General features: G+C 42.4%; 50 protein-coding genes (2 of these 50 cut by a window edge). 36 read left to right on the top strand and 14 right to left on the bottom strand.

The genetic code is table 11. The annotated features are described in order from the left end of the window. Nucleotides 1-607 carry the 5' portion of a YeiH family protein gene (locus PR699_RS03895; protein WP_014656190.1) on the bottom strand. Its footprint begins 473 nt before the window's first position, so 607 of the gene's 1,080 nt are visible here — the first part of the coding sequence; its start codon is at nt 605-607; its stop codon lies beyond the left edge, outside the window. Nucleotides 608-832: 225 nt separating this feature from the next. On the opposite strand from PR699_RS03895, the gene yieE reads away from it, so the two are divergent. The 9 genes from yieE (at nt 833) to dld (ending at nt 12,944) form a co-directional block, all read left to right on the top strand. After that, nucleotides 833-1,696 (top strand): DNA-binding transcriptional regulator YeiE, encoded by an 864-nt coding sequence (gene yieE, locus PR699_RS03900; protein ID WP_004920871.1) that lies wholly within the window; start codon nt 833-835, stop codon nt 1,694-1,696. A 215-nt stretch (nt 1,697-1,911) separates the two neighbouring features. After that, nucleotides 1,912-3,402 carry an amino acid permease gene (locus tag PR699_RS03905; protein WP_004920869.1) on the top strand — a complete coding sequence of 497 codons (1,491 nt, stop codon included), beginning with the start codon at nt 1,912-1,914 and terminating at the stop codon, nt 3,400-3,402. Between the two features lie 347 nt (nt 3,403-3,749). Next, on the top strand, nt 3,750-4,874 hold the full coding sequence (locus tag PR699_RS03910) for an ABC transporter substrate-binding protein (protein ID WP_014656189.1): 1,125 nt from the start codon (nt 3,750-3,752) through the stop codon (nt 4,872-4,874). A gap of 18 nt (nt 4,875-4,892) precedes the next feature. Continuing rightward, nucleotides 4,893-5,987, top strand: coding sequence for an iron ABC transporter permease (locus PR699_RS03915; protein WP_014656188.1), 1,095 nt, complete (start codon nt 4,893-4,895; stop codon nt 5,985-5,987). Further along, the gene (locus PR699_RS03920) at nt 5,984-6,772 is read left to right on the top strand and encodes an ABC transporter ATP-binding protein (protein ID WP_014656187.1); all 789 of its coding nucleotides are present in this window, start codon (nt 5,984-5,986) and stop codon (nt 6,770-6,772) included. Before PR699_RS03915 ends, PR699_RS03920 begins: the two co-directional genes overlap by 4 nt. Before the next feature lie 264 nt (nt 6,773-7,036). Further along, on the top strand, nt 7,037-9,010 hold the full coding sequence (locus PR699_RS03925) for a ligand-gated channel protein (protein ID WP_004920862.1): 1,974 nt from the start codon (nt 7,037-7,039) through the stop codon (nt 9,008-9,010). A 388-nt stretch (nt 9,011-9,398) separates the two neighbouring features. Next, nucleotides 9,399-9,614, top strand: coding sequence for a hypothetical protein (locus PR699_RS03930; protein WP_004920859.1), 216 nt, complete (start codon nt 9,399-9,401; stop codon nt 9,612-9,614). Next, nucleotides 9,604-10,986 (top strand): APC family permease, encoded by a 1,383-nt coding sequence (locus tag PR699_RS03935; protein WP_004920857.1) that lies wholly within the window; start codon nt 9,604-9,606, stop codon nt 10,984-10,986. Before PR699_RS03930 ends, PR699_RS03935 begins: the two co-directional genes overlap by 11 nt. A gap of 224 nt (nt 10,987-11,210) precedes the next feature. Beyond that, entirely contained in the window at nt 11,211-12,944 is a 1,734-nt protein-coding gene (dld, locus tag PR699_RS03940; RefSeq protein WP_004920852.1) for a D-lactate dehydrogenase, read from the top strand. A gap of 46 nt (nt 12,945-12,990) precedes the next feature. Here dld and sbcB read toward each other — a convergent pair whose 3' ends face one another. Beyond that, on the bottom strand, nt 12,991-14,418 hold the full coding sequence (gene sbcB / locus PR699_RS03945) for an exodeoxyribonuclease I (protein WP_014656186.1): 1,428 nt from the start codon (nt 14,416-14,418) through the stop codon (nt 12,991-12,993). A gap of 374 nt (nt 14,419-14,792) precedes the next feature. On the opposite strand from sbcB, the gene PR699_RS03950 reads away from it, so the two are divergent. The 3 genes from PR699_RS03950 (at nt 14,793) to tmaR (ending at nt 17,026) form a co-directional block, all read left to right on the top strand. Then, complete coding sequence (locus tag PR699_RS03950; protein ID WP_014656185.1) at nt 14,793-14,987, top strand: hypothetical protein; 195 nt, start codon at nt 14,793-14,795, stop codon at nt 14,985-14,987. Between the two features lie 272 nt (nt 14,988-15,259). Next, nucleotides 15,260-16,531, top strand: coding sequence for an MFS transporter (locus tag PR699_RS03955; RefSeq protein WP_004920844.1), 1,272 nt, complete (start codon nt 15,260-15,262; stop codon nt 16,529-16,531). Nucleotides 16,532-16,693: 162 nt separating this feature from the next. Next, complete coding sequence (tmaR, locus tag PR699_RS03960) at nt 16,694-17,026, top strand: PTS system regulator TmaR (protein WP_004920843.1); 333 nt, start codon at nt 16,694-16,696, stop codon at nt 17,024-17,026. A gap of 43 nt (nt 17,027-17,069) precedes the next feature. Here the strand turns inward: tmaR and PR699_RS03965 are convergent, their stop codons facing one another. Together PR699_RS03965 and rne are read right to left on the bottom strand one after the other, a co-directional pair. Beyond that, on the bottom strand, nt 17,070-17,696 hold the full coding sequence (locus PR699_RS03965; protein WP_014656183.1) for an SDR family oxidoreductase: 627 nt from the start codon (nt 17,694-17,696) through the stop codon (nt 17,070-17,072). Between the two features lie 179 nt (nt 17,697-17,875). Beyond that, complete coding sequence (rne, locus tag PR699_RS03970) at nt 17,876-21,127, bottom strand: ribonuclease E (RefSeq protein ID WP_272572839.1); 3,252 nt, start codon at nt 21,125-21,127, stop codon at nt 17,876-17,878. A gap of 544 nt (nt 21,128-21,671) precedes the next feature. On the opposite strand from rne, the gene rluC reads away from it, so the two are divergent. After that, nucleotides 21,672-22,625 carry a 23S rRNA pseudouridine(955/2504/2580) synthase RluC gene (rluC, locus tag PR699_RS03975; protein WP_004920838.1) on the top strand — a complete coding sequence of 318 codons (954 nt, stop codon included), beginning with the start codon at nt 21,672-21,674 and terminating at the stop codon, nt 22,623-22,625. Between the two features lie 48 nt (nt 22,626-22,673). Here the strand turns inward: rluC and PR699_RS03980 are convergent, their stop codons facing one another. Then, nucleotides 22,674-23,258: a nucleoside triphosphate pyrophosphatase gene (locus PR699_RS03980; protein ID WP_004920837.1), complete on the bottom strand. Its 585-nt coding sequence runs from the start codon at nt 23,256-23,258 to the stop codon at nt 22,674-22,676. A 143-nt stretch (nt 23,259-23,401) separates the two neighbouring features. Here PR699_RS03980 and yceD point away from each other — a divergent pair, with 143 nt between their 5' ends. The 18 genes from yceD to nagZ all read left to right on the top strand — a co-directional run bounded on the left by yceD (nt 23,402) and on the right by nagZ (nt 37,345). Continuing rightward, nucleotides 23,402-23,926, top strand: coding sequence for a 23S rRNA accumulation protein YceD (yceD, locus tag PR699_RS03985; RefSeq protein WP_004920836.1), 525 nt, complete (start codon nt 23,402-23,404; stop codon nt 23,924-23,926). Between the two features lie 12 nt (nt 23,927-23,938). Continuing rightward, a complete protein-coding gene (gene rpmF, locus PR699_RS03990) occupies nt 23,939-24,109 on the top strand; it encodes a 50S ribosomal protein L32 (protein WP_004920835.1) in 171 nt (56 codons plus the stop codon). 23 nt (nt 24,110-24,132) lie between these two features. Beyond that, complete coding sequence (gene plsX, locus PR699_RS03995; RefSeq protein ID WP_014656180.1) at nt 24,133-25,179, top strand: phosphate acyltransferase PlsX; 1,047 nt, start codon at nt 24,133-24,135, stop codon at nt 25,177-25,179. A gap of 3 nt (nt 25,180-25,182) precedes the next feature. Beyond that, on the top strand, nt 25,183-26,133 hold the full coding sequence (locus PR699_RS04000; protein WP_004920833.1) for a beta-ketoacyl-ACP synthase III: 951 nt from the start codon (nt 25,183-25,185) through the stop codon (nt 26,131-26,133). Between the two features lie 18 nt (nt 26,134-26,151). After that, nucleotides 26,152-27,084, top strand: coding sequence for an ACP S-malonyltransferase (fabD, locus tag PR699_RS04005; RefSeq protein ID WP_004920832.1), 933 nt, complete (start codon nt 26,152-26,154; stop codon nt 27,082-27,084). 7 nt (nt 27,085-27,091) lie between these two features. Beyond that, complete coding sequence (gene fabG / locus PR699_RS04010; protein ID WP_004920831.1) at nt 27,092-27,826, top strand: 3-oxoacyl-ACP reductase FabG; 735 nt, start codon at nt 27,092-27,094, stop codon at nt 27,824-27,826. Nucleotides 27,827-27,981: 155 nt separating this feature from the next. Then, a complete protein-coding gene (gene acpP / locus PR699_RS04015) occupies nt 27,982-28,218 on the top strand; it encodes an acyl carrier protein (protein WP_004920830.1) in 237 nt (78 codons plus the stop codon). A gap of 80 nt (nt 28,219-28,298) precedes the next feature. Continuing rightward, on the top strand, nt 28,299-29,549 hold the full coding sequence (gene fabF / locus PR699_RS04020) for a beta-ketoacyl-ACP synthase II (RefSeq protein ID WP_014656177.1): 1,251 nt from the start codon (nt 28,299-28,301) through the stop codon (nt 29,547-29,549). A gap of 161 nt (nt 29,550-29,710) precedes the next feature. Next, a complete protein-coding gene (pabC, locus tag PR699_RS04025) occupies nt 29,711-30,541 on the top strand; it encodes an aminodeoxychorismate lyase (RefSeq protein ID WP_014656176.1) in 831 nt (276 codons plus the stop codon). A gap of 18 nt (nt 30,542-30,559) precedes the next feature. Beyond that, entirely contained in the window at nt 30,560-31,588 is a 1,029-nt protein-coding gene (mltG, locus tag PR699_RS04030) for an endolytic transglycosylase MltG (RefSeq protein ID WP_014656175.1), read from the top strand. A gap of 1 nt (nt 31,589) precedes the next feature. Beyond that, the gene (tmk, locus tag PR699_RS04035) at nt 31,590-32,216 is read left to right on the top strand and encodes a dTMP kinase (RefSeq protein WP_014656174.1); all 627 of its coding nucleotides are present in this window, start codon (nt 31,590-31,592) and stop codon (nt 32,214-32,216) included. A gap of 9 nt (nt 32,217-32,225) precedes the next feature. After that, complete coding sequence (holB, locus tag PR699_RS04040; protein ID WP_014656173.1) at nt 32,226-33,218, top strand: DNA polymerase III subunit delta'; 993 nt, start codon at nt 32,226-32,228, stop codon at nt 33,216-33,218. A 13-nt stretch (nt 33,219-33,231) separates the two neighbouring features. After that, nucleotides 33,232-34,023 carry a metal-dependent hydrolase gene (locus PR699_RS04045; protein WP_014656172.1) on the top strand — a complete coding sequence of 264 codons (792 nt, stop codon included), beginning with the start codon at nt 33,232-33,234 and terminating at the stop codon, nt 34,021-34,023. Nucleotides 34,024-34,051: 28 nt separating this feature from the next. Then, on the top strand, nt 34,052-34,402 hold the full coding sequence (gene hinT, locus PR699_RS04050; RefSeq protein ID WP_004920823.1) for a purine nucleoside phosphoramidase: 351 nt from the start codon (nt 34,052-34,054) through the stop codon (nt 34,400-34,402). Between the two features lie 9 nt (nt 34,403-34,411). Further along, complete coding sequence (locus PR699_RS04055) at nt 34,412-34,828, top strand: YcfL family protein (RefSeq protein WP_014656171.1); 417 nt, start codon at nt 34,412-34,414, stop codon at nt 34,826-34,828. Next, the gene (lpoB, locus tag PR699_RS04060) at nt 34,828-35,412 is read left to right on the top strand and encodes a penicillin-binding protein activator LpoB (RefSeq protein WP_014656170.1); all 585 of its coding nucleotides are present in this window, start codon (nt 34,828-34,830) and stop codon (nt 35,410-35,412) included. Before PR699_RS04055 ends, lpoB begins: the two co-directional genes overlap by 1 nt. Next, nucleotides 35,402-36,262, top strand: coding sequence for a phosphotransferase (locus tag PR699_RS04065; protein ID WP_014656169.1), 861 nt, complete (start codon nt 35,402-35,404; stop codon nt 36,260-36,262). The genes lpoB and PR699_RS04065 overlap by 11 nt, the downstream gene beginning before the upstream one ends. A 63-nt stretch (nt 36,263-36,325) precedes the next feature. Beyond that, nucleotides 36,326-37,345, top strand: coding sequence for a beta-N-acetylhexosaminidase (gene nagZ / locus PR699_RS04070; RefSeq protein WP_004920819.1), 1,020 nt, complete (start codon nt 36,326-36,328; stop codon nt 37,343-37,345). Nucleotides 37,346-37,684: 339 nt separating this feature from the next. Here nagZ and PR699_RS04075 read toward each other — a convergent pair whose 3' ends face one another. Genes PR699_RS04075 through PR699_RS04100 form a run of 6 tightly spaced genes read right to left on the bottom strand, consistent with a single transcriptional unit; the run spans nt 37,685 to nt 45,742 of the window. Beyond that, complete coding sequence (locus PR699_RS04075; protein ID WP_004920818.1) at nt 37,685-38,935, bottom strand: hypothetical protein; 1,251 nt, start codon at nt 38,933-38,935, stop codon at nt 37,685-37,687. Nucleotide 38,936: 1 nt separating this feature from the next. Then, nucleotides 38,937-40,355, bottom strand: a complete 1,419-nt coding sequence (gene amrS / locus PR699_RS04080) for an AmmeMemoRadiSam system radical SAM enzyme (protein WP_014656168.1) — start codon at nt 40,353-40,355, stop codon at nt 38,937-38,939. Between the two features lie 12 nt (nt 40,356-40,367). After that, nucleotides 40,368-42,599 carry a penicillin acylase family protein gene (locus PR699_RS04085; RefSeq protein WP_014656167.1) on the bottom strand — a complete coding sequence of 744 codons (2,232 nt, stop codon included), beginning with the start codon at nt 42,597-42,599 and terminating at the stop codon, nt 40,368-40,370. After that, entirely contained in the window at nt 42,596-43,627 is a 1,032-nt protein-coding gene (locus PR699_RS04090) for an NAD-dependent epimerase/dehydratase family protein (RefSeq protein WP_014656166.1), read from the bottom strand. The genes PR699_RS04085 and PR699_RS04090 overlap by 4 nt, the downstream gene beginning before the upstream one ends. Continuing rightward, entirely contained in the window at nt 43,614-44,705 is a 1,092-nt protein-coding gene (locus tag PR699_RS04095; protein ID WP_014656165.1) for an acyl-CoA reductase, read from the bottom strand. Before PR699_RS04095 ends, PR699_RS04090 begins: the two co-directional genes overlap by 14 nt. Continuing rightward, on the bottom strand, nt 44,702-45,742 hold the full coding sequence (locus PR699_RS04100; RefSeq protein WP_004920813.1) for a hypothetical protein: 1,041 nt from the start codon (nt 45,740-45,742) through the stop codon (nt 44,702-44,704). Before PR699_RS04100 ends, PR699_RS04095 begins: the two co-directional genes overlap by 4 nt. A gap of 1,300 nt (nt 45,743-47,042) precedes the next feature. On the opposite strand from PR699_RS04100, the gene PR699_RS04105 reads away from it, so the two are divergent. Both PR699_RS04105 and umoD read left to right on the top strand, forming a co-directional pair. Next, entirely contained in the window at nt 47,043-48,347 is a 1,305-nt protein-coding gene (locus PR699_RS04105) for an NAD(P)/FAD-dependent oxidoreductase (protein WP_004920811.1), read from the top strand. 812 nt (nt 48,348-49,159) lie between these two features. Further along, on the top strand, nt 49,160-49,768 hold the full coding sequence (gene umoD / locus PR699_RS04110) for a UmoD family flagellar biogenesis regulator (RefSeq protein ID WP_272577825.1): 609 nt from the start codon (nt 49,160-49,162) through the stop codon (nt 49,766-49,768). 71 nt (nt 49,769-49,839) lie between these two features. Here the strand turns inward: umoD and mfd are convergent, their stop codons facing one another. Beyond that, nucleotides 49,840-53,286 carry a transcription-repair coupling factor gene (gene mfd / locus PR699_RS04115; protein ID WP_014656161.1) on the bottom strand — a complete coding sequence of 1,149 codons (3,447 nt, stop codon included), beginning with the start codon at nt 53,284-53,286 and terminating at the stop codon, nt 49,840-49,842. Nucleotides 53,287-53,481: 195 nt separating this feature from the next. On the opposite strand from mfd, the gene lolC reads away from it, so the two are divergent. Genes lolC through lolE form a run of 3 tightly spaced genes read left to right on the top strand, consistent with a single transcriptional unit; the run spans nt 53,482 to nt 56,625 of the window. Next, nucleotides 53,482-54,684 carry a lipoprotein-releasing ABC transporter permease subunit LolC gene (gene lolC / locus PR699_RS04120; RefSeq protein ID WP_014656160.1) on the top strand — a complete coding sequence of 401 codons (1,203 nt, stop codon included), beginning with the start codon at nt 53,482-53,484 and terminating at the stop codon, nt 54,682-54,684. Then, complete coding sequence (lolD, locus tag PR699_RS04125) at nt 54,677-55,378, top strand: lipoprotein-releasing ABC transporter ATP-binding protein LolD (RefSeq protein ID WP_014656159.1); 702 nt, start codon at nt 54,677-54,679, stop codon at nt 55,376-55,378. Before lolC ends, lolD begins: the two co-directional genes overlap by 8 nt. Continuing rightward, a complete protein-coding gene (lolE, locus tag PR699_RS04130) occupies nt 55,378-56,625 on the top strand; it encodes a lipoprotein-releasing ABC transporter permease subunit LolE (protein ID WP_014656158.1) in 1,248 nt (415 codons plus the stop codon). The genes lolD and lolE overlap by 1 nt, the downstream gene beginning before the upstream one ends. A 36-nt stretch (nt 56,626-56,661) precedes the next feature. Here the strand turns inward: lolE and PR699_RS04135 are convergent, their stop codons facing one another. Both PR699_RS04135 and PR699_RS04140 read right to left on the bottom strand, forming a co-directional pair. Then, nucleotides 56,662-57,219, bottom strand: a complete 558-nt coding sequence (locus tag PR699_RS04135; protein WP_014656157.1) for a class IV adenylate cyclase — start codon at nt 57,217-57,219, stop codon at nt 56,662-56,664. A gap of 131 nt (nt 57,220-57,350) precedes the next feature. After that, a protein-coding gene (locus PR699_RS04140; RefSeq protein ID WP_004920804.1) for a TIGR00645 family protein crosses the window boundary here: on the bottom strand, nt 57,351-57,671 show its 3' portion. The gene runs 177 nt beyond the window's last position; 321 of the gene's 498 nt are visible here — the last part of the coding sequence; its start codon lies off the right edge, out of view; the stop codon is at nt 57,351-57,353.

Here is a 57,671-nt window from a genome sequence, read left to right on the forward strand (position 1 = left end):
CTTGGGTCTGTGTGAACCAACCAAAATGTGCATTAAGTTGATAAAGCCATGGATACACAAAAATGGCGATAGTACCAAAAATCACCACCGTTGAAACGGCGACGGCAACTTTACTGGCAGAGGCTTTGACAACAGGCTCTGTCGCCATAACCGCTGCGGCTCCGCAAATACTGCTACCTGCACCGATTAAAAAAGTGGTTTCATCATCGAGTCCAAACACCTTTTTACCTAACCAAAAGGCCAACAAGAAAGTGGATGCGAGGGTAAGTGCATCAATGAGCAACCCTGTGGCACCAACATCAGTAATTTGTTGGAATGTTAGGCGAAAGCCATAAAGTATGATCCCCGCACGTAAAAAATAGTGTTTGGCAAATTTGATCCCTTCATCACAACGATGACTAATAGCAGGGTAGATTGTATTCCCGACGATGATGCCTAATAAAATTGCCAATGTCAGGGCGCCTAAACCGACATCAATAAACCATTGCTGCTCTCCAAGATATATCGAAATTGCGGTTAAAACTCCCGCTAAAATAATACCTGAAATTAGTTTTAGAGCTGGGGGCTGTGCGCTCTGTACTAACGTTTTTGTATTGCTTTTATCCATAACCTTACCTTTAGTTACGACTAATACCCTTCATAAAGCGGTTTATTCAGGGTATAGATAATTTTGGAATAAGCATATAACAAAAACTATAATAATTTAAATTGATTGTTTATATATAATCTATCTGAATTTCTGGTTATAAGTTTCTTCTGGTAAGTTGGTAATAAATCGTTAATATTAACAATATTATTACAAACTCTAGTGAACAATGTTGGGGCTACCTGTATGCGAATAACACTTAGGCAACTCGAGGTATTTACGGAAGTACTAAAAAGTGGCTCCACGACGCAAGCATCCCAATTACTCGCTTTATCGCAATCTGCTGTAAGTGCGTCGTTGACCGACCTTGAAGGGCAACTTGGAGTACAACTGTTTGACCGAGTAGGCAAACGGCTTGTGACTAATGAGCATGGTCGGCTGCTCTATCCCAAGGCATTGGCGTTGCTTGAACAAGCGTTGGAAGTAGAACAATTATTCAAAAAAGAGATGGGGGCGGTGCGTCTCGCTGCCAGTACCACAATTGGTAATTACATGCTGCCATCACTGCTGGCGGAGTATCGTCGTGACCACCCGACGATCCCATTAGAGTTAAATATCAGTAATACAGAGGAAGTTATTAAAGCGGTGATGGAATTTCGCGCTGATGTGGGTCTTATTGAAGGCGTGTGCCATAGCCCCGAGTTAATTACCGAACCATGGCTAAAAGATGAATTGGTGATATTTGCGGCTCCTAGTAATCCATTGGCGGGAAGAGCACTCACCTTAAAAGAGTTACGTGATGCGCCTTGGGTGCTGCGTGAAAGAGGCTCAGGTACACGAGATGTGCTCGATCAGCTGTTATTTGCTCATTTACCGGGTTTTCATATTTTTATGGAGCTTGGTAATTCGGAGGCTATTAAGCATGCAGTTCGCTTTGGTATGGGGATCAGTTGCTTATCAAGACGCGTTATTGAGGAGCAATTGACGAACGGGTCGTTAGTAGAGCTAGAGGTTGAAGGGCTACAGTTACAGCGAACACTGTATTTGATTTATCACCGCCAAAAACATTTATCTAATGCAATTAAAAACTTATTAGATTATTGCAAGTAATGTGTTGCTGATTTAACAAAGTTTATGGATCGTATAAACCCAAATGGTCAACAAGGTTGTTATTTGAACTATGATGCATAGGATATAAGTGTTTTACTAATAATTCCGTTGGGATTATGAAGGTATCTTATAACTGCCAAGAGTTACTTAGTTCTGACAGGATGTTTTGCTAGAATTCCTTCAATATTGATTAAATAAAGAAAAACAGGGAACAGATGTCAGAACAACAAACCACTACGGTACAAGGTAGCGGACAAAGCAAATTACGTCGTGAGTTGAAAGCTCGCCATCTTGCAATGATTGCCATTGGCGGCTCCATTGGCACCGGCCTCTTTGTTGCATCCGGTGCAACCGTTGCACAAGCAGGTCCCGGCGGGGCGCTTCTTTCTTATGCAATTATCGGCTTAATGGTCTATTTTTTGATGACCAGCTTAGGTGAACTTGCGGCTTATATGCCAGTGTCAGGTTCTTTCGCGACCTATGGCGCTAAATATGTTGATGAAGGTTTTGGTTTCGCATTAGGCTGGAACTATTGGTATAACTGGGCTGTAACTATTGCTGTCGACTTGGTTGCCGCGCAACTGGTCATGACTTACTGGTTCCCTGATACGCCGGGTTGGATTTGGAGCGCAATATTTTTAGCCGTCATTTTCTTACTGAACTATATTTCTGTTAAAGGGTTTGGTGAGGCAGAATATTGGTTCTCACTCATTAAAGTGACAACCGTTGTTATTTTCATCGTTGTCGGCGTATTGATGATTTTTGGTATCATGAGTGGTGCTGAAAATGCGGGATGGCATAACTGGACCATCGGGGATGCACCATTTGCTGGTGGTTTCTCTGCCATGATTGGTGTGGCGATGATTGTCGGCTTCTCTTTCCAAGGAACCGAACTGATTGGTATCGCCGCGGGTGAATCTCAAGACCCTGCGAAGAATATCCCTAAAGCAGTACGTAAAGTATTTTGGCGTATCCTTTTGTTCTATATCTTTGCAATCTTGATCATTAGTTTGATTATTCCATATACAGATCCTAATCTACTGCGCAATGATGTTAAAGATATTAGTGTTAGCCCATTTACCTTAGTATTTGAAAATGCTGGGTTGCTATCGGCAGCAGCAGTAATGAATGCGGTTATTTTAACGGCGGTACTATCGGCAGGTAACTCAGGGATGTACGCCTCAACACGTATGCTGTATACCTTAGCCCGTGAAGGTAAAGCACCACGCATTTTTGCTCGCCTCTCAAAAGGTGGGGTACCGCGTTATGCGCTATTTGCCACTACGGTAATTGCTGCTCTGTGCTTCCTAAGTTCAATGTTTGGTAACCAAACTGTCTACTTATGGCTACTGAATACTTCAGGTATGACAGGGTTTATTGCTTGGTTGGGGATTGCAATTAGCCATTATCGTTTCCGTAAAGGTTATATTGCGCAAGGTAAGGATATTAATGACTTACCTTATCGTTCGGGCTTCTTCCCAATTGGTCCTATCTTTGCTTTTGTTCTCTGTTTAGTGATTACATTAGGGCAAAACTATCAAGCGTTTTTAGAAGATAAAATTGATTGGGTAGGGGTTACAGCCACTTATATTGGTATTCCATTATTTTTAGCAATTTGGTTTGGCTATAAAATAGCCAAAAAAACGTCAATTATTCGTTATAAAGACATGGAATTCCCAAGCTACCGTGAAAATCTGAATAAATAATTGCTTAAATTATTTACACATATTCAATAACAGTAAGTTATAAATAAAAATGCCAATCAACAATGAACTGGGGTCAGTTCGAACGTTGATTGGCATTTTTTATAATGGGAAAAACCGAATAATCGGGTCGTTTCCTCATGATGTGCTTTGCATGCTGAGTCTGGCGTTATCTTCTTTTTTAAAGACGAAATAGCCAATTTATCAATTGATTAACAAAAATTTTCGTCCACGATCACAATTCAATACATAGATGGAATTAAATCAGCAATCGTATTGATAAGTATTCTTATTTGCTTTATTGTTATGGGCACCAAAATAAAGGGGATAAGAGGTTTGATGTGAAGTTGATGGCAAAGTCGTTAGCAAAAGGGATAGGTTTAGCATTATTTGCAGGCTCTGTGATGAGTATCAGTATTAGCTCATTGGCTGCAACAGTTACTGATGTTGCTGGTAGAACGGTTGAAGTACCTGATAATGTTAATCGTATCTTACTTGGTGAAGGCCGTTTGTTGAGTGCAATTGCTTTACTTGAAGGCGATAAACCGCTTGATAGAATTGTTGGCTGGCAAGGCGACTTACGTAAACTTGATCCACAAACTTACGCGGCTTATAAAGCTAAGTTCCCTCAAATTGATAATATTCCATTAATTGGTAATACCAGCGCTGATAGTGTCAGTGCCGAAAAAGTATTAACACTGAATCCAGACATTGCGATTTTTGGCCTCTCTGGTCATGGCCCCGGTAAAAATAGTGAGTTAGTAGGGCAGTTAGAAAAGGCGGGAGTGCCTGTTGTGTTTGTTGATTTTAGAGACAATCCACTGCAAAACACGCTACCGAGTATCCGTATGCTTGGTAAAGCATTAAATCGCGAACAGACTGCAGAAAAATATGCTGATTTTTACGAAAAAAATCAAAAATTAGTGACTGATATCACCAGTAAAATCCCTGAAGATAAAAAGCCTACCGTGTTTATTGATTTACGTGCTGGTGCATTTGAAGATTGTTGTGGAACCGCAGGCAACGGGAACATGGGGAATTTTATCGACCTAGCGGGTGGGAAAAATATCGCCAAAGATGTGCTACCCGGTGCCTTGGGTAATATGAACCTAGAAAAGGTTATCGCTGTTGACCCACAAATTTATATCGCAACAGGTGCTAAAGCTCCCGGCAGTAAAGATGTCGGAGTGCAATTAGGGGCACAAGGCACTGTTGAAGATGCAAAAAGTAGCTTGAAAAAAATGACTGAACGCAAAGGAATTAGCTCTTTGTCAGCGGTGAAAGATGGCAAAGACTATGCAATTTGGCATAACTATTACAATTCTCCCTACAACGTATTAGCGACTCAAGTATTTGCTAAATGGTTCTATCCGGAGCAGTTTGCTGATCTGGACCCGCAAAAAACCTTGAATGAATTACATAGCCAATTTCTTGCAGTTGAGCCAACCGGCATCTATTGGGTAAGTGAGAAGTAAATTTTGTAGGTAATAATAATGAGTCTTACTACCGAGTCTATATCAACTGTTAAGCCGTCAGTGAGAGAAAATGATAATGGTGTGAAGCAGCATTATCAAAAAATGTTACGTCGTAGGGTAGCATGGATTGCCGTGATCATCGCTGCAATCTTATTATCATTGGTTATTGATTTCACATTAGGCCCATCCGGCTTATCGCTGGAAAAATTATGGCAAACCATCGTATCCCCTGAATCTGTAGAAGCGGGAACTCGTGTGATTGTTTGGGATATCCGTTTGCCTTATGCCCTTATGGCCGTTGTGATTGGCATGTCACTTGGCCTTGCTGGGGCCGAGATGCAAACTATCTTGAATAACCCGTTGGCAAGTCCATTTACCCTCGGTGTTTCCAATGCCGCTGCTTTCGGTGCGGCATTAGCGATTGTTTCCGGTATTGCTATTCCTGGTGTGCCTGATCAGTGGGTAATTTCAGCGAATGCCTTTATTTTTGCACTATTGGCTGCACTGATGTTAGATGCGGTGACCCGTTGGACGCGCGTTGCAACATCGGGTGTCGTATTGTTTGGGATCGCATTGGTATTTACCTTTAATGCTTTAGTTTCAATGATGCAATTTATTGCCACAGAGGACACTCTGCAAGGTCTAGTATTCTGGACAATGGGGAGCCTTTCAAAAGCAACATGGGTAAAACTCGGGGTGATGACACTCGTCTTTGCTCTAATTTTCCCATTGGCGATGATGAGTTCATGGAAACTGACTGCACTGAGGTTGGGCGAAGACCGAGCGATCAGTTTTGGTATTGATGTCCGTCGGTTACGTTTAACCACATTGTTGCGTATCAGTATCTTATCAGCGTTGGCAGTCGCATTTGTGGGGCCTATCGCCTTTATCGGTCTGGTTGCTCCTCATATCGCGCGCTTGATGTTTGGTGAAGATCACCGCTTTTATTTGCCAGCAAGCGCATTAATTGGTGCCTTAGTCTTATCCATGGCATCTATTGCATCTAAAAATATTATACCGGGTGTCATTATTCCTGTTGGTATTGTGACCTCACTCGTTGGTGTACCGTTCTTCTTAAGTATTATTTTACGTCATAGAGGTAGTGTGTCATGACAGATGGCCTGATTATTAATCGCTTTAATGCAGGTTATCCTAAAAACCCTGTGATTGAAGGGCTGACAACAGAAGCTTTACCAAGAGGTCAGATCACTGTGTTATTAGGGCCAAATGGAAGCGGCAAATCGACTCTGCTGCGCTCTTTGGCTGGTTTAAATAAAGCTACAGGGCAATTGCTGTTAGATGGAATGGATTTAACACAGCAAAACTTTGCTCAGCGTGCGCAAAATGTTGTCTATTTACCTCAAAGCTTACCAGCAGGTGTTCATCTTTATGTCTTGGAATCAGTGATCGTTGCTCAAAGAGCATCGGGTGGTCTGAGTCATGAAAATAGTAAAGATGAAGTGATGCATTTATTGCGTCAATTAGGTATTGAACATTTAGCATTAAGTTATTTAGACCAATTATCAGGTGGTCAAAAGCAATTGGTTGGTTTGGCACAATCATTAATTCGTCAACCAAACTTATTGTTATTAGATGAGCCATTAAGTGCATTAGATTTAAATTACCAATATCACGTTATGGATTTAGTGGCGAAAGAAACAAAGCGTCGCAATATTATTACGGTGGTTGTGGTTCATGATATCAATATTGCGTTAAGACATGCTGAACATGTTTTAATGCTAAAAAAAGGCAAACTGATTGCTCAAGGTGAACCAGAGGCCGTGATTACGCCAGATAGCTTGGCTGATGTGTACGGTGTTAGGGGGCGAATAGAGCGCTGTTCTCAAGGGGTACCACAAGTTTTAATTGATGGCTTAGTGGATAAGTTAGCGAGCTAGTTTTGATATAAATTAATAGTGTCAATGAAATTTAGATTGGCACTATTAATTGAATAAGAGAATAAAGGTTATATTTTTCTAGCGATAATTAGTTATAGAAAATTTCAATATATACAAATAGTATTTACCATAAATTTTCTATGGGTAATTTTTATTATCTAATAACCAAAAAAATAATAATAGTAATGATAGGGTTATAGACCCGAATATTGAGCTTATGTCATATCAAAATTCAAATCAAAATTATCTCTTGGAGAGTTGGGAATGGTAGTTTTCAATAAAAGAAAAATTGCAATAAGCGTTATTGCGGCAATCACAGCAGCCCCTGTATTTGCGGATGATAGTAAAGACACGATTATGGTTACCACCGCATCTGGCTTCCAACAAAAAATTGAAGATGCGCCGGCGTCTATTTCTGTGGTAACGCGTGAGCAACTAGAAAATAAAGCTTACCGTGATGTCACCGATGCATTGAAAGACGTTCCGGGCGTTCTAGTCACCGGCGGCGGTAGTAGTTCAGATATCAGTATTCGTGGTATGGATGCAAAATACACGATGATCTTGATTGATGGTAAGCGTGTTGATACGCGCAGTACGCGCCCAAATAGTGACGGTTCAGGTATCGAACAGGGATGGCTGCCACCACTACCTGCAATAGAACGTATTGAAGTTGTTCGTGGGCCTATGTCTTCCCTCTATGGTTCTGATGCTATGGGTGGGGTAATTAACATTATTACTCGCCGTGTGCAGCAAGAGTGGACGACAAGTTTACGTGCTGATACGACAATTACTGAGCGTAGAAATTCAGGAAACACTGGACAAGGCAGTTTCTATACTTCTGGTCCACTGATTGATGGCTTGTTAGGCGTGAAGCTTAGCGGTCAATATTCACACCGTGGTGAAGATAAAATCGTTGATGGTTTCGGTCGTCAAATCGTTGCAAGTGGTGGTGGAACACTGTCATTAACACCAGATGAAAAGAACACCTTTGATTTGGATTTCAAAAAAGATAGCCAGCATAGGGACTATCGTGAAGGCTATACGTATAAAGAAGGTGATAGTAGCAGCTTTAGTAAATATGAGATGACGCATACTGCATTAACTCATACAGGGGTTTATGACCTAGCTAACACTGATACTTATATTCAATACGATGAAACTAAGAACCCAACTCGTAAGATGAAATTTGATGATCTCATCATACGTAATCAAAGTGTCTTCTTAATTGGTGACCACAGTTTAAGTTTAGGTGGCCAATATCGTAAGGAAAAATTAGAAGCAGGTGATAATAAATTTGCACTAAACAAACTTGACCGTTATAGCTGGGCGCTGTTTGCGGAAGATGAATGGTTAATGACCAATGATTTCGCTTTAACCGGCGGTATCCGTATGGATAAAGACGAAAACTATGGTACTCACTGGACACCTCGTCTTTATGGTGTTTGGCATGCTGACGACCAATGGACCATCAAAGGTGGTGTGTCTACAGGTTATAAAGCACCTGACTTACGTCAATCTTCAGCAGACTGGGGGCAATCAACGGGTGGGCGCGCAGGTAACGCAGTGATTTACGGTAACCCGAATTTGAAACCGGAGAAAAGTGTTACAGAAGAAATTGGTGTAATTTGGAATAACCAAGACAATATTACCGCAGGGATCACGATCTATAATACCGATTTCAAAGATAAAATTACAGAAGTTAGACGCTGTGATAATAGCAATGCAAATATCAGAGACTGTACATTAGATGATGGTATTGGTGATAATGGTAAGCCATACCGTTTTGTTAGTGACCGTGAAAACGTTGATAAAGCAAGAATGCGTGGTGTTGAGTTAACGTTTAACTGGGGCATTCTGGATAATTTAGCGTTTTCGGCGAACTATACTTACACCGACACTGAACAAAGAAGTGGTGTCAATAAAGGTAAGCCGCTAAACAAGCAGCCAAAACATATGGGTAATACGACATTGACATGGGATACAACTGAAGAGTTGCAAACATGGGCACGCATGAATTTCCGCGGTAAAACGTCTGATTACCAAGGCCGTGGTGAGACAATGAATAATGGTACGGCGTCATATGCATTGTTTGATTTAGGGGCAAGCTACCAGTTGAACAAGAATGCAAATATTGTCGGTGGTGTCTATAACGTGCTAGATCGCCGCATTGACTCAACAAACTATGGTGCTGAATTAGAAGGTCGTCGATACAATATAGGTATTAACTATAACTTCTAATGAGTTTGATAACTGACTGAATTAAGGCCCTCTTATTGAGTTAAGAGGGCCTTGTTTTTTGGCGTGCGAAAAAGAGTAAAAAATGTCTTTTAATAGCAAAAATTTATAGAAGAAAACAAGTTATTAGCTACCAGCGCAAAATCGGCAAATTTATCAAAAATTCTCATCAAATATTGTCTGTTTTTTTAACAATACCTATTGCTATTTGATAACTTGAAGTGCAAAATGCGCGAACTAAAAAAATGACTGATACCTCAATTTCCGGTATCGGTTTTTTTTTGCTTTTTAAGTTCGTTTAATTTTATGGGGCCGGATAATAGGCCGGATAGATAAATTATATTTTTACGTGTAGCAAACATTTTATGCTACCGATTTGAGGAATGCTTGCATGGCTTACTTTTTCGCATTCGCAGCAGGGCCTGGTGGCCGTGGCTGCCGCATCGATGATTACGGAGCAATCGGCTGCTTCGCAACTTCACCATTTAACCTTTCATCTTTCTTCTCTGCCTATAGGCAGATGCAAAGTCTTCCCAGTAACTGTCGATTAAGTAGGTCAAATAGTACTCAATCGAAAGTTATGGGAGGGCTTTATCATGCCAAATAATTCAGTACCATTATCCATCGGTAGCAACCAAACTGGTGCAAACAACCGCGTAGAGCTGGCAAAAACGCTCACCCTGTTACAAGTGGTGATGATTGGTCTTGCTTATATTCAGCCAATGACGATTTTCGATACTTTTGGTATGGTATCGGATAAAACCGGTGGTCACGTCCCGACTTCTTATATTATTGCACTTGCTGCGATACTATTTACTGCTCTGAGCTACGGCAAATTGGTAAAACGTTTTCCATCTGCTGGCTCGGCGTATACCTACGCTCAAAAATCAATGAGCCCACATATTGGCTTCCTTGTAGGATGGACCTCGCTGCTGTCTTACATCTTTATGCCAATGATCAACATATTATTAGCGAAGATTTATTTACAAGATATCTTCCCAACGGTTGAGCCTGCTATTTTTGTTGTGGGGCTAGTTATTCTGATGACTGCCGCTAACTTACGCGGTATCAACGTCATCGCTAATCTAAGTACCGTGATTGCCATTATTCAAATAGGGGTCATGGTTGTATTTACCTTGATTGTGATTCATGGTGTATCGAACGGCGAAGGAACGGGTGAAGTTTGGACCTTCCGACCATTTGCTGATGAGCACACGGAATTGATCCCTCTGATAGCCGGAGCGACAATACTCTGCTTTTCATTCTTAGGTTTTGATGGGTTAAGCTCTCTGTCAGAAGAGACACCAAATGCAGGTAAAGTGATCCCGCGTGCTATTTTCCTGACAGCACTTATCGGTGGGATTATTTTCATTACCGTGTCATTCTTCTTACAACAATTTTTCCCAGATGTTTCGCGCTTTAAAAACATCAATGAAACACAACCTGACATTATGAGATTTGTTGCTGGGGCATTCTTCCAGTCCATTATTTTGGTTTTCTCATGTGTTACCGTATTAGCTTCAGGTATGGCTGCACATGCAGGTAGTGCTCGCTTGATGTATGTGATGGGGCGTGATGGGGTGTTCCCAGAAAAAATCTTTGGCCACGTAAGTCCAAGATGGCGTACTCCGTCTTATAACGTATTAATGGTCGGTGTGTTAGCACTTGGCGCTATTTGGTTTGAGATGGACTTTGCAACAGCATTAATTAACTTTGGTGCACTGATTGCGTTTACGTTCGTTAACATTTCAGTTATCAGCCAGTTCTTCATTCGTGAACGCCGTATACATGGGATTAAGAATATCCTTAACTATTTGATTTTGCCTGTCATTGGTACGCTGACCGTTTGTGTACTATGGTTAAATATCGAAGAGGATTCAATGGTATATGGCTTAATTTGGACGGCTGTCGGTCTGGTCTATATGGCGATATTGACTCGTATGTTCCGTCGTCCAATGCCTCAAATGAGCGATTATTAATTTAGTCGATTGAATAAAAACAGCACCTCAGAGTGCTGTTTTTTTTGCCTATTATTCAGGCTGTTAGTCTATTATTTGTTTTAACCTTCCAATCAGCTAATTGTGACACTGCACCGATATCTCAATCTAAAACGCTTTATAATGTGATATGGTTGTTAAATGATTATGACATTACAATTAATTGAACAGTTTATTGATAATTACCCTGACAGGAAGGCGCAGAAATGAATGCAGTAAACAGCCCTGAAAATCAACGATTATTACTGACACTCACCAATATTGTTGGTAAAAAAAATATCCTGACTAAACCCCATAAAACAGAACGTTACCGCAAAGGGTTTCGCTCAGGTATCGGTAATGCTATTGCGGTCGTCTTCCCCACCACGTTATTAGAACAATGGTATGTTTTTAAAGCCTGTGTCGAGGCGGATAAAATAGTGATTATGCAAGCCGCGAACACAGGGCTGACAGAAGGTTCGACGCCAAGCGGTTATGATTATGATCGTGATATCGTTATTATTAGCACATTAAAATTAAATCAAATTCAAGTATTACCTGAATTTAATCAAGTTGTTGCTATGCCAGGCAGTACGCTGTATGACCTCGAGAAATTACTAAAACCATTAGGTCGTGAACCGCATTCCCTCATTGGCTCCTCTTGCATCGGGGCGTCAGTGGTTGGCGGGATCTGTAATAGTTCAGGTGGCTCCCTAGTGCGCCGAGGCCCGGCTTATACGGAGCTAGCCTTATATGGGCGAGTAAATGAAGATGGAAAAGTGGAGTTAGTAAACCACCTAGGGATTAACTTAGGGGATACACCTGAAGAAATTTTAACGAACTTGCAAAATCGACGTTATCGAACAGAAGATGTTGAACACAGTGAAAAGCTGGCGTCAGACCATGAATATGCTCAGCGAGTTCGTGATGTGAATGCGGATACACCATCACGCTTTAACGCAGATGAGCGCCGCTTGTTTGAAGCATCTGGTTGTGCGGGTAAATTAGCCGTATTTGCTGTCCGCCTTGATACTTTCCCTGCCGATACCTCAACACAAGTGTTTTATATTGGCACAAACAATCCGGATGTTCTGGAAGACATTCGCCGTCATATTCTTAGTGAATTTAAAAACTTACCAGTAGCAGGTGAGTATATGCACCGCGGTTGTTTTGATATCGCTGAAGTATACGGAAAAGATACCTTTTTAATGATAGATAAATTTGGCACTGACAAAATGCCACTATTTTTTACTATCAAAGGCCGTATTGATGCCGTATTAAATAAAGTACCGTTGTTACCGTCAAACCTTGTTGACCGCACTATGCAGCTACTCAGTAAATTATGGCCTGCACATTTACCTCCACGCATGAAGCAATTTCGTGATAAGTATGAGCATCATCTGATGTTAAAAATGGCGGGTGAAGGTATTGATGAGGCGAAAGTTTGGCTGAAATCCTTCTTTGCAACGGCGGATGGGGGGTATTTTGAGTGTACACCAGAGGAAGGGGCAAAAGCATTTTTACACCGCTTTGCCGCAGCGGGATCGGCGGTTCGTTACCATGCGGTACACAATAAAGATGTTGAGGATGTATTGCCGCTGGATATCGCTTTGCGTCGAAATGATCGTGATTGGTTTGAAAAATTGCCGCCAGAAATTGAAAAATTGTTAGTTCATAAACTGTATTGTGGGCATTTTATGTGTCATGTGATGCACCAAGATTATGTATTGAAAAAAGGCGTCGATCCAAAAGAATTGAAAGAGAAAATGTTAGCGCTGTTAGATGAACGAGGTGCACAATACCCCGCAGAGCATAACGTAGGCCACTTATATAAAGCTCAGCCACAGCTAAAATCTTTCTATAAAAAAGCCGATCCGACTAACACCATGAACCCCGGTTTAGGCAAAACAACGAAACGTAAAAATTGGGAGGGGGATTGTGGTTGCCACCACGATCACTAATCAGTGCAAGCGTTGTTTTTGGGCAGGAAACCCTGCCCAACCCATATTAGCTGGCTAATTCAGCCGCGTAATTGACCAGTGCTTTGAGCTGCTTACAGCGTTCAACATCGTTTTGATGTTCAATCATTAACGACTCAATAGATTGCATATATTCCATTAAACGGCTTTCAGTAAAGTAGTCACGGCGGTGCTGCAACCAGCGTTGCTGCTCATCATAGGATAAGGTTGAGGGGTAATTACGTGCTTTATAACGGAAAAATAGCTCTTTCATACGTGGGTCTTCAAAAGTGAGGTCTAACGCAGGCAGGTTTTTTTCCGGTGTTTCTCTAATAATATCCATCGTCGAGCGGTCAGAGCTACTGAAAAAGCCACTGTAAATTTGAGCATCAACATCATCCGGCTCTTCAAATGGTTGCGCTTGGGCAAAAATTTCAATCACTTTATGACGAATATCGGGGTGCTTACGTAAGATTTCCAAATTGCGTAGGCAGAGATCGCGGTCAACCCCCGTGCGTTCAGCATCTTCTGTACGCAATGTTTTCTCAGGCGCAAGAATAGGGCATTTATTAATGTGTACTAATTTAATCGGAACCGGTAATTCGCCATCTAATTCCGTTTTAGGGGTATATAAGCGCTCACGCAAAGTCTCAACGGGCAAATCAACCAGGGGTGAAATATCCGCCGCTAAATCACACATAATAACCGCATTACGGTTGTCTGGGTGCCATGCTAATGGTGCAACAAGGCTAATATAGGAGCGTAGAGCGCCAAACATGCCAGAAACATGCACCAACGGTGTCATATCGACAATGTCGATTAATTGGCTAACTTTATTTTTATTTCTTAGCTGGTAGAAGTAGTTGAACATTCTAGGTTGAGCGGCTTTGAGCAGCTTCGCCATATTTATGGTGGCGAGTACATCGGACATCGCATCATGAGCATTTTCATGGGCGATACCATTCGCTTTTGTTAGATGTTCAAGGCGCATACTAGGTAAGCCTTCATCATTTTCAGGCCAAATAATCCCTTCAGGGCGTAGCGCAAAACACGCTCTCACAGTATCTAATAAATCCCAACGCGAATTACCTTGCTGCCAGCTATAAGCGTAGGGGTCATAAAAATTACGATAAAAAATATTTCGAGTCACTTCATCATCAAAACGAATATTGTTGTAACCCATAATACAGGTATTCGGTTGGCTAAATTGCTGGTGGATCCGTTTAGCGAATTCAGCCTCATTGACGCCTTGGGCTAAGGCGAGCTGTGGTGTAATACCGGTGATCATCACCGCTTCTGGTTGGGGCAAATAGTCGTCTGTTGGTGCGCAATAAAAGACTTCTGGCTCATCAATAATATTAAAATCGAGATCGGTTCTAACACCTGCAAATTGTGCGGGGCGATCAAGTGCGGGGTGTTTACCAAAAGTTTCATAGTCATGAACAAAAAAGGTAGGCTGCTTTTTAGTCTCTTGCAACGTTATTCTCCGTAAGCCTTTGCTGCTATTTTTGTGATGATGAGGTTTTGTGATGGTTACTGATAAGGGGCAAATAATCTAGGCTAATAAACACAAAAATTGCTCCAGAGAATAGGCGGTAACTTCTCACAAATAGTAGCGACTATCATACCTGATAGATGTGAAAACCTGAACAGAGGCCCTTAAATGGTTGGTGTTGCAATTTAAATATGTAATAGGCACAAACTGCTATCTAATTGATATTTATATCAATCATTTGATATAAGATGCCCTTTTTTCTTGAAAAAACAGGTAAATCAGCGTAAAAATTTGCCTGATAAAGGATATTTTGATCTACTCTTTTAAATGCGACTAACAAAAAAGAGGATGTGAATATGAATACATATGATGAAAGAACACGTTTAATTTTATCTGAAATAGGTCATGTGACACTAGAGCTATTGGGTAATAGAGACGTGACTAAACAAAGTATTATTGATAAGTTGAAAAAGGATGCAAAAGAAGAAAACAACCCAGCGCGAAAAAGCATTCTTGATGATGCAGTGACCTTTCTAAATAGCCAAGTTTAGATAATACGAGCCCTCGTTTGAGGGCTAGTGACAGCAACATTTATCATTTCATTACGTGACCTTTCTTTCGTTGATCAGAAGATCAACCCGCAAGTTGATATTGCTAAAACAACGGCTCCATACCGACACTGAAGAGTGATTTGCTTCATAAATCAGTGATGTTAACGTTAACAAATGTGCTTAACATCACAATTTGAGTGCGATTTACTGGTTTAGAAAAAATGTTAACCTTAACATTTTTGGCATTTAGGGGAATTTGCAGGCGAATAACAATGAATAATGAATCGAGAAAGTACTACGTGTCATTGAGTGCGTTGCTGTTTTTTTTCTTTTTTACTTGGTCGTCAACATTTTCAATTGTTGCTATTTGGCTTAGAAAATATGTTGGTTTAGAAGGCACTGAAACGGGGATCATTTTTTCATGTATTTCCATAGTGGCGCTTTGCGCGCAACCTCTTTATGGCTTTTTACAAGATAAGCTAGGTCTACGAAAGAACTTATTACTGTTTATTGCGATACTTTTGATATCATCTGGCCCATTTTTTATGGTGTTTGGCTATTTATTGCAATGGAATGTGGTGGTAGGAAGCTTAATCGGTGGTCTTTTTATCGGTATGACTTTCCATGCCGGAATTGGGGTACTTGAGTCGTATACGGAACGTGTCAGTCGCTTGCGTGATTTCGAATATGGCAAAGCAAGGATGTGGGGCTCATTAGGTTGGGCGATTGCGACATTTTTTGCTGGTCGCAATATTAACGTTGACCCTAATTACAATTTTATCATGGCGACCCTCTCCGGTGCGATTTTTCTCGTTATTTTATTAAAACTAAAAACGGCAAAACCAAACGCATTTAATAGCCTAGAGCATGGAAAACCTTCTGGCATAACCCTTGATGACGCCTTGCAATTGTTCACACTTCCTCGTTTTTGGGCGCTGATTTTATTCGTGTTGGGCACATGCATATACAGTGTTTATGATCAGCAATTTATGGTCTATTTCGCACACCAATTCCAAGATGAGAAAACAGGTAATGAAATGTATGGTTATCTGAATTCATTGCAGGTTTTCTTAGAAGCAGGAGGTATGTTTTTAGCTCCATATATTGTTAACCGCATAGGAGCCAAAAAAGGGTTATTGTTTGCGAGTAGTGTGATGGCATTGCGGATTATTGGCTCAGGTTTAGTCGAAGGACCTGTCATGATCTCTATTATGAAATTACTTCATGCTGTAGAGCTGCCAATATTGCTGATTGCAATTTTTAAATATAACAGTCGCCATTTTGATAAGCGTTTATCATCGACACTGTACTTAGTGGGTTTTAGCTGTATTACCTCGATTGTGGGGAGTATTTTATCGCCGTTGGCGGGTTGGGGTTACGATAAAATCGGTTTTGCTGATACCTATCTGGTAATGGGGGGCTTTGTCGTGATCACCACAATTTTATCTGCTTTCTGTTTACGCAGCGATAAAATAGCGCTTGCCAAACAAACCTCCAGAGTTGCTCAGGAAATAGGCGTTAAGGACGAGGTACAAAAGGTGTAACTGAAACAATTCAGCTCGTGAGTGAAGTCGATTGAGCAAAAATGCCTTTTTATTTGTTTTTATATCAATGAATAGATGAAATAGGGTTGTAACACGGTGCTGTTAGAAGGTATTGTGTAACGAGTGAATGCGTTTTGTTTTTCTAACAGAGGGTTTTTAAACATGGACAACGCTAACAAACAATCTTTCCATAATGTTTTGGAATTTGTGCGTATGTATCGTCGTAAAAATAAAATTCGTCGTGAAATTACCGACAATGAAAAGAAAATTCGTGATAACCAAAAACGTGTTTTATTGCTTGATAACTTAAGCGACTATATTAAACCGGGTATGACCATCGAGGAAATTCAAGCAATTATCGCGAATATGCGTAGCGATTATGACGACCGTGTTGATGATTACATCATTAAAAATGCGGAACTGTCCAAAGAGCGTCGTGAGATCTCGAATAAATTAAAAGAGATGGGCGAACTCAATAAAAAAGACGTGAAATAATTGAAGACTAGAGCCGAGGTTAGCTCGGCTCAATGTCATCGCATCAACCCCAGTGTGGTTTTAAATCTGGGTCAATAACAGCGTAAACCTGCCTATAGCTACTTTTATCTTCAGCGAGCTTCGCTAATATTCTCGCGACATCCTCTCGGCTAACGACACCATGGGCTTCCCCTGTTAATAAAGTTGCGTTACCCGTTGCCGCGCTATTCATTAAGCCCCCAGGTCTTAAAATGGTGTAATTTATTTCGCTAGTCTGTAAATAGGACTCTGCCATTGATTTTTGGCGTACAGATTGCCCAAAAAGGGCTTTTGCTCTTGGTGATAAGGTTGACCAACTGTCGCCACAACCAATTGAAGTGACAAATAATAAACGATGTATCTGATGCTGCTCTGCTTGGCGGATAATATGGTAATTACCAACAAAATCGGCTTGCCCGCCGCCAATAGTGGTGAATATGACGGTATCAGGTGTCATGTATGCAAAAATTGCCTCTAAAGAAGACGGGTCGGTGGCATCGCCAATAAAGGTTTGTATGCCTTCAGCCGTTAGCCGCTCAGCATCCGTTTGTTGACGCACTAAGGCTGTGACTTGGTGGCCTTGTTGAATGCCAATGTTGGCTAATGCGAGGCCTATTCCTTTTGTTGCACCAAAAATTACCCAATGAGCCATCATATTTTCCTTTCAATTAACAATCAGTAAATAGAAATAATGATGGTTTTAATTTTTATTATCAATAATAGGTTTTGATTTATTGCTCTGTCAAATAAGTGGGAGAGCTATTCAGTGCAGAGAGATAGATATAAAAAAGCCCTGCGAGTTGCAGGGCTGTTTGACGTATTTAAAGAATACTATTCAAAATGAGCCGGTTTTGCCATTTGTGATGTCGCATAATTGGTTGCTACATGCCCACCGGCACCTTTACTGACAAAGGTTGAGGCTTCACGCTGGTAAACCTTGATTTCGAATGTTGATTCGACCACTTCAGGCGCTGGTGCTTTGGTCATTGGTGAGTAAGCATGACGTGCTGCCTTACTTGCAACAATAACCGTTGATTTCGCTACATAAGGCACTTCAACAGCTTCAGCCTTAGGCTCTTCAACTGCATCTGTGCTGGTTTGCGGCTGATCATCTTGTTCGGCTGTCTCTGCTGTAGGCTCCACTTTAGGTTGCTCAATCACAACGTCTTCAATGATCGCGACCGGTGCTTTAGGTTCAACGGTTGGTGCCGTTTCAACAACAGGCTCTGGTTGAGTGTCTTCTAGAGCTTGCTCTGTATGAACGACAGCCGGTTCAGCTTGTGGGGCAATGGCAGGTTCAAGAGAAACTGCATGCTCATCTGCGGATTCAGCCACAAGATTAACGTTGGTTTCAGTGACGGTTTCTACTGGTTCGATAGCGACAGTTTCAACCGTTTCATTAGCCTGCTCGATGACCTGAGAAGGTGTGATATCGGCGGTTTCAACGGCCTCTACACTAACAATACCTTGTTGCTCAAGCATCTCTTCATTGGTCATGATAGCGATGGTTTCTTGTTGTGGTTGAACAACAGGATAGCTGATAAACACCTTACCTGACGCTAACTCAGGTGAGGCTACGGCAGCGAACAGAGGCATTGGTGATTTTGTCAGATGACGCTCATCACGGTAACGACGACGACGCTGACCACTGACACGTAGGTGACGTGGTGAACGACGTGAGCGACGTGGAATGATGGTATCTTGCTTATCTTCTTGGTTAGCAACTTGAACATCTTGTTGTTCTGAGCTATTTACCTCAGCCACTTGCTCATCAACATGAGTCGGAGCAGGGAGTGCTGCGATAGGCATAGCATCATTTTCAACGGCAGTTGCAACTTTAACCACTTCATCTTCTTGCGCTACGGCTTCAACGTTATCAGTGATACGAATTTTTTGTGTCAATTGACGACGTTGACGACGAGGCGTAACAGGGCGCGCTTGAGGCTCTTCTTTCTCTACAGGTGTATTATCAGCACCTTGAACTGCCTCTTGTTGTGCCTTAGCTGCTTGTTGTTGACGTTTTTCATCTTGACGGCGACGGCGTTCAGCACGTTGTTCGCGGCGCTGCTGTTGCTGCGCTTCACGGCTATTGCTATCAACGTTTTGCTCATCTTGCTGATTAGCGTTCTTATTATTGCGGCCTTTACGATTGTTAGCTTCGTCAGATTGCGCATTACGGTTAGAACGATTATCGCGATTTTCGCGGTTGTCACTGTTTTCATCACGATCACGGCGATTATTACGACGATTATTGCGGCGTTCATTGTTACGGCGCTTGTCGTTACCGCTATTTTGGCGACTTTTCTCAGCAGGTTTTTCAGCAACTTTCTCTTCTTCACCAGCGAAGAGTTTTTTGAAGAATTCAGCTACCTTGCTAAAAAAGCTCGGCTGGGCATCCACTTTAACCCCTTGTTTTGGTGTTTCAGTGCGTGCTTTGTTCTCTTTAGACTTAACAGTAACAGGCTGTTCTACAGGCTCTTGTAACGCGAAAGCAGAGATAGCTGGTTGCTCAGGGGCTTTACGTTCAGCCGCTGGATCTTCCGTACTGTTTAAGGTTTCCGTTTCATGGTAGTGAGCTAAGTTATAGCTCAGCGTATTTACTTCTTCACCTTTACGAATACGGATCACGTGAAAATGAGGCGTTTGCATTTGGTCGTTTGGCACAATGACCACGCGAACATTGCGTTGACGCGTTTCGATTTCGCTGACTGCTTTACGCTTTTCGTTAAGTAGATAGGAAGCAATTTGTACCGGAACGATAGCATGAACTTCATGTGTATTCTCTTTTAATGCTTCTTCTTCAATAAGACGCAAAACAGAAAGAGACAATGATTCATTATCACGGATGGTTCCTGTACCCGAACAACGAGGGCACACATGGTGGCTAGATTCACCTAATGATGGGCTTAAACGCTGGCGCGACATCTCTAATAAACCGAAACGCGAGATACGGGCGATTTGAATACGTGCACGGTCTTGACGCACGGCCTCACGTAGGCGGTTTTCAACTTCACGTTGATGCCTGACTGGCGTCATATCGATAAAGTCGATAACAATTAAGCCGCCAAGGTCACGCAGACGTAATTGACGTGCGATCTCATCGGCCGCTTCAAGGTTTGTATTAAATGCGGTCTCTTCAATGTCTCCGCCGCGTGTTGAGCGTGAAGAGTTGATATCGATAGCCGTTAACGCCTCGGTGGTATCAATCACTAATGCACCACCAGATGGAAGGCGTACTTCACGTTGGAAGGCAGATTCAATTTGTGATTCGATTTGATAATGGCTAAATAGCGGAACATCGCCGCTATAATATTTGATTTTGCTGGCAAAATCACCACGGCCAATCGCTTCAATATGGTTACGTGCCATTTCGACCACTTTCGGGTTATCGATAAGGATTTCGCCGATATCTGGGCGTAAATAGTCACGGAACGCACGAACAATGACGTTACTTTCTTGGTGTATTAAGAACGGAGCAGGGCGGTTTTCAGCCGCTTTTTTGATAGCTTCCCAGTGGCGTAAGCGGTAGAGCAAATCTTGTTGTAAAGATTCTGCGGATTTACCCACGCCCGCGGTGCGAACAATCAACCCCATCCCATCCGGGATCTCAAGGGAGGAGAGCGCTTCTTTTAATTCTGTACGATCTTCACCTTCAATACGGCGAGAAATACCACCCGCACGCGGGTTATTTGGCATCAGTACTAAATAACTTCCCGCTAAGCTGATAAACGTGGTGAGTGCAGCACCTTTATTGCCACGCTCTTCTTTATCAACCTGAACGATAACTTCTTGGCCTTCCTTAAGGACATCTTTGATATTGGGGCGGCCTTGAGAGTGGTAATTGCTTGGGAAGTATTCGCGAGCGATCTCTTTGATAGGGAGGAAACCGTGTCTTTCAGCACCGTAATCAACAAAAGCAGCTTCAAGACTTGGTTCGATGCGAGTTATTTTTCCTTTGTAAATATTCGCTTTTTTTTGTTCATGACCTGGACTTTCGATATCCAGATCATAGAGTCGTTGCCCGTCAACAAGGGCAACACGCAACTCTTCCTGTTGAGTCGCGTTTATTAGCATTCTTTTCATATTGTTACTTACTCATTATTTTTTACTTTCAATAAAGAGCAGCGAAAAAGGGAGCTATTGTAAACCGATGGCCTCGTGATTTTTACAAAGCCGCCTGCCTCCCGGCAGTCGTCCGTATAGAGACGCGCAGTATTCGGTGAACCTGATTTTTAGATTAAAAATTCAGCGTTCTTAATCAGGAAGCCGTCATAATTTTGTTAACGGAAGTTCCTAACCCAAAAAGCTAATATTCGTTGCTCGCTAATTATTTGATTTTGCGAAGCGTCTTACGCCATTGCCGCGCTTTTACTCAATCAAATAGCAAATCTGTATTTCATGCCAATTATCGTTTTATCAAACATTATGGCAGTTACATATTATCCCACTGCCAATGACATTATAGCAAGTCGATACATGCGTTATATGAAAATTTTATTTAGAAATATGACTAACGAGCTATTCTTTGACCAAATAAAAAAAAATGATAAAAAAATTTGTGGAGTCGGTATGATATATCCCGCATATAAGGTCGTAATTTAATCAATCAGAGTTAACACATTTTTGAATGAAAACACAAAATCAAGTTCAGTTTATCGATATTAGCGATGACGAAGCCGGACAACGTATTGATAATTTCCTGCTCGCAAAATTAAAAGGTGTTCCTAAGAGTATGATCTATCGCATCATTCGCAAGGGTGAGGTGAGGGTTAATAAGGGGCGTATTAAACCTGAGTATAAACTTATTGCAGGTGATCAAGTCCGTGTACCACCGGTAAGAGTCGCTGAGCGTGAAGAAGCCCCTGTTTCGGCAAAACTGGATAAAGTTTCTGCGTTAGCTGATTGCATTCTCTATGAAGACGACGCAATACTGGTCATTAATAAACCATCAGGCACCGCAGTTCATGGCGGCAGTGGCTTAAGTTTTGGGGTGATTGAAGGGTTAAGAGCGCTTCGCCCAGAAGCACGCTTTTTAGAGTTGGTGCACCGTTTGGATCGCGACACATCTGGGATTTTGCTGGTGGCTAAAAAACGTTCAGCATTAAGAGCGTTACACGAACAGTTGCGCCTTAAACAGATGCAAAAAGATTACCTCGCATTAGTGCGCGGGCATTGGCAATCACATACCAAAGTGATCCAAGCCCCGTTATTAAAAAATATCTTACAAAGTGGTGAACGTGTTGTTCGTGTTAGCCCTGAAGGTAAACCGTCAGAGACGCGCTTTAAGGTTGAGGAACGTTTTGATAATGCCACTTTGGTTAAAGCAAGCCCAGTAACGGGGCGTACTCACCAAATTCGTGTACATACATTACATGCAGGGCATCCGATTGCGTTTGATAACCGCTATGGCGATAAACAATTTGATAGCCAATTAGCGGATACAGGCCTAAAAAGATTGTTCTTGCATGCCAGTGCATTAAAGTTTACTCACCCTAAAACGGGTGAGGAAATGCGGTTACAAGCGCCGCTTGATAAAGAGCTTAATCAATGCTTAAAGGTTTTACGTTCACGTAAAAACTAAGCATATTAAGTTACCGGCAGACAAATTTGCCGGTAACTTATTGCGTTGTTAATTATCTAATGGATTGTAGCCATGATGGCGTAGCATCTCTAATAGCAGGATCAGAGGCAACCCAATCAATGTATTAGGATCACGCCCTTCAAGCCTATCAAATAAGGCAATCCCTAACCCTTCCGACTTAAAACTTCCGGCGCATTGGTAAGGTTCTTCTTTGCGCAAGTAAGTCTCGATTTCTTTATCACTTAAAGAACGAAAATAGACATTAAAGGGTTCACACTGCACATGGTAGTTTCCCGTCGTTGAATCTAATAAACATAGACCGGTATAAAATGTGACTTGTTTTCCTGAGGCTCTTTTCAGTTGTTTAAAGGCATTGTCATAATTGTATGGTTTGCCTGCAATTTCACCATCAATCACACAGACTTGGTCTGAGCCGATGATGAGATGTTGTTTATGCTGTTCACTGATGGCATGTGCTTTAGCATGCGCTAAGCGAGTGACCAATGCCTCAGCGGATTCATTTAACACTGGGGTTTCGTCTACATTCGGCGCTACGGCTAAAAAGGGTAATCCCAGCTTTTTTAACAATTGCTGCCGATAGGGAGAGGTTGATGCCAAAATAATCGATTTCATATTTTTTCTCGAAACTCATAGCCAAAAGGGTTAACTCATTTTAAACTATCTGACGCTTAACAGGCGATTTTTTGGTGAAAAGGCGAGTTTTGCCCGCCTTTTTCTTTGACTATAGCTCATTACAAAGTTAATATGCGCGCCTTATGCAAAAGGTAAAATTACCCCTGACTATCGATGCGCAGCGTGCAGCTCAAAAAAACCTCGACTATGTCGGGAGTTACACACCTGAGCAAGTAACACGTATTGCTGAATCAGTAGTCAGTGTAGACAGCGATGTTGAGAGCGAATTATCATTTAAAATTGATAATCAGCGTCTGACGGTCATAGAGGGGCATTCTGATGTGGATGTCACCCTACAATGCCAGCGTTGCAGAAAAGATTTCAAGCATCATGTTTACGTATCGTATTGTTTTAGTCCTGTCGTCAGTGACGAAAAGGCCGAAGCATTACCGGAAGGCTATGAGCCAATTCAAATTGATGAATTTGGTGAAATAGATTTGCTGGGAATGATAGAAGATGAAATAATTCTTTCCTTACCAGTGGTTCCGGTTCATGATTCTGAACACTGTGAAGTGTCCGAAGCGGATATGGTTTTTGGTGAACTACCGCCTGAGGCGGAAAAACCAAACCCATTTGCCGTATTAGCCAGTTTAAAGAAAAGTACTTAAGGAGTAAGGTCAATGGCCGTACAACAGAATAAACCAACTCGTTCAAAACGCGGTATGCGTCGTTCACATGATGCACTGACTGCTACCCTAGTTTCTGTAGACAAAACTACCGGTGAAACTCACCTGCGTCACCACGTGACTGCAGATGGTTACTACCGTGGCCGTAAGGTTATCAACAAGTAATTATAGATTTACAAGTTGATACTTTGGCTAATCTAACCATTGCGTTAGATGCTATGGGCGGGGATGTTGGTCCCCGCGTCACAGTGCCTGCTGCATTGCAGGCTCTGGCATCTAATCCAGCACTCAAATTACTGCTAGTCGGTCAACCTGACGCCATTCAACCACTGCTCGCACAACAAAGTGTTGAGCTGACTTCGCGTGTCGAAATTATTCCTGCTGAAAATGTTATCGCTAATGATGCCAAACCATCAACGGCAATACGTCAAAGCAAAGGAACATCCATGCGAGTGGCGCTTGAGTTAGTGAAGACTGGGCAGGCACAGGCGTGCGTGAGTGCAGGTAATACGGGTGCTTTGATGGGGCTAGCTAAGTTGATGCTTAAATCAATTGATGGCATCGAACGGCCTGCTTTGATGACCATTTTGCCTAATCAGCAAAAAGGTCAAACCGTGGTGCTAGACTTAGGCGCTAACGTCAATTGTAGTAGTGATATGCTAGTGCAATTTGCTGTGATGGGATCTGTCGTCGCTGAAGAGGTGGCCAAAATTGCTTCACCAAAAGTGGCACTACTAAATATTGGTGAAGAAGAGAGTAAAGGGCTTGATAATATCCGCGAAGCCGCCGCAATTCTCAAAGAAACCGCGGCAATAAATTACATCGGTTATGTCGAGGGCAATGAGTTGCTGACTGGCAAAACGGATGTATTAGTGTGTGACGGCTTCGCAGGTAACGTCACGCTAAAAACAATGGAAGGGGTGATCCGCGTCATACTTTCCTTGTTGAAATCAACAGATGAAAGCAAAAAGAATAAAAAACCTAGTTGGTTGATTCAATTGGCCAAAAAGTGGCTTAAAAAACGGCTGATGAAGCGTTTCGGGGAGTTGAACCCCGACCAGTATAATGGTGCAACTCTGTTAGGATTAAAGGGAATTGTCATAAAAAGTCATGGCGCTGCAAACGAAAGTGCATTTAAAGCTGCGATTGAACGGGCTGTTCAATCGGTAGATAGACAAGTTCCGGACAGAATAGCAGCTCGGTTGAATATCGTATTACCCAGGAGTGATCAATAACCTATGTATAGTAAAATATTAGGCACAGGCAGCTATTTACCCACACAAATTAGAACAAATGCTGACCTGGAAAAAATGGTTGATACTTCTGATGAGTGGATTGTAACTCGCACAGGTATTCATGAAAGAAGAATTGCTGGTGAAGATGAAAGTGTTGCCACAATGGGGTTTCATGCCGCACAAAAGGCCCTTGAAATGGCGCAAGTCGATAGCAGTGAGATTGGGCTAATTGTTGTCGCAACGACCTCTTCAACACACGCGTTTCCAAGCGCAGCGTGCCAAATTCAACAAATGTTAGGCATTAATGATTGCGCTGCATTTGATGTTGCCGCAGCGTGTGCAGGTTTTACGTATGCGATAAGCATCGTGGACCAGTTTATTAAAACGGGAATGGCAAAAAAAGCATTAGTGATTGGTGCAGATGCACTGTCAAAAACGTTAGACCCAAATGATCGCGGTACTATTATTCTGTTTGGTGATGCGGCAGGCGCGATGGTGCTCGGCGCATCGCAAGAGCCGGGTATTATATCAACACATCTGCATGCCGATGGGCGTTATGGCGAGTTGTTAGCGCTGCCGAATCGTGAGCGAGGCTCAGAAGATCAAGCCTACTTAACCATGACAGGCAATGAAGTCTTTAAAGTGGCTGTGCGTGAATTAGCGCACATTGTTGATGAAACATTGGCTGAAAGCGGTATCGCAAAAGAAGAACTCGATTGGTTAGTTCCTCATCAGGCAAATTTGCGTATCATCTCCGCAACAGCGAAAAAACTTGATATGGCCATGGATAAGGTGGTGGTTACGTTAGATAAACATGGTAACACCTCGGCTGCATCCGTGCCGACCGCCTTTGATGAAGCGGTACGTGATGGTCGAATCCAACGTGGTCAGTTAGTGCTCTTAGAAGCATTTGGCGGCGGCTTTACTTGGGGCTCTGCACTTGTTCGTTTTTAATTTACTGAGAAAATAGACATGACACAATTTGCTATGGTTTTTCCCGGTCAGGGATCTCAGTCTCTTGGTATGTTGTCTGCATTAGCGGCGGAAAGTCCGTTAGTAGAACAAACATTCGCTGAGGCGTCTGAAGCATTAGGTTATGACCTTTGGGCTCTTGTTCAGAACGGGCCAGAAGAAGAATTGAACAAAACATGGCAAACCCAGCCAGCGCTGTTAGCTGCATCTGTCGCTATCTTCCGTGTTTGGCAAGAAAAAAAAGGCGCGATGCCTACGATGATGGCAGGGCATAGCCTAGGTGAATATTCAGCTTTAGTGTGCGCGGGTGTTCTTGATTTTAAAGCGGCAATTAAACTGGTTGAGTTGCGTGGTAAATTGATGCAAGAAGCCGTTCCAGAAGGAACAGGCGCGATGTATGCGATCATCGGTTTAGATAACGAATCAATCGAGAAAGCTTGTCAAGATGCCGCTCAAGGCCAAGTCGTCTCTCCTGTGAATTTTAACTCACCAGGTCAAGTGGTGATTGCAGGTGAAAAAGCGGCGGTTGAGCGCGCTGGTGCAGCATGTAAAGAGGCGGGCGCAAAACGTGCATTACCATTATCGGTTAGTGTACCGTCACACTGTGCGTTAATGAAACCAGCGGCTGAAAAATTAGCAGTTGCGTTACAAGAAATAACGTTTAATCAACCAAATTTCCCAGTTATTAACAACGTTGATGTGAAAATTGAGCAATCAGCGGAAAATATTCGTGATGCTTTGGTTCGTCAATTGTATAATCCAGTTCGTTGGACTGAGACGGTAGAATTCATGGCAAATCAAGGTATTGAGCATCTTGTTGAAGTGGGGCCGGGTAAAGTATTAACTGGTCTTACCAAGCGTATTGTCTCTAATTTAACTGCCGTTGCAGTCAATGATCCTGTATCATTAGGCACTGCATTAGAAAACCTCTGAGGACGATATGAGCTTTGAAGGAAAAATTGCACTTGTAACAGGCGCTAGCCGCGGTATCGGGAAAGCGATCGCTTTAACGCTTGCTGCGCGTGGTGCGACGGTTATTGGTACAGCAACCAGCGAAAAAGGAGCAGAAGCGATTTCTGCTTATTTAGATGGAAAAGGCAAAGGTTTTGCTCTTAATGTGACAGACCCTGCATCAATTGACGAAACCTTGAATAATATTCGTCAACAATTTGGCGAAATTGATATACTGGTCAACAATGCAGGTATCACACGTGATAACCTTTTGATGCGTATGAAAGATGATGAGTGGCAAGATATTATTGACACTAACCTCTCATCCGTTTACCGTTTATCAAAAGCCGTATTACGCGCCATGATGAAAAAACGTTGTGGACGTATTATTTCAATCGCATCTGTTGTAGGTGTGATGGGAAATGCGGGTCAAGCGAACTATGCAGCAGCGAAAGCTGGGCTAATTGGTTTTAGCAAATCATTAGCACGCGAAGTCGCTTCCCGTGGCATTACCGTTAATGTCGTTGCACCTGGTTTTATTGAAACTGATATGACCAAGGCATTGACAGATGAGCAGCGTGCAGGCATTTTATCTCAAGTTCCTGCCGACAGGCTTGGTGATGCACAAGAAATTGCCAGTGCTGTAGCGTTTTTAGCTTCTGATGAAGCTGGTTACATCACAGGTGAAACATTACATGTCAATGGCGGCATGTACATGATCTAAAGAAATGATGGAACCATTTGCATTATTAGTGTTAATTAGCGCAAAATAATGCAAAATTTAGGTTTCAACAGCCGGGATTGAGTTGTATCTTTTCCTGTATTTTATAAACTACGAAAACCATCGCGAAAGCGAGTTTTGATAGGAATTTTAATAGTATGAGCACTATCGAAGAACGCGTTAAGAAAATCATCGTTGAGCAACTAGGTGTTAAAGAGGAAGAAGTTGTAACAACAGCTTCGTTTGTTGATGACTTGGGCGCTGATTCTCTTGACACAGTTGAGCTGGTTATGGCTCTGGAAGAAGAGTTCGATATCGAAATCCCTGACGAAGAAGCTGAAAAGATCACAACAGTGCAGGCTGCGATTGATTACGTCGAGAACGCATCTAACTAATTGTTTTAAAACTTGTCTAGGCGGTCACTCGACCGCCTATGTTTCTTTGATAACTTTTTTTCCCTCCTTGGAGGATTTACGTGTCTAAGCGTCGTGTAGTCGTAACCGGACTGGGCATGTTATCTCCTGTCGGCAACACAGTTGAATCATCATGGAAAGCTGTTTGTGACGGACAGAGTGGTATCAGCCTTATCGAACATTTTGATACTACCAACCACGCAACTAAATTTGCTGGCGTAGTTAAAGATTTCAATTACGAAGATTATGGTATCTCCCGCAAAGATGCACGGAAGATGGACCCTTTCATTCAGTATGGAATTGCTGCTGGTAATCAAGCTATCAAAGATTCCGGGCTGGAAGTAACAGAAGCCAATGCTACTCGTATAGGGTTAGCGATTGGTTCTGGTATTGGTGGTCTAGGCCTAATTCAAGAGAACTGTGAAGCATTACAAAATGGCGGTCCTCGTAAAGTTAGCCCATTCTTCGTTCCTTCTACGATCATTAATATGGTCGCAGGTCATTTAAGCATTATTTACGGTTTCCGTGGCCCAAGTATTTCGATTGCCACAGCCTGTACTTCAGGTGTTCACAATATCGGTCATGCCGCACGTATGATTGCTTATGGTGATGCTGATGTAATGATTGCTGGTGGCGCTGAAAAAGCGACAACGCCATTGGGTGTTGCAGGTTTTGGCGCAGCACGGGCTCTTTCTACGCGTAATGATGATCCGCAAGCGGCTAGCCGCCCATGGGATAAAGACCGTGATGGCTTTGTACTGGGTGACGGTGCGGGTATTATCGTACTTGAAGAATATGAACATGCTAAAGCTCGCGGCGCAAAAATTTATGCTGAAGTTGCTGGTTTCGGCATGAGCAGTGATGCTTATCATATGACATCACCGCCTGAAAATGGTGAAGGTGCTGCTCTGGCGATGGCAAATGCTCTGCATGATGCAGGTATTGAAGCTAATGCAGTGGGCTATATCAATGCTCACGGTACTTCAACACCAGCAGGTGACTTAGCGGAAGCGCAAGCGGTTATTTCGGTCTTTGGTGAAGGAACCGACGTATTAGTTAGCTCAACAAAATCGATGACAGGTCATCTATTAGGTGCCGCTGGTGCCATTGAGTCTATCTTTACGATCCTTTCACTGACAGAGCAAATCGTTCCGCCTACGATCAATCTGGAAAACCCAGATGAAGCTTGCAAACTGGATTTTGTTCCAGGCAAAGCAAGAAAAGTAGAAAATATGGAATATGCTCTGTGCAACTCATTTGGTTTTGGTGGTACAAACGGTTCATTAATTTTCCGTCGCTATCACGAAGAGTAACCCAACACGTATTACTTTACGTGGTAAAGGGTAAAAGCCTCAGTGTTTACAATACTGGGGCTTTATTTTTAGTGTCGTTTTGCAGTCTATGTCAGTTTAGTTTATGATAGTTAATATCCTGTTACTGACTGATTTATCAGCCATTATTATAAGAATTATCAATGCTATACTGGGTTAATGGAGTTGAGTGCCGTCATATTGACGTGACTGATCGGGCTGTGCAATTTGGTGATGGCTGCTTCACCACGATCCATGTGTTTAATCATCAACCAAAAATGCTTGATATGCATATTAGGCGTCTCATGCAGGATAGTTCTCGCCTTAAATTACCCCAACCAGATTGGCAAATGTTAGAGAAGCAGATCCACGCGATTTGCCAACAGCATAATGATGATGAATTCGTTGTTAAAGTGATTATTAGCCGAGGCACGGGGGGCAGAGGCTATAGCACTTTAGGGTTTAATCAGCCAACGGTAATAATGTCTATCGCGCCTTTTCCACAACATTACCAAGCGTTGCAGAAATCAGGTATCCAACTGATATTAAGCCGTATTCCAACGAGTAAAAATCCCTATTTAGCAGGGATCAAACACCTTAATCGCCTTGAGCAGGTGTTAATACGCCAAGAAATTGATGAAGCTCAGGTTGATGAGGCTTTAGTTGTTGATTCTGATGGTATTTTAATTGAATGTTGCAGTGCCAATATTTTTTGGCGCAAAGGCGATACGGTATTTACGCCAAATTTAGCATTTTCTGGCGTAAATGGATTAATGAGACAAAAGATCATAGCGCTTTTAGCTGCTAGTCAGTACCATCTTCGGGAGGTTGAACGTTTTCCCGATGTATTGGGGAACTGTGATGAAGTGTTTATTTGTAATACGTTGATGCCAATACTGCCGGTTGCTACGATCACCTTGGGTAACAATAAACCTCAATGGCAATATTCATCAAGGGAACTGTTTGAATATTTGTTTTTACGTTGCCAACTTTAGTCACTGAATGGTTAATGAATGAAACTCGCTAAAAAAATCTCTATCGCAATTGTCGTTATTCTGTTGGTAATAGGCGTAAGTGCCTATGTGATGTATCAACAGGTTTTGAACTATGCAAAAGAGCCGCTAAATCTAACACAAGAGAAAGTTTTTACGGTTCCTGCTGGAACAGGCCGCGTTGCGCTTGAAGCATTGCTGGTAGACGAAAAAGTGATTAATCAAAGTAACAAATTTCAATGGTTACTAAAATTGCGCCCAGAGTTAGCTAAAATGAAGGCTGGGACTTACCGCCTCCAGCCAAATATGGATATCGAGCAGATGTTAGCATTAATTTCCAGTGGCAAAGAGGCACAGTTTTCCATTCGTTTTGTCGAAGGTAACCGACTCTCTGATTGGACAAATATCTTACGTGATGCGCCTTACTTAAAACATGAGGCGGAAGGGAAAACACAAGAAGAGTTATACGCGCTAATTGGTTTTGATGGAACGACCACCCTTGAAGGCTGGCTATATCCGGATACCTATCTGTATACGGCGGGAACGCGTGATATTGATATATTAAAACGCGCTCACCAACAAATGAAAAAAAATGTCGATGAAGTTTGGCAAGGGAGAGATAAAGATCTACCTTACAAAAACGCGTATGAGATGCTAATCATGGCTTCAATCATCGAAAAAGAGACGGGTATCGACAGTGAAAGAAACCAAGTGGCGTCGGTATTTGTGAATCGTTTGCAGAAAAATATGCGGTTACAAACAGATCCTACAGTTATCTATGGTTTAGGCGATAAGTATCGCGGGAAAATTTATCGTAGCGACTTAGACAACTATACACCATATAACACCTATCGCATTGATGGGTTACCGCCAACGCCGATAGCAATGCCAAGTCTTGCATCAATTAAAGCCGCGGCACACCCTGCGAAAACGAACTATTTATACTTTGTTGCAGATGGTACAGGTGGGCACACATTCAGTAGTAGCCTTAATGACCATAATCGAGCCGTCAAAGTGTATCGAAAAATTGAAAAACAGAATGATAAGTAAGATGAAAAACGCCTATATCGTTATTGAAGGGTTAGAAGGGGCAGGTAAAACCACTGCGATTAAAACCGTTGTTGAAACATTAAATCAGGCAGGGATCCAAGACATTGCGTTTACCCGAGAGCCAGGGGGAACCCCATTAGCAGAAAAGCTACGTGAACTCATTAAACAGGGGATCAGCGGGGAAAAAGTCACTGATAAAGCCGAGCTTTTGATGCTGTATGCCGCACGTGTCCAACTGGTTGAAAACGTCATTAAGCCAGCCTTAGCGGCGGGTAAATGGGTTGTTGGTGATAGGCATGATTTATCTTCACAGGCCTATCAAGGGGGCGGACGTGGTATTGATCGCCAACTTATGCAGTCATTGCGTGATCTGGTTTTGGGGGAATTTAAACCAGCGTTAACACTGTATTTGGACCTACCTCCAGCATTAGGGTTACAGCGTGCACGCGCTCGTGGTGAGCTAGACCGAATTGAGCAAGAGTCTCTGGCATTTTTTGAACGCACTCGTGCACGTTATCGTGAGTTAGCGGCCTCCGATGAGACTATTTTAACGATTGATGCAAGCCAGAATATTGAACAAGTTCAACATGATATTCGCCAAGCTTTGCAGCAATGGTTGGCAAAATAAGGTGATACAATGAATTGGTACCCTTGGTTGAATGAAACGTATCGTCAACTAATTACCTCCTACCAGCAAGGTCGTGGGCACCACGCATTGTTATTGCATTCACTACCGGGTAACGGAGTGGAAGCATTATGCTATGGTATTAGTCGCTGGTTAATTTGCCAAAATACAGACGGGCTAAAAAGCTGTGGGCAATGCCATAGCTGCCAATTGATGTTGGCAGGAACGCACCCTGATTACCATGTTTTAGAGCCAGAGAAGGGCAAAACAACGGTTAGCGTGGAAGCGGTAAGGAAACTGACAGAGACCTTAAGTAGTCATGCACAGCAAAATGGGGCTAAAGTCGCCTATATTCCTCGAACAGAAGCATTGACCGATGCAGCGGCCAACGCGCTCTTAAAAACCTTGGAAGAGCCAACAAAGCAGACCTATTTTTTATTAGGTTGCGAGAAACGTGAAAATCTATTAGCGACGCTACGAAGCCGTTGCTTATATACCTTTTTATCACCACCTGAATCGCAAATTGCGTGGTATTGGTTACAAAAGCAAATCGTTGGCGTCAACTATAACGACGCATTGACCGCGTTAAAGTTGTGCCAAGGGGCTCCAGTCGCGGCGATGTCATTGTTGCAACCTGAGCATTGGCAACAGCGTAGTGTGCTATGCCAGAAACTCGCTCATGGGATACAACATAATGATATGTTGTCGTTATTACCTGCGATTCATCATGATAAGGCGATTGAGTCGATGGGGTGGCTGCTCGGACTATTAGCCGATAGCATGAAACTGCAACAACATGCTGCCCAATTTTGTTTAAATCAAGACCAATTGCCACTTGTGAGCGTACTTGCATCACGAATGACAAATACACAATTGTTTGAAGTTTATGAGGCTTGGCAAAATTGCCGCCACCAATTGATGACAGTGCCCGCACTGAATCAAGAGTTACTTTTGACAAATCAATTATTACAATGGGAAGCATTAATTGTTACCCCAACACCATAAAAAAGAGTGAAATATGTTTGTAGTTGATTCACACTGCCATCTCGATTGCCTTGATTATGAAAAATTACATACAAGCGTCGATGATGTGATCGCAAAGGCGTCGCAACGCGATGTCGGATTTATGTTAGCGGTTGCCACAACGTTACATGGTTTTGATAACATGAAAACCATGATTGGCAAGCGTGCTAATGTGGCATTTTCTTGCGGTATTCATCCACTTAATTTGGATGAAGGGTATGATTTTGAACGCTTAGCGCAATTAGCTGCTGGTGAAGAAGTGGTCGCGTTAGGGGAAACAGGGCTAGACTATTATTATCAGAAAGAAAATGCAGCACTTCAGCAAGCGTCTTTCCGTCAACATATTCGTATTGGTCGTCAGGTTAATAAACCTGTGATAGTTCACACGCGCGATGCGCGAGAAGATACACTGACTATTTTACGTGAAGAACAAGTGATGGATTGTGGCGGTGTTTTGCACTGCTTTACGGAAGATAAACAGACAGCCATGGAATTGCTAGATCTTGGTATGTATATCTCTTTTTCAGGGATAGTTACCTTCCGCAATGCAGAGCAAATTCGTGAAGCCGCAAGGGTTGTTCCATTAGATAGGATCTTAGTAGAAACGGATTCACCTTATTTAGCCCCCGTGCCGCATCGTGGGAAGGAGAACCAACCTGCTTATGTGCGGGATGTGGCAGAGTATATGGCAGTATTAAAAGGGGTTAGCCCTGAAGAAATGGCACGTATTACCACTGAAAACTTTAACCGCCTATTTCATTTGAATGTCGGCGAGAATAAAGCGTAATAATTAGTCAATATTAAAGGAATTCGCAATGGCAGAAGAAACTATTTTCAGTAAGATCATTCGACGTGAAATCCCGGCAGATATCGTTTATCAGGATGAACTGGTTACCGCATTTCGTGATATTTCGCCACAAACTCCCTCACATATCCTGATTATTCCCAATAAACTCATCCCAACAGTGAATGATGTGACTGCGGAAGATGAACTGGCATTGGGGCGCTTATTTACCGTTGCAGCAAAAATTGCCAAACAAGAAGGGATTGCTGAAAGCGGTTACCGTTTGATCATGAACTGTAATGAACACTCCGGGCAGGAAGTGTTTCATATTCATATGCACCTTGTTGGCGGTCGTCCTCTTGGACCATTGCTGGCAAAATAAGGTAATGATGTGAAAAAGATTTGGGGAACATTGATACGTATATTAACACTCAGTGCTGTGGTGTTTGCGCTGAGCGCTTGCTCATGGGGTAAGCGTGATGGGTTAGTATTCAATGATCAACAACGAGTGATTATGGAGCCTGCGGTTCTTGCGCAAGGTATCATTGTAGAGCAACCTGTAGTCAGCGTTGAGAACTATGCGACGGTGGCTAAGATCAATATGAGCAATAGCCAGCCAAATCCGATGACTGTCATGTACCGTCTCTATTGGTACGACGATAAAGGATTGAAAATCGCAACAACCCATGATTTGCAGCAGATGATACCTGCAAATTCAGTGATTAGTGTTAATGCTGAAAGTACATCATCACTCGCGCGTAATGTACGTGTTTATGTATTTTTACCGCAAATGCTTGGAGACAAATAATGAAACGGATCTTGTTCGTTGCAGCGGCAGCGATGATGCTGGCAGGATGTCCTTCTTTTCAGCAGGATAGGCCTAAAACGCCTCCGCCAGTTGTCCCTGTAGAGCCAACTGAACCCACTGAGCCTACAACTCCACCACCAATCGATAAGGTGCCTACACCACCTAAGCAAAAAACCACAGATTGGTCTGCTGCTGTCTCGCCTTTAGTCGGACAGATGACAGGGGAAAATGGTGTTGAGAGCGGCAAAGTTCTGTTGGTGGATTCAGTTAAAAACAATACGACAGGTTCATTTTCTGTACAAAATGTGACCTCAGCCATCGTAAAAGCGGTTGATGACAGTCATCGCTTTAAAGTCGTACCACAAGATGTGGTCAATGCCGCGCGTAGAACGTTAGGTTTATCGCAAGACGATAGCCTTGTTACACGCAGTAAAGCGATTGGCTTAGGGCGTTACGTACAAGCTGATTATGTATTGTATAGCGTGATTTCAGGCTCTAACGACCAACGCGATATCGAAATGCAGCTGATGGCAGTGCAAAGCGGTGAGATCCTTTGGTCAGGAAAAAACGATATTGAGCAATGACAGTGCATTATTGGCACTGCTGGCAGGTTGCTTCCCAAATATTAACGTTAAAACGTGGGAAGTAACCCCATTAGCAGGGCTTTCAGGGGGAACCTATCACTTACGGTCACATACTCTCAATCTGATTGCGCGTGCTCAAAGTCAGGCGCAAACGGCTCTATTCGTGAATAGACGTAAAGAGGCGCGGGTACTACATCAATTACAACACTTTGGTCAAGCGCCCAAAGTGTTAGCAAGAAATTCAGATTGGTTATTACTATCATGGTGTGATGGTCAGCAACCCAGTGATACTCAATTTTTAACACCAACATTTCAATCTTTATTAGCGGCAACAATTGCTAAATTACATACTCAACCCTTACTCACTTATCGTCTACAGCTTAGGCAAGAAATTGCCCATTACGGGTATTTAGTTGATCCAAAACGTCAAGGGCCTCGGTGGCATCGATGGCACCACCATTTTTTATCCGCACCTATGCCAAGGGTTCTAAAGTTAGCCCCCGCCCATATGGATATTCATAAAGGCAATATTGTCTGTACTGAGAGTGGTCAACTGGTTTTATTGGATTGGGAGTATGCGGCAAATACCGATATTGGGTTGTCATTGGAAACCTATTTTCAAGCGAACCAATTGAATACCACACAACGTGATTTTTTCTTATCAGAGTATTGCAATAAATACCATGCTTATGGCGATGTTGAACGCTTGGCTCACCAATGCCGGCTATGGACGCCATGGGTCAAATATATGATGTTAATGTGGTATGAAGTGCAATGGAACCAAAGTCAAAATAATGATTTTTTGTTACACTCAAGGTCATTAAGGCAATACTTTAGTTTGCCTAGTTAATTAAATTCGTATAACGCAAGTGCGAGCAAAAATCGTAAAACCGTTTTAAATAGTGAGGCATGTATGGGTCCGATAATGCTAGACGTTCAGGGCTATGAGCTGGACAGTGAAGAGCGTGAAATACTGGCACATCCGCTGGTGGGCGGGTTAATTTTATTTACCCGTAATTTTCATGATGCAGCACAATTAAGGGAGTTAGTTCGCCAAATTCGTGATGCATCCCGTCATCGCTTATTGATAGCGGTTGATCAGGAAGGCGGGCGAGTGCAACGTTTTCGTGATGGCTTTACGGCATTACCTTCCGCTCAAGCATTTGCAGCACTTAATAGCCAATCTGAAGGGGCAAAATTAGCGGAGGAAGCTGGTTGGTTAATGGCATCTGAAATGATTGCTATGGATATCGATATTAGTTTCGCGCCGGTGCTAGATCTTGGGCATCAAAGTATTGCGATTGGCGAGCGCTCGTTCCATGAAGATCCTGAAATTGCCATGATCATGGCGGAACGGTTTATTAAAGGTATGCGTAGTGCGGGGATGAAAACGACAGGGAAGCATTTTCCTGGGCATGGGGCAGTGAAAGCGGATTCTCATAAAGAAACCCCTCGTGATGACCGCGACCTTGAAACTATTCGTAAAAAAGATATGTCAATCTTCAGAGACTTTATTCAGCGCGATTTGCTTGATGCCGTGATGCCTGCACATGTCATTTATACACAAGCAGACGACCGCCCTGCAAGTGGCTCACCATTCTGGCTCAAATCGATTTTACGTGAGCAGTTGGGCTTCAATGGTGTGATCTTCTCTGATGATTTGTCGATGGAAGGGGCGGCTATCATGGGAAGCTATCCAGAGCGTGCAGCCGCTTCGTTGTCAGCCGGTTGTGATATGGTGTTGGTTTGCAACAACCGTGATGGTGCAGTGAGTGTATTAGATAACCTACCAAAGCAGCAAGGGAGCCTAGCTTCATCACTGTTCCATAGTGGTCGGCAATATAGCTTGAAAGACTTACAAGGCGCACAACGCTGGCAAGAGAGCCACAATAAACTGGTAGAACTGCATCGTAAATGGCAAGAACAGCGTTAACTATTACCGGTCGTTAGTAAAAAAGCCGTAAACTGAACAGCCCCCAAAAGTTGGATGCTTTTAGTCTCACTTGAAGGGGCTTTTTCTATGGTAAAACAGTCCTTAAAACGTCAGTTTTAAATTACTTAAGCTTGAGCGTTTTTGCGGCAAAAAGTTTAACTCGATTGTTAAACAGGGGAGTCGTGAATGAAGGTATCCATGATTATCACTATGAAAGATGCAAAGTTAAATGAAAAGGACTAAGCCCTGTTGAATACAGAACTCAGTGCTTGAAGACCGCTTAATTCACGGTCAACTTTATGGGAGCGTTCAATTGGGGGAGGAGCCACAGGGGCAAGGCTATGCCGCTTTATCTCTATGTAATCGCCTTGTGGTGGCAATATCAAAAGCAAGACTGCGTAAATTCGGCGTATGATTAATCAATGCACGGTGAGTAGATGCTTGGCTGATAAAGACAAAACTTTCCCCCCAAGGCTGTTGATAATTATCACGGACAATAGGCCCACAACGATGTTTAAGTAAGCCTGCAAGTGGTAAATGGTCATCGCCTTTAGCTAACGTCTTATCAGCTAAATGGGCAAAATCTCGTTTTATCTCTTTGGCTTTCAGATACCAGCGATCACGCGCCCAGATTGCAGCGGTTAAAGCGGTATTGTTATCACTCAGATACCAAACCTGTGGAACAGACTGCTCATGAGGGCATACACCAGAAACCGCATGGTTAAATGTTTTCGCACTGTGTAAGTAACTTGCTAGATTATCGCGTACACGTTGGCATTGCTCTGAAACGATGGAGGTTTTGTATGGGCCGATACGTAACCGCTGCCAGCAGTCGGCATCATAGATATCAAACGGTTCAATGGCTTTGCCATGATGATCGATAACGGTTGGATTAGCAGGAAGTAACTGGTAAGCACTCGGGTATCCGGCAATATCATCGGGAGAAAAGCCATAAAAACAGCGACTACCGGCGTAATAGCCAGTTTCCATCATTGACCACGCATGAAACGTTCCTTCCCATGGCGGGCCGAAAGCATACCATTTGGCAATAAGCTGCCGATTCTCTTCACTGGTTTGACGCAACCAGTAGCGTACAGCCAAATTAGATGCCGATTGCGCAATGATAATACATTTTTGTTTGTCACCAAAAAGGGTCTTTATGCGGTTAATCTCGGCATCTAATATTGTAACAAGCTCTCGGTGATCCGCTCGCCAATCATGGGCTAAAAAGAAGAGGTCTTGGCCTTCTCGATAACCTAAACCAACGTGCAAAACATCTTTCAGCTCCTGTGTGACCAATGTTGTGATGAGCTTAGGAACAATCGTGAATTCATGCAGTTGCTCTGTGGCTAAGATATTACAAGGGGTATCGGGAGAAGGAGCCTGATACTCATAATCGCTTTTCGTGAAAACGCCACGATAATCCCCCCAGATAAATGCTTGTTTGGATCTATCAAACAGTTTACTGCCTAAAATACCCGGTAGATAAATAATGGGTAAATTAGGGCTTTTATCATTGAGTTTGGCACGACGTAGCTGCGTGGCGATGGATTGTGCGCGTAGATATGACCATCCACGATTTAACGGCATATTAGCGCCCCTTTAATGGTATAAAAGTCACCGGCACATTTTCACTACCAAGGTGGGTTTTCTCTGCTTCCGTGACAGGAAAATGGGCACGGTCATAAACTTCAAATAGTTGGCAAGGTTCATTTAAATGATGATAGAGGCGAATACCTTCCGCGTTAGGGTTACTTTTAGAAAGCATAAAACGACCGCAGTTATTCATATTGATATCGCTAACAGGAGTGCCGTCTTTTGAGACAAATTGGTAATAAATATCCGATTCATGCTGTTGCTCAATATGGCAGGCCTGAACTGGGCCGCGGAACATGTGGGTAATACAATGTAACCCATCTGGTATGCTCAAGACTGTTTTATCGGTGTTCGCATCTTCCCATGGTAAAATAATTGGAGGATGGAAATGACAACGAGGGCAATAGCCTTTATCCATATAAGGTTCTGCAATGAGTCCACTACGTTTTACTAACAGTGTTTGGCATTCAGGGCAGTAGGTATTGGCGCTTTGCGTATCGAATACATTACCGACATAAACATAACGCATTCCATCATTGAGCGCTTGCAAACGTGCTTGTTCAAGGAGTGGGATAGCGGTGCGCTCGACATGGGTATATTGGTAGTCGGGATGAAAACGTACATAGTGTAGCGGGATTTCAGCATCAAGATGGGTTAGCATCCAATCAGAGACTTTTTTAGCCTCTTCTAATGTGTCATTGCGGCCTGTCACACACAGATTGGAGATTTCTAAATGTGGGTAATTACCTGATTTTCGAGCATCATAAACTTGTTTGATCCCATCAAGGATAGGTTGAAGGCGACCACCGGTGTGTTTGCGATAAAAGCTATCCTGCATTGATTTTAATGAAATACTAAAAATATCCATGACGGTGAGTAATTCATCAATCCCTTTTTCACTGATATAAAATGCGCTTTTATAGAGATTTTTTAAGCCTTTTTCACGTGCCAGTTTCGCGGTATCCATGACAAACTCGTGCCAAACAACCGGATCGTTATAAGTCCAAGAAAGAACACGAATATTGTGTTTTAAGGCATAATTCACCACATCTTCAGGGCGATAATATGCCACATGGCTGTCTTGAACATAGCGGGCTTGACTCGTTGTCCAGTTTTGGCAAAAGTCACAACGCAGCATACAACCAATATTGCCTAAAGAAAGAATGCGTTCACCGGGAGCGTAATGATAAACGGCTTCGGTTTCAATGGACTCTTGTGTCATAGGAACGGATTTGCCGTAGTTAAGCGTCACTAGGCGACCATTTTCATTGCGACGGACTTTACAAGTCCCGACTCGACCTAGGTTAATTTTACAGGCTCGAGGGCATAATTCACATTGAATACGTGAATTAGAAATCGGGTGCCAAAGGCGAGCAGGATGACTAGTTTGCTGCCATTGCTTCAATATTGCCATTGATCTAAATCCTCACTCATTATTATTTTGCTTATTTGCCAGTCTTGTCGTTTTTCTTTTACCTGCTTGCCAATCGTTAAGTGTTTTCCTTAGTTGCCAGAAAAATGGGGAGCCTTTTGCCGGTGTATTGATTAAATACACACATTCCCCTCGATTTGCTAAATTTGAGATTAGTTTGAATCCAGGACCAAAGGTATAGGGTTTAGTCTTAATAGACTCATTTTTACCCGCTTGGGATTGCGTCAGAAAATCGGCATTTTGTCGTGTGGCATGGACTGTTTCGCGATTACCGCCTTGATAAGGAAAACGACCTGTTAACAGTTTATTGAGCCATATTGGTTTTTTGATGCTGTGTTGAAACTCAACTTGGGGGTGAGCCATTTTTTGGCTAGCGACTAACGCAGTGGCATAACATTCACGGATCAGATTAGGCAAAGCATCGGCTTCATGCTGCCAATCCTCAATATGGTGTTGCAGGATATTGAGAATGCTCCAGCGGCAACTTGGCCAAAAATCGGTATATAGCGTTCTGGAACCTCGTTTGAGTACTTTGCCAAGTAATTTATCGGTTAAATGTTGGAACCATACATCAAGTAAGCGCGAAGCTTGGATATTCTCTGTGTTACCATCCCACTGCGATAACATCTTGTCTTCAGGGACGAAAGGTAATAAAAAATGTTTTGCCTGCTGGGCAAAATAATCTGTTTTATCATCCTGAATAGCGGTCAATGTTTCGGTGGTGTGTTGGTCGGTGTGTTGGATCAACGCCTCGATACGCCGTGAACGGCTAGGGGGATGCCAGCGATTAGATAAAGCCACTTTTCCCGTAAACAGTGACTCACTATATTGATTGGCATAAAGAGTATAGCCTCGTTCAGGATTATGTTCGCAAGGTAATTCATCAAAAGGCACATAACCCAACCACTGGTGCTGTGGCTCTGTTAGGTTTAGTACCAAGCTACCGATTTGTTGATGACGCTTTGGAATATATCCCATGGTTTGCAGACCAATATCCCCATGAATATCAGCATAGCCAACCATCATTGGTGAGTTTTTTACATGCTTAAGGGCATCTCTAAATGAAGGCCAATCTTGGCATTTGGCGAGCTGATAAAAGGTAATGTCACCACTTGGGTCATCTAGTGCAGGCCAACGTAAAAACATACCGTAGCCATTTTTTTCTGACACTAACCGCCCTTGAGCAAAGCTATAAGTTGTGAAACTGTGTGATTTACCATTTTTCAGTTTGATTTCATGGATATTTTTAGTTAAAGGCAGATTCCCTGATGCCGTTTCAACCTGCTCATTTTCAAGGTCGAGCTTACCCCAAAATAAGTCTTGGTTATCCGCCATGATACCAACCATTCCCCATGCAGCATGGTTATTACGACCGACGATAATGCCAGGAGAGCCTGGAAAATGAGAGCCGACGACATTGAGTCCTTCATCACTTTCAAGGCGGCAAAGTAGATTAAAATTAGGATTCACATGCCCCATATGAGGGTCGGTAGCCAATAGCGGTTTTCCTGATTGGGTTAATGACCCACTGATGGCAATGACATTCGAGCCCGTATCGGGTGAAGCTAGCCCTAAATACTGCAATCCTTTTAATCCATCTTTGAGTGCCTTAACCACTTCTTGGTGCCAATCCCCATTTTCATTTAGTGGTAGTGGGGGAATTTGATGGCCTTCATGGCTAAAGGTTGCCAATAACTGTTGATGCTGTTTTGGCGTCAATCGATTTGCTATGCGCGTGTGGAATAGTTCATATTGCCACGCGGAATTAATAAAATATTTCAGTTGTCCTAATAAATAACTGTCTGAGATTGAAAAAATTTCAGGACGATAGTGCAGTAATAAGCACTCGATGGGTAAGACTTTCATTTCACTAAGTGCTTGGTTGATACCGGCAGTATAAGCTTGAATATGTTGATATTGCATAGCCTGCCAAGAGTGAGTTGGTGCGGCACAATCAATGTTTGTCGCACGCTCAGCCAGCTCCACTAATCCTAATCGTCGCTGAAAAACATCGGTACGTAAGGCCCCATTTCCCATAATTTCAGATAAGCGACCACTGGCGACACGGCGGGATAAATCGAGTTGCCATAAACGTAGTTTAGCGGTGCCATAACCTTGACCAAAAAAAACTGCATTATCGCTATTCCCTTTAACGGAAAGTAATTGTGCTGATTCGAGGGATAGAGTGACGTGCCCCCATTGGCATGAGAGATGTTTGGTTTTCATGCTACATCCTTTTTAGCAGATGACAATTGAGTCGCGAGGTGTGATACGTATTCGATAAACTCTTCTTTTGGATAGCCTGCACTCCAACCTAATTGTTGTTGGGCCTTATAGGAAGAATAAGTGTAGGAGCTGCCATCCATTATATGAAGCGCTTCGCAAGATAACGGCATTGTCAGCCCAAGGCTGGCGAGTTTATCCATTAACCAAGCAGGTATTTTCAGTGAAGAAGCCTTTTTGGCAGGTAAAGAAGGTCTGCCACAAAAATGGCTTAGCATCTGAAAAAGTTCGGGCATAGAGAAAGTCTCGCCAGCCAAGATATAGTTTTGGCGAACAATTTCCGGTGATAGTAGTGTGATGAGTCCATCACAAACATGTGACACATGACAAAGTTGAAATGTGCTTGTCGTTGCGATATGAAAAGGGATTTTTCCAAGTAAAAAGGCGTTTACGGTCTGGGCTAATACGCTGTTATCACCTAAACCAAATACCCCACCGCTGATGGCAATATTGATAGGAGCGCCTTGGCATTGCTGTTTTACAACCAATTCGTGTGCAATATGTTTTGTTTCTTCGTAATAACTACGAAAGATGCCATTGTGCCGGTGAGATTCATCAAGTAATGCGCCTTGGGTTTCGCCTAAAGCAGCGGTTGAGCTCATATAAACGATTTTTGAAATATCAGCATCTTGAGCTGCTGCTAACAGGTTTGAGGTGCCGATGACATTAGTTTGATACATATGCTGCCGTGCTTGGCGGGTTGGCGCTAAACCGACACGGTAATCCGCAGCAAGGTGGATCACGGCATCTTGCCCTGCCAATGCTTGTTTTAAGCTTTGAGGTTGCAAAATATCACCAATCACCACGTTCACCTTTTCAGGTAATTTGGGGCGATAGGGAATCACACGATTTTGTGGATTTCGAGATAATACAGTTAAATTATGACCTTGTTCAGCAAGCTTATGCAGCAAATGAGAGCCAATAAACCCAGTTCCACCAGTAATTAATAGGTTGCGGTTATTTATCGCCATTTTCTTCCTTACTGATAAAGTTAACGAGGGCAGATAGCATGAAAAAGCCATCATGCGGCGCATGAATAGGGCGCTGGTGCATGCGACCAATTGGGCAATAACGGGTAAAACTGTATTGTTGTAATGACAAAGAATCTAAATCGCCAAAATAACCAAGGGTCTGTAGGCGCCCAGGCCAAAGTGTTTGCGCTTGTTTTAGGCTATCTTCGATAGGAGCAACGACGAGTTGAAAGCCCTGAGTTAACCATGCTTGAGGGGCAAACTCTGTTTGATAAGTGACTCCCCAGCCTGTTTTTTCACTGTAAACACTCGGCTTATCGGGAGCGGATAGCGAATAAGTGAACCGATGTTCGCGAAATTGCGATATGCCTTGTAAGCGTAGGTTGTCAGACAAAATGGGAAGGTGATCAAGTGTGGTTATCAGTTGATGATAAAGCGCTTCTGCCGCTAAGGGGTTATCCAACAAAATGAATCGAGGTGAGCTACAGACTTGTTGGTGAAAAAGGGCGATATCGTACAAAATCAATTCAATTGCAGGAAGTTGCTTGCCAATGATTGCCATGCCACTGATTTTTGGCCCTAGTTCGACCAATTTGATATGTGGCGGTGTGATTTGACGATAGTGTTGGATTAATGCCTCGCCCCCTGCGAGTAAGACCGTATCGACGCCAGAGAGTATCTGCTGATCATTTTGTAAATGACTTTGCCAATCAATGATTTCACACTCCTCATCATCAAGTGACAGAATGCGTTTAACCTGTTGCAAATAATTGATTGATATGCGGGCTTTCAGGCGAATTTTACTGCCAATAAGGTAAGCGGCACATAGCGCTTCTAGTGTACCTAATGGATCTTTTTCAGAAACAATAATCAGCAAACGCTTCGGTGCATGCCAATATTTTCCACCTAATTCACGATGGATCTTTTGTTCCAATAACTGATTTTCAGTCAGACGCTCCAAACGCGATAAACAAAATTGTTGCGTATTTTCATCTTCCGAAAACGACCAATTAGCTTCACGCAAAGTTGTTAGGCACAGTTTGATTTTATTTACACGCGTTTGTAGTGAGTTTTTCATTTTACTTGTGCCGCACAGGTGCCCTCTGGGGTAGATGCTCGTCCTAGATAGCGCAGGAAGGGTAGCGGTTGACCACAAGCACAATTATTGCCCCAACAGCCCAGATCTTGCGTTAATAAGCGATGTGAAGGTATTGAGGCAAACAGAGGGCTTTCAAGTACAATGAGTCCATTTTTATTTTCTGGTGCATGGCTCCCATCTTCAGCCATGATTGAAAAACGTGAATAAGCAGGGAGATGAAAATGACCTTCAGGACAACTAATGTAGTGAAGAGGATGTTCAGTCATACCATAAATATCGCGAATATCGACGCTAGGCGCTTGTAAAACGTGTTGCAAACCTTGAATAATCTCAGGGCGTTCAAGTTGTTTTGTCATCCCTTTCCAACCACCGCCGGTTAAGCCTTTTATCGGTGATTTCAAGGTAAATGGTTCAGGGCGTTTTAGGCATAAAAATTCAAAAAACAGTGTTAAGCCTAAAATATAGATAGGGGCAGGATCATTAGCCCAGCGTTTGAGTGTAGACCACGCTAACTCACTATCAAATTGACCTTGCTCTGACACAGTAAAAACAAGCTCTTGTATTGGGGCACATTGGGTGAACTTTAAAAAGGCAGTGGCATAACCTGCATGCTCACCTGTGGCGGGATCAGGAGATAACATTAAAAAGCGAGAAGGTGTGGTTGAAATCAAATGATTATGCAAAAAAATTTGCACCATAGCCGTTTCAATACGTTTTAAACTGAGATTGTCAAAGAAAACGCGTGTTTTCCCATGTTGCCCAGTACCTGAACTATTTAACCATATACCATCAAGCTGGGTATTTGTCGCCAAATCCATGGTTTTAAACAAATTAATAGGGATCAGAGGGTTGGCTTCTGTTTCCCATAACTTTGCATAATTAACATTACGGTTTAAATGCCAGGTATCAGCTTGTTTCATTGCGGCTGAAAATAACGCATCATCAATACTTTCTGGCGCATAGGGTTGCGGGTTATTGATAAGTAAATCAATAGGATTGCTTGTGTTCTCAGACATTTTTTTCACTTATATCAGAATGCTTAGTTATTATTAAGTTTTATTATATGACCTAACTAAAGGTAAATATTCTGAATCAAGCGTTGCAGTTATCACTTTAGGAGAATTTTAAGTTTGAAAAGTTATCATGAAGGCCGTTTTGTTAGTGGTATTTATAGCGGATTGGGGAAATATTAATCGTTGGTAAATAGAAAGTGTCACTTAATTTAGTTGTGTTATTGATTTATTTAAGTGATCAAGCAGTATAAAAAGTTAATGGGGATGACATAGCGTGCTTTTAAGTGCGAAGAGGTAAAGTGATATCTCTTCGCTACAATGTCTCACTTATCGTTTTTTTGCTTTTTATAGGCGATAAATGCTTTATATAAAGGGATTAAACATAGCAATAAAGTTGCATATTTAATGACGGTGATCGTCATATGTAACATCCAAATATTGAGGTTTTCCAAGAAGGTTGGATTTAGGCGAATGAGTAAGATGAGTAGCAAACTAAACAGTAGAGTAACGATATAGGTGATGACAAGTGAAAATGAAAAAAGAATAAATAAATCAATTCGTTGAATATTATTTTGTTTTTTATATTTAAATAAATTAACACAAAACTCCCAGCGTTTGTTCCGTCTCGCCACTTCATTAATAACGATCACGTATAATGAAAGAAATATTATCGTTATTTTAGTTATTAAAAAATAACCACTGGACAGCTCAAAAGGCAAAGAGGAAAAGACAAGATAGAGTGTAACAAGATGATAGATACAAATAATGCTCGATACAATGCTAGTAATGATTTGATATAAAATAAATTTCATTAATTATGCCTTTCAACAAGAACGATGCCGTTTACCGCCGAAATGATAAAAACCGAGAGATTTATCAGAGAAGCTAGCCAAATGATGATCTCTAATATGGGTTGTTTTCTCTACAAAATTTACACTATCCCGCTTTTTTTGTAAGCCCTTAGTGAACAATAAGCTGTCATGGCCCCCTTAAGTCCACATATATTGACTACCAATAATAACTGATTCTCATTATCAAATAGATTGGAAATTGGCTCAAATATTGATTAATATCAATCTATGCAAGCTGACTCGTTTCATTTTGCTAACGAATCACACTTTTTTGTGATCGCTGTCATATTAATCAATTAATTTGATATACATCAATATTTGGTATGACCAAATGACCAAGCGTGTTATCCTCAACAAACTTTTGGTCTTATAAGTGGTGATTAATGTTATTTAAGTTTTTTTATTTCGAATAAGGCTTAAATAACATTAATTTATTTTGCAATGAGGGAAATATGGCCTTTTCTCAACCAAAAATTGTGATTGTCGGTGGTGGTGCTGGTGGCTTAGAGCTAGCAACACGACTAGGTCGTAAATTAGGGCGTAAAAAACGTGCAGAAATCACTTTAGTGGATCGTAATCCAAGTCATTTATGGAAACCTCTGTTACATGAAGTAGCAACAGGCTCTTTAGATGATGGTGTGGACGCCTTGAGCTATCTTGCCCATGCTCGTCACAACGCATTTAACTTCCAATTAGGCTCTTTGACACAAATCGATCGTGACAATAAAAAGATCATTTTGGGTGAATTACGGGATAAAAACGCGGAGTTATTGGTTCCTGAGCGTGAAATTGATTATGACATTTTAGTCATGGCACTAGGTAGTACTTCAAATGATTTTGGTACGCCGGGTGTTAAAGAGCATTGTATTTTCTTAGATAATCCGCAACAAGCCCATCGATTCCACGATGAAATGCTTAATCTATTTTTACGTTATTCTGTTCGCGACAATGCAGAAGAGAAAGTGAATATTGCGATTGTTGGAGCTGGAGCTACAGGTGTTGAGTTGTCGGCTGAGTTGTATAACGCGGTAGAGCAGCTAACCAGTTATGGGTTTAAAGGATTAGATACTGACGCGTTAAATGTGACATTAGTCGAAGCCGGTGAACGTATTCTGCCTGCATTACCACCACGTATTTCTGCGGCAGCACATCAAGAGTTAAATAAGTTAGGCGTAAAAGTGCTAACTAAAACGATGGTGACCAGCGCTGATGACGATGGCTTGAATACAAAAGAGGGTGAGAAAATTCGTGCTGACTTAATGGTATGGGCAGCCGGTATCAAGGCACCTGATTTTATGAAAGAGATTGCGGGGTTAGAAACGAATCGTATCAATCAGTTGGTCGTTAAGTCGACATTACAGACAACCCGCGATGATACCATTTTTGCGATTGGTGACTGTGCCTCATGCGCTAAGCCTGACGGTGGTTTTGTGCCACCTAGAGCGCAATCTGCACACCAAATGGCGAGCCGCTGTTATGATAATATTTTGGCGATGATAAAAGATAAGCCACTAAAAGATTATATCTATAAAGACCATGGCTCTTTAGTCTCTTTATCGCGTTTTAGTACCGTGGGTAGCTTAATGGGTAACTTGATGCGTGGGGATATGATGGTGGAAGGGCGTATTGCACGTTTTGTGTATATCTCATTGTATCGAATGCACCAAATTGCGCTTCATGGCTATGTGAAAACAGGGTTAATGATGTTAGTCGGAAGTATTAACCGCATTATTCGTCCGAAATTAAAACTTCACTAACGTTTTAGTCAGTCGCAATAAATAGGAAAAATCCTCGTTTTTCATTAAACGGGGATTTTTTTATAAGTATTTTTAAATATAAACTTTAATCAATTGATTGATTATTTATGAATAAACTATTTTGAGCGAACCCCAACGATTAAATACATTATAGGAGGTACACTATAAAGATGCCTGATATGAAGCGGCATTAATTTAAATATGCCATTTTAATTAAATTCTGGATTAGCTTATAAGCTAATATACTTATTATTGGCAGTTGCTACCTTCTATTATGTGGAATTTTTGTTTTATATAAAGTTATAAAAGTATCCGTTGAGTCATGTGAGTATCAACCTCATAGTGTCACCTAAAACCGCTCTCAATGGGCGTTGCCGCTAGGTAAATAGAAATGGGGTGAAATCATGTTAAAGCGGTAGGCAAGAAAAGGTAATATAAAAAATGCTAGTCGTGTTCTCTGATGAAAATTAAAAAGGTCGTTTGCATTCATTGAATGAGAAATAAAAAAATAAAGGGGAAAATTGATAGAAATTAATAAAAAGATATCTTCGTGTTATTACTTAAAATAAGTGTAAAAAAGACTTTTTTATAATTATAATTACCAAAAATTGATCGTAATCAATATGTGAAAATAGATTAAAATTTAATTTATTGACTTAACAACCAACAGGAGTAAGTTAAATTTTTATTGACTTGTTCTTGATTAAGAAAACTCTAAATCTTTTGATTGTTTTGCCAGTAACTATCGAATTATTAAAGCGAAAAGTTACAATGGGACTATTCACTAACATTGTCATTAATAAGGGCAGCCTATGAAGCTAACATATAAGGTGTTATTAGCAGCAATAGTTATTTGCCTTATTATTATTGTATCAATAACTTCGCTGCGTTTCTCCAAGGATGAAAGTCGGTTGGCGACGGTAATTTCGATAGAGCCAATAAAATCGCATCGGCTGATTGAACAGGAGAATTGTTCAGTTATGGGGATATTTGATGGATTTAATCAGGAATATCTATCGCGCTATCACCCAGCTCAAAGTGAATGTAAGATGGTATTTATGATTGAGGCACTCCAAAAGGACTCCTTATCATCACTACTTGAACGTGACAATCGTAAATGCATAGTAACAGAAAAAGTAGAACAAATTATTATGGGTTATGATGTGGTATACCGTATTGGTAATACCTTAGGCAAAGTACGCACCGTTTATGATCCAGGACTATTTATCCCCCTTGATGAAAATGGGCGATTAGATTTAAGTACCTCTAGTAGTCAACTTTGTAAAGCGGCACGTAACCAGACTGATGCATTAGTGCCGTTTTATTGCGTCAAACTTGATGAAGCTAGCCGAAATTCGCTGAATATGAATAATGCCGTAGAGATTTATGCGGGAAAAAACACCTACGCTTATTTTGAATAAAAATGAGCGGAAAAGCCCCAGTGACATTATTATGTGGCTGGGGCTTTTCATTTGTTCTAACGCATCATAGATTATGCTTCTAGTAAGTTATCCGCACAGTCACGCAACAACTGTTTGATAAACTCAATGCGTGTCACGCGCTCGCTAAGATCATGCACAAATTTCAACCTTACAGGACCATCGAGGCGGAAGGTTTTCGGTTGATTTTGTAATAGACTGATTAAGAAGTTTGGCGAGACTTTATGTTTTTCACCAAATTCAATAAATCCACCTTGCTCATGAGCTTCAATTCGCTTGATACCTAATTTTTCCGCTTCGAGCCTGATAGCCGCGCTGGCAAGTAAAAAACGTCCAGCATCGGGTAATGTGCCAAAACGGTCAACCAGCTCAGTACGAAGATCATTTAACTCATCTTCATTATGAGCACTGGCGATACGCTTATAGAACGATAAACGAATATTAACATCATGAATGTAATCGTCGGGAAGCAGCACGGGCATGCGCAGTTCAACTTCTGTTTGCTGATTAACTAAGTCCTCTAATGAAGGCTCACGCCCATCTTTTAATGCCTCTACCGCGCTTTCCAGTAACTCCATATACAGCGTAAACCCGATCGTCGTCATCTGCCCGCTTTGATCTTCACCGAGCAATTCACCCGCACCCCGAATTTCCAAATCATGAGTGGCAAGGGCAAATCCCGCACCAAGATCTTCAAGGGAAGAGATAGCTTCTAAACGTTTATGTGCGTCAGCAGTCATCGCTTTTGGATGTGGCGTTAATAAATAGGCATAGGCTTGATGATGAGAGCGGCCTACACGACCTCGTAGCTGGTGTAGCTGCGCTAAGCCAAAATGGTCTGCACGTTCAATAATGATGGTATTCGCTGTTGGAATATCGATACCCGTTTCAATGATGGTCGTACAAATCAGGACATTGAAGCGTTGATGGTGGAAATCGGTCATCACACGCTCCAGTTCGCGCTCACGCATTTGCCCATGACCGACCACAAAGCGCGCTTCTGGTACTAATTCTTCCAGACGTTTTTTGGCTTTTTCAATATTTTCAACATCGTTGTAGAGATAATAAACTTGGCCTCCACGTAATGTTTCACGCAAAATGGCTTCACGAACCACAAGGTCATCATATTGGCGTACAAAGGTTTTCACGGCTAAACGGCGAGCAGGAGGCGTTGCGATAATCGACAGATCCCGCATGCCACTCATGGCCATATTGAGTGTACGAGGGATAGGGGTTGCGGTGAGCGTTAAAATATCCACATCCGCACGCATAGCCTTAATACGCTCTTTATGACGGACACCAAAACGGTGCTCTTCATCGACCACGAGCAACCCTAAGTCATGCCACACTAAGTCACTTTGCAGTAACTTGTGGGTACCAATCAAAATATCGACTTTCCCTTGAGCGGTTTCTTCGAGTATCTGTTGCTGCTCTTTGGCGGTTTTGAAACGAGAGAGCATTTCAATTCTTACCGGCCAATTTGCGAAACGGTCACGGAAATTATCGAAATGTTGTTGAGCCAGCAAAGTGGTAGGCACAAGCACCGCAACCTGTTTATTATTATTGATGGCTAAGAAAGCTGCTCTCATAGCGACTTCGGTTTTACCGAAACCGACATCACCGCACACAAGGCGATCCATTGCGATAGGTTGACACATATCGCTAAGCACGGCATTAATTGCCTGCTCTTGATCGGGGGTCGTTTCAAAAGGGAAGCCTTGACAAAACTCTTGGTACTGCTCTTTGTCATGTTTAAAGGCAAAGCCGGGTTTGGCGGCTCGCTGAGCATAGATATCAAGTAGTTCAGCCGCGACATCACGGACTTTTTCTGCGGCTTTATGTCGCGCTTTCCCCCAACTATCGCTACCAAGGCGGTGTAGCGGGGCATTTTCATCTGCACCACCGGAGTAACGGCTGATAAGATGCAAGGATGAGACAGGAACATATAGCTTGTCGTTACCCGCATAGGTCAAAATCAAATATTCCGCTTTAATTCCACCTGCTTCAAGTGTTGTTAACCCTTGGTAACGACCCACTCCGTGCTCAATATGAACAACTGGCTGCCCAGGACGTAGTTCGGCTAAGTTACGGATCAGCGTATCAGTATTGATAGTTCGGCGGTTATCTGTGCGGCGACGAACAACACGTTCCCCTAATAAATCACTTTCACATATCAACGCACGGTGTTGTACTGATTGAATAAAACCGTGTTCAGCAGCCCCGATTATGATGGCAAAACGGTTGCTTACTGGGCTGGAGTAGTGACTAATAGTCTCAGGGCGAATTTTGATCCTTCCCAGTAATTCAGTGACTGTCTCGCGCCGGCCTTCACTTTCAACAGAGAAAATGACGGTGCCATCAAAATGTTCAACAAATTGACGCAATTTTTCAAGCGGCTGTTTACTTTGCCCTTGTGTACCGATATCTGGCAACGGTAGGTAATCTAAATTAGTGTTAGCTGCCTTATCGGCTAATTTTTCAACAGATAGCTGTACTCGCGGCCATTTTTTTAATGCCTGATTGAGTTGCTCGACGGTCAGCCATAAATCTGTCGGTGGCAACAAGGGGCGCATCGGGTCAACACCGCGGCTTTCGAAACGTTGTTGGGTATCACTTTGGAAACGTTCGGCAGCTTCTTGATAATGCTGTGAGATAAACAGCGTATTTGTTGGTAGATAGTCAAATAGCGATGGCAAAGGTTGACTAAAAAAGAGCGGTTGCCAGTATTCAATCCCTGTGGGAAGTGTTTTTTTGCTGACTTGTTGATAGATATGTTCAGGGTCACGCCTGACTTCGAATCGTTCACGCCACTGGCTACGGAAGCGTTCGATGGCATCTTTGTCTGTTGGAAACTCGTATGCAGGCAACAGGTTGATGCTCTCAACTTCTTCAAGCGTTCTTTGGCTATCGACATCAAAGGTACGCAGACTATCAATTTCGTCATCAAAGAAATCAATTCGGTAAGGGAGTGCGCTCCCCATTGGGTACAGGTCTAATAATGCGCCACGTGTAGCGTATTCCCCGTGTTCCAAAACTTGTTCAACATGGCGATAGCCTGCCTTATCTAGCTCGTCGCGCAAGTTATCGCGCGAAAGTTTGTCACCTTTAGCCATCACGAGTGCATGGCTAGCCAGAAATTCAGATGGGCAAACCTTCTGCATTAAGGTGTTGACCGGAAGGATCAAAACCCCTTTTTGCATAGTAGGTAAGCGATACAGTGTTGATAAACGGTGTGAGATAATTTCTTGATGTGGTGAAAAGTTATCGTAAGGCAAGGTTTCCCAGTCGGACAATGTTTCAATTGGCAGCTGCGTAAACTGTTGAATTTCATCGCGGAGACGCAAGGTGTTTTGCATGTCTCTTGTGATAATGACCACAGGCCCTTGATGACGCTCTATCATCTCTGCACATTCAAGTGCACCCGCGGCCCCAATCAAGCATCCAAGATGACGGACATCACCACCGCGTGTAGGAAGTTCATAACGAAATTTTGAAGACATAAAAATATTCGGTTTCTCAAAGCATAATGGCTAAACGATCTGTTTTACCCCGTACAATTGTCTGAAAGTAAGACAAACAGGCCGTGCCAATAAGAAAAAAATCCACAAAACCGGGGCCGGGTGGTTCCATTCATCATTCGTACCCTTTATTATCGCTGAACACTTCGCTTTGGCAACAGGGGCGTTACAGATTTCATGTCTCAATCTGTCTCAATATTTATAGGTCTGCGTTACATGCGCGGACGAGCTGTCGACAAATTCGGCCGTTTTGTATCCAGTTTATCAGCCATTGGTATCACGCTAGGGGTTGCGGCATTGATCACCGTGACCTCCGTCATGAATGGATTCGAACGATCGTTACAAGATAGCATACTCTCTTATATGCCGCAGGCCGTTTTAACGTCGGCAACGGGGCATATTGACCCACAAAAATACCCCATTGCAGATCTACAGGGCCTGCAAGGTGTTTCTCATATTGCACCGCTTGTGCAGTCGGATGTTGTTTTGCAAAGCCGCTCGAATGTCGGGGTAGGCATGATGCTTGGCATCACTTCTGACGAACGATCACCACTATTAGATAACTTGATTGACGGGCAGCGCTCAGAATTAGTCGAGGGGCAATATCGTGTCTTCTTGGGGAATAAGTTGGCGGAAAATTTAGGTTTAAAGCGTGGCGATGAAGTTCGTTTGATTATCCCCGGAGTCAGTCAGCTTACGCCAATGGGGCGTATTCCGAGCCAACGTTTATTCACGGTGGCGGGAGTGTTCCAAACCAATGGTGAGGCCGATGCCAGCGAACTGATTGTTGCGCAAAATGATGCTGCTAGGATGATGCGCTATCCCGCAGGGCATATTACAGGCTGGCGGTTATTTCTGAATGAACCGTTAAAGGTCGATACGTTGAGCCAACAAAATTTACCTGACGGACTGATTTGGACCGATTGGCGTGAACGCAAAGGTGAGTTTTTTCAAGCGGTCAAAATGGAAAAAAATATGATGGGTCTGTTGCTCAGCCTCATCATTGCTGTCGCGGCTTTCAATATTATTACTTCACTCTCTTTATTAGTTATGGAAAAGCAAGCTGAGGTGGCTATTTTAAAAACGTTAGGTTTAAAGCGTGGGCGCATTTTGGCGATTTTTATGATCCAAGGGGCAGGTGCGGGGATTATTGGCGCATTAATAGGCTCATTGCTTGGTATGTTAATTTCCAGCCAATTGAATTTCTTGATGCCGCTATTTGGCATGTTGCCAAAAGGGGTTCATTTACCCATTGTACTTGATTTTTATGGTATTTTAATTATTGCGGTATCCGCAATGCTCATTTCGCTGCTTGCGACGCTTTATCCTTCTTGGCGTGCGGCGGCTGTGCAACCTGCTGAGGCGTTACGTTATGAATAAACAACCACTTCTTATCTGTGAACATTTAAGCAAGGTCTATCAGGAAGGCGCATTGTCGACGCAAGTATTAAAAGATGTCTGTTTTTCGATTAATGAAAGCGAAATGATGGCAATTGTTGGTAGTTCAGGCTCCGGGAAAAGTACCTTACTGCACCTATTAGGTGGCCTTGACACCCCGTCTGAAGGCGAGGTGATTTTTCGGGGGCAACATATTAACCGCCTCTCATCGGATCAGCGTGCCACCATCCGTAACAAAGATTTGGGGTTTATTTATCAGTTTCACCACTTATTACCCGATTTCACGGCATTAGAAAATGTGGCTATGCCATTACTGATTGGTGGTATGAACAAATCAGAAGCCTTTGATAGAGCGACTAAAATGCTGGATGCGGTTGGCTTAGCCCACCGTTCAGGGCATAGGCCATCCGAGCTTTCTGGTGGTGAGCGGCAGCGTGTGGCGATTGCTCGAGCATTAGTTAATCAGCCTGCATTGGTACTTGCGGATGAGCCAACAGGGAACCTTGATTTACGTAATGCAGATGCGATTTTTGAGTTACTCGGTGAGTTAAATAAAACCCAAGGCACCGCATTCTTGGTGGTGACTCATGATATGAAGCTAGCGCATCGTTTATCGCGCCAACTTGAGATGCGTGACGGGCACCTTCAACAAGATATCACACTGGGGGCAGTGTAATGTCTGGATTACCGCTGACTTTACTTACAGCGTTACGGTTTAGCCGTGGTCGCCGCCGTACAGGGATGGTATCACTGGTTTCTATCGTTTCAACACTTGGTATTGTTTTAGGTGTGGCCGTCTTGATTATAGGTTTGAGCGCCATGAATGGGTTTGAGCGCGAACTTGAAAATCGCGTTTTATCGGTGGTGCCACATGGGCAAATCTATGCGGTGAAAGCCCCATATCAAGATTGGCAATATGCTGAGAATGTGATCCGCAATACTCCCGGGGTTAAAGCAGTGAGTCCGTATGTTGGGTTTACTGGCTTGCTGGAGCGCGGAGCTAATCTCAAAGCAATACAGGTGATGGGGGTTTCGCCGAAAACCGAGTCAGAAGTCAGTGCATTGCCTAAATTTGTACTCGATGATGCGTGGAAAGATTTTAAAGCAGGGAAACAATCGATTATTTTAGGGCAAGGTGTTGCTGACTCACTGAATGTTAAAGTTGGGGATTGGGTAACCATCATGATCCCCAATACAGATGCGAGTTTAAAAATCCAACAACCTAAACGGATCCGTGTTCAAGTTTCAGGTGTTTTTCGTTTAAGTGGGCTATTAGATCACCAATTAGCGCTGATCCCTATTGCCGATGCGCAAGCGTATTTAGGCTATGGTGATGGCATTACAGGGTTTGAAATAAAAGCCGATAATCCATTTAATGCGGATAAAGTTGTTTATGACGCGGGCCTGAAAACCATGCATCATGTGGTTGTGAAAAGTTGGATTGGCGACTACGGCTATATGTATAACGATATTCAGATGGTACGTAGTATCATGTACTTGGCTATGATCCTCGTGATAGGGGTTGCTTGTTTTAATATCGTGTCTACGTTGGTCATGGCGGTCAAAGATAAGAGTAGTGATATTGCTGTATTGCGGACACTTGGTGCTAAAGACAGGCAAATTCGGGCGATTTTTTTGTGGTATGGTTTGCTAAGTGGACTCGTTGGCTCCTTAATAGGGGCAATACTTGGCGTGGTTGTTTCATTAAATTTAACCACCATAATCAAAGGACTTGAGTATGTTATCGGGCATCCTATCTTGTCTGGCGATGTCTATTTTATCGACTTCCTTCCTTCTCAATTGCACCTATTAGATGTGGTGTATGTGTTGCTGACAACGGTGGTATTAAGTTTGTTGGCAAGTTGGTATCCTGCACGCCGAGCAAGTAAACTTGACCCAGCTCGTATCCTGAGTGGTCAATGATGACTAACTGGGTAGCCTATCGTTACCCAGCTTGTTTTATTGCTCCCCATTGCGACACGCAAGTTGTATCTGCTTATAACTGCGCGTTTCTATCAATGTGTCATTGAAATCATATTGCTGAGCGAGAGACATCAACTGCTGTGTGAGCTGAGGGAGCAGTGAAAGCGTGTCTGTCATTATGGCAAATTCAGCAAACCAGCCAATACCCTCTAAATAATCAATAGTGATATGTACATCGCCAAGAAAATAGATGCTACGTTGTTTGCTGGTGGCGAAATAGCATTGATAGCCAAGTGTTGTCAGCATATTTTTGACGTGAGCACAATCTTCAATATTAATCGCTTTACATTCTGAACTGCCAGGGCCTTTGACTATCCATAATTTAATGCCTGAAGGGAACATTTCACGGACTGACAGACTTATTCCTTGCTGCGCAAGCTGACCATCAGGCATATCAAAAAAGTCATCTTTTTCCGTATTATTTTCCGTAAAGACTTCAGCGCCATCAGCCATGATCCGTTGTAAAAAACGGTTTGGGTCAGGCAATCTAAATTTAATTTCGGCTTCATATTGACCAACAAAATGTTCACTCATGGTAATTCCTAGTTTTATTTATGGGGCAAGGTATTTTCTTCTAAGCTGTGGAACAATGCAGGTATTTAAATGCGAAAGAGTACAACTTATAAAAAGAGGGAAAAATAGTCTTTCCCTCCGATTTAGATGTGCTATTTGCTTTTTTTCATAATAGATTGATCAAGGTAACCCATCACAAATGCGGATAAAACAAATGTTAAATGGATAATGACATACCACATTAATTTGTTATCAGGGATATTCTGTGAGTTCATAAAAACTTTTAACAAATGGATTGATGAAATGGCTACGATAGAAGCAGCTACTTTATTTTTTAATGAGGTTGCATCCATCTTACCTAACCAACCCAATTTTTCGCTATTCTCAGGGATATTGAGCTGGGAAACAAAGTTCTCATAGCCTGAAAACATCACCATTACGAGTAAACCACCGACTAACGCCATATCAATTAA

The sequence above is a fragment of the Providencia sp. PROV268 genome (assembly GCF_028477805.1).
In the GTDB taxonomy this organism is placed as follows: Bacteria; Pseudomonadota; Gammaproteobacteria; order Enterobacterales; family Enterobacteriaceae; genus Providencia; species Providencia stuartii.

Coding starts and splice junctions, on each gene's coding strand:
- yieE (WP_004920871.1), top strand. CDS start 833: ATGCGAATAACACTTAGGCAACTCGAGGTATTTACGGAAGTACTAAAA.
- PR699_RS03905 (WP_004920869.1), top strand. CDS start 1,912: ATGTCAGAACAACAAACCACTACGGTACAAGGTAGCGGACAAAGCAAA.
- PR699_RS03910 (WP_014656189.1), top strand. CDS start 3,750: ATGGCAAAGTCGTTAGCAAAAGGGATAGGTTTAGCATTATTTGCAGGC.
- PR699_RS03915 (WP_014656188.1), top strand. CDS start 4,893: ATGAGTCTTACTACCGAGTCTATATCAACTGTTAAGCCGTCAGTGAGA.
- PR699_RS03920 (WP_014656187.1), top strand. CDS start 5,984: ATGACAGATGGCCTGATTATTAATCGCTTTAATGCAGGTTATCCTAAA.
- PR699_RS03925 (WP_004920862.1), top strand. CDS start 7,037: ATGGTAGTTTTCAATAAAAGAAAAATTGCAATAAGCGTTATTGCGGCA.
- PR699_RS03930 (WP_004920859.1), top strand. CDS start 9,399: ATGGCTTACTTTTTCGCATTCGCAGCAGGGCCTGGTGGCCGTGGCTGC.
- PR699_RS03935 (WP_004920857.1), top strand. CDS start 9,604: ATGCCAAATAATTCAGTACCATTATCCATCGGTAGCAACCAAACTGGT.
- dld (WP_004920852.1), top strand. CDS start 11,211: ATGAATGCAGTAAACAGCCCTGAAAATCAACGATTATTACTGACACTC.
- PR699_RS03950 (WP_014656185.1), top strand. CDS start 14,793: ATGAATACATATGATGAAAGAACACGTTTAATTTTATCTGAAATAGGT.
- PR699_RS03955 (WP_004920844.1), top strand. CDS start 15,260: ATGAATAATGAATCGAGAAAGTACTACGTGTCATTGAGTGCGTTGCTG.
- tmaR (WP_004920843.1), top strand. CDS start 16,694: ATGGACAACGCTAACAAACAATCTTTCCATAATGTTTTGGAATTTGTG.
- PR699_RS03965 (WP_014656183.1), bottom strand. CDS start 17,696: ATGGCTCATTGGGTAATTTTTGGTGCAACAAAAGGAATAGGCCTCGCA.
- rne (WP_272572839.1), bottom strand. CDS start 21,127: ATGAAAAGAATGCTAATAAACGCGACTCAACAGGAAGAGTTGCGTGTT.
- rluC (WP_004920838.1), top strand. CDS start 21,672: ATGAAAACACAAAATCAAGTTCAGTTTATCGATATTAGCGATGACGAA.
- PR699_RS03980 (WP_004920837.1), bottom strand. CDS start 23,258: ATGAAATCGATTATTTTGGCATCAACCTCTCCCTATCGGCAGCAATTG.
- yceD (WP_004920836.1), top strand. CDS start 23,402: ATGCAAAAGGTAAAATTACCCCTGACTATCGATGCGCAGCGTGCAGCT.
- rpmF (WP_004920835.1), top strand. CDS start 23,939: ATGGCCGTACAACAGAATAAACCAACTCGTTCAAAACGCGGTATGCGT.
- PR699_RS04000 (WP_004920833.1), top strand. CDS start 25,183: ATGTATAGTAAAATATTAGGCACAGGCAGCTATTTACCCACACAAATT.
- fabD (WP_004920832.1), top strand. CDS start 26,152: ATGACACAATTTGCTATGGTTTTTCCCGGTCAGGGATCTCAGTCTCTT.
- fabG (WP_004920831.1), top strand. CDS start 27,092: ATGAGCTTTGAAGGAAAAATTGCACTTGTAACAGGCGCTAGCCGCGGT.
- acpP (WP_004920830.1), top strand. CDS start 27,982: ATGAGCACTATCGAAGAACGCGTTAAGAAAATCATCGTTGAGCAACTA.
- pabC (WP_014656176.1), top strand. CDS start 29,711: ATGCTATACTGGGTTAATGGAGTTGAGTGCCGTCATATTGACGTGACT.
- mltG (WP_014656175.1), top strand. CDS start 30,560: ATGAAACTCGCTAAAAAAATCTCTATCGCAATTGTCGTTATTCTGTTG.
- tmk (WP_014656174.1), top strand. CDS start 31,590: ATGAAAAACGCCTATATCGTTATTGAAGGGTTAGAAGGGGCAGGTAAA.
- holB (WP_014656173.1), top strand. CDS start 32,226: ATGAATTGGTACCCTTGGTTGAATGAAACGTATCGTCAACTAATTACC.
- PR699_RS04045 (WP_014656172.1), top strand. CDS start 33,232: ATGTTTGTAGTTGATTCACACTGCCATCTCGATTGCCTTGATTATGAA.
- hinT (WP_004920823.1), top strand. CDS start 34,052: ATGGCAGAAGAAACTATTTTCAGTAAGATCATTCGACGTGAAATCCCG.
- lpoB (WP_014656170.1), top strand. CDS start 34,828: ATGAAACGGATCTTGTTCGTTGCAGCGGCAGCGATGATGCTGGCAGGA.
- nagZ (WP_004920819.1), top strand. CDS start 36,326: ATGGGTCCGATAATGCTAGACGTTCAGGGCTATGAGCTGGACAGTGAA.
- PR699_RS04075 (WP_004920818.1), bottom strand. CDS start 38,935: ATGCCGTTAAATCGTGGATGGTCATATCTACGCGCACAATCCATCGCC.
- amrS (WP_014656168.1), bottom strand. CDS start 40,355: ATGGCAATATTGAAGCAATGGCAGCAAACTAGTCATCCTGCTCGCCTT.
- PR699_RS04085 (WP_014656167.1), bottom strand. CDS start 42,599: ATGAAAACCAAACATCTCTCATGCCAATGGGGGCACGTCACTCTATCC.
- PR699_RS04090 (WP_014656166.1), bottom strand. CDS start 43,627: ATGGCGATAAATAACCGCAACCTATTAATTACTGGTGGAACTGGGTTT.
- PR699_RS04095 (WP_014656165.1), bottom strand. CDS start 44,705: ATGAAAAACTCACTACAAACGCGTGTAAATAAAATCAAACTGTGCCTA.
- PR699_RS04100 (WP_004920813.1), bottom strand. CDS start 45,742: ATGTCTGAGAACACAAGCAATCCTATTGATTTACTTATCAATAACCCG.
- PR699_RS04105 (WP_004920811.1), top strand. CDS start 47,043: ATGGCCTTTTCTCAACCAAAAATTGTGATTGTCGGTGGTGGTGCTGGT.
- umoD (WP_272577825.1), top strand. CDS start 49,160: ATGAAGCTAACATATAAGGTGTTATTAGCAGCAATAGTTATTTGCCTT.
- mfd (WP_014656161.1), bottom strand. CDS start 53,286: ATGTCTTCAAAATTTCGTTATGAACTTCCTACACGCGGTGGTGATGTC.
- lolC (WP_014656160.1), top strand. CDS start 53,482: ATGTCTCAATCTGTCTCAATATTTATAGGTCTGCGTTACATGCGCGGA.
- lolD (WP_014656159.1), top strand. CDS start 54,677: ATGAATAAACAACCACTTCTTATCTGTGAACATTTAAGCAAGGTCTAT.
- lolE (WP_014656158.1), top strand. CDS start 55,378: ATGTCTGGATTACCGCTGACTTTACTTACAGCGTTACGGTTTAGCCGT.
- PR699_RS04135 (WP_014656157.1), bottom strand. CDS start 57,219: ATGAGTGAACATTTTGTTGGTCAATATGAAGCCGAAATTAAATTTAGA.